Genomic DNA, 57,671 nt, shown 5'->3' with positions numbered 1-57,671 from the left:
ACGTAATGTTGCTTGATTGTCTTTGAGGCCAATTTGAAACAACTCTATGAAAGAGGAGTTAGTTGACGAAGTTTGAAAGCCTAATTCAATATCTTGGTTTGATGCAAAGTAGTAAGGTAGCTGTTTTGCGTAGCTGCCATCAATAGAAAACGTCGTGTCTTTTAGGTTGGTCGATCGTTTATCAAGTATAAAAACACAATGCGCAAACAGCGGTTTTTGACCGGTGACTAACGTTAAAGAACGTTCTTTCTTGTTTATTAATACTGTTGCTGAGCTATCAGCATAACGAGTATCAATATTTTCAGTTATGTTTTTAAGTAGCTCTTTTTTATTACGGGGAATAATCATTTTCATTGTTGAACCTCATGAGGTTGGAAAGACTGAATAAAATTTTGTGCAAATTTGAGCACATTGGGGGGAAGTGATGTTTTGGGACTTAAATAAATAGTCAGCTGAGTTTTTCCTGCTGATTGTTTATAGATTTGAACAACTTCGTTTTTCTGAATAAACAGTTTCTTTAGTAACTGTAGTTGTCGGTCGCTGTTGATTTTTCGATTGACTGATAATACAAATTTACTCGTTAACCAACCCCAATCGCTATGTCTAAAAGCGGTGGTAAATGCACGAGCGTTTTTGCTATTGCAGGCCAGCGTGATTTGTAATGATTGGCCATCATCAGAAAGTGCAACGGGAGGTAGATTGCTTAGAGCTGTATGCTGCTTTTTAGAAACCGGTTGAATATGATGCTTACTGCCATTACCCCATATAAAGCTCAGTGAATATAAGTCGAGGGCTTTATTTTTTAGCATGGCTTTAAATATGAAGCCGAGTAACGTGCGTTTACTGTTATTAATTGATTTTTGCCAAGCTAAAGCATAATCAACAGTTGATAGCGTTTTTTTTGTTTGGACCCCTTGGCCAAATATGACCTCTCTGAGCTTGTTATCGCACAGTCTTACAGGTTGACTACGTTTTTGTCCCAGTGTTTTATTGGCATAATCAGGACTCAGCTTAAGTAATATACGGGATAGGTCGTTAGAATTAGGCTTTAGCCCAAATAAATAGCGCAGTTCACTGTGAGTATATTCACGAGATATATACGGTGAATGAGTACGGCTAACGATAGGTAGCAACCATTCAATATCGTGTAAGTATGACCAACGTGTCGTGCTGTAGTGAATATGGCCAATTTGCAGACCCATTTCATCTAAAAGTGCGGCATCATTAATCTCACACACGGATCTGCCTTCAAACCAATAATCAAAGCGTATACTCACTGCCTTACTAGATAGGAATTCACACTCAAGTATTGTTTCCCCTCGTAGCTCATCAGGTGTATTACTTACGCAATGTAGTGTTTGCAGCATAAAAATATGTACCCCACTGTGTCTTAAATGATGAAAGTTAAAGTGCGAACCAAACAAACAGCGCAATGCTCGTGACACGGGTAATAAGTAATAAAGCTGCCGCGAATGATATTTTTCACCTTCAAATCCAAGCAAAGGTTGATCGCGATCAGAGTGTTTCTTAATTTCAAATAGATAAATAAGCAATTGACGATACTGTTTAGGGATTGTGGTGTATATCTCTCGTGAAGTATTACCTTTTGTTTTGCCTTCAGGGGTATTAGCAACGGTAACGGTTAAAAGCCCAGTACGTGGTTTAAATCGAATATCTTTACGGCGTAATCTCAGAACTTCACCGCGGCGAAGCATAGCGTAAAATCCCAATAGCGCAGCGATCGTACAAAACAGACTACGAAAAGGGTATTTAGATTTATTATCTATAAGCGTTTTAATTAGGTGATCAAGTTCGTCTATGTTTAATCGAGCAGGACTCACCGAAGGCGGTACTAGAGGCGAACTAAAGTTGGATAAATCAAGCGTATCCGTTTGTTCCTGGTAGCTTAAAAAGCGTAAAAAGTTATAGAAGGTTACTTTTACATTGTCGGAGTCTATCGAGTCATAGACAGTTTTGGCCCATGCATTAATAACCTCTTCACTAATAGCATCGGCGTAGCATAGCGGGTAGGGCTCAAGTTTACTTTTAAGCGAGGTATAACTTTTAATAGACCCGAGTGCAAGGATCGCTTTCTTAACTCCTCCATACACGAGTAGCTGTTTCGTATAATCGAACAACAAGCGCGGTAGAATATTATTGGCATCCCAAGGAGGTGTTTCGATAGTTTCCAAGCTTTCTGAATGTTTAAGTAGTATTTCGTGTGGCCAGCGTATTTTTTTTTGTGATTTAGCTAATGAATCAAACCACTTCGTATCCCAGTCAATGGCATAAATATCAGCCTCTTTTATTTTGGATGCCGTAATGGTGTTTGACAGGCCTACATGTCGCTCAGGGTTAGCCAAATCCTTAATGAAAACAGGCGGTAGCTGAAAACGAAGATACCAATGGATTTGAAATCGTTTCGGCCATATTTGCTTTCTAATACAGGCCGGTAACCCATTTTCTTCCAACCAACTTGATAAGTCTGCATACAAACATTTTGAGCTTATTCTTGGAGGTGATTGCGCATAATAATTCTCTAAGAAACGATAGCTTTCGATCGATAAATAATAATGAGTTGCTCTTAATTCATCTGCTCCATACCCCATGTGAGTAATAGCAAGGCGTGGATTATCTTCTTTATCTATAATCGAATTTGGATTATTTAAAATAGCGCTGATATGCGCAAGTAATAAGGGAGCCACTTCAAACCCTATCATTAATGCCATAAAGCTAGGTGTTAATGTCCCTCTTGTATCAAAAAAATAAGTTTTTTGTTGCTGGTAGCGAGAATAAATTAGCTGTGCATGCGCAGTACCTTTTGCAAGTTCCTCAAAGTATTTAAGATTAGTGTCGTTTATTGTGTGTTTAACAAACTCAGGGACTTGCCAATGAGCGATGTCAGCTAAATAAAAAAGAATCCCTTCAAGCGCTTGCCGATATATTCGTTGTTTTCCTGTTGGAATAGTATTGATCTGCCGATTGATACACCTAAGATCGCTATTATCGACAATACGCGTTTTCTTTTCTGCTAGTTGCCAACGATCTAATACCCAAAAGATTGCGTCTTCAGTGACCTTTAGTGGCCAAAAGTGAATCAAATAATCAGAGATTTGTTTAGTGTGCAGATTTATTAATCTTTCAGACATATACTAAAGCCTTCAGTCCTAGACGCTCTGGTAGAGAATTTAGATAGCTTTTCATTGCATCGAATCGAGCTGGAAACAACATATCGCTTCCGAGGCGCTCTCCCAGGTTTTCATGCCCCATGAGACGGTCAATATCCTGATCGAATAGCTTTTCTGAAAATGTATGGCTATTAGCGCAATGACAAAAGAAATGACGTAGCTGGTAAGGCACAATACCAGGCCAAACCTTTGCCATAAATAAGCGTAATTCGCGACTAGTCAGTGGTGTTGGTGTGTTTTTTTCATCACACTTATACCAAAGCTCATCTAATTCTGTATGTATATTAAGTTGCGAGCGAACAACTGATTGTAATAATAAGTACTGCTTAATTTCTTGCTGCAGGTAATCACAGAGTATGAGTTGTCTAAGGCGTCCTTTATCTTTAATAAAGGTAATATCAGAATCTGAATAGTAGACAGATAAAATACTGATGCTATGTGTAGGCCTTGCGCCTGTAAGAGCAATAAATAGCAGTGCAATGCGATAGGTCGCATAATTGTAGTAGTCACGTAACGCTGACTTATTTACGTTTTGAGTATTTTTACTGCCGGCTTTTACAAACGTACTTTGGAGAGCACTTTCGACTAATGTATGTAGTTCGTGGAAAAACTGACTGACGTGGTTATCTTCAAGTGAGCGAAGGCTACCTATTAAAGTTGCTGGAATACGTTTTTTATTAATGCCATTTTGTGCGGTATCAAGTTCAAACTGACTTATCTCCCCCGGTTGCGATAAATAGCCAGCCTTTTTTATTGACGCTTTAATAAGGTTTATAGAAATCCCTTTTAGAAAAAGTTCAAAATGCGCGAAAAGTTGAGCGTTCCTTGCTTCGTCTATGAGTCGTGATAAGTAGCGGTTATGCGCATCAAATAACTTATAGCGGATACGATCACTATTGAGCTGCTGGTAATACATCGCGCTAGTATGATGTGCTTTATCAGGTGCAATAAGCTGTAGGCGAACAATCGCACCCAGTGTATTGTCGGCTCGAGCACAATTAATAAAGTAATGCTGGAACGTATCTTTGTGAATTCGCGGATGCTTTGTTAATGTGCTTGGTGTTTTCCAAGTAGACTTCATCAGCTCAAACAAATGTACTTTGCCAGTTAGGCTTAAAAAAGGCGTATCGTAAGATTGAACACTAATAAACTTTTGAAAAAATGTATTTAAGTACGTAGGCATAGGCTGCCATAAATACATAATATGTTTTTTGTACTTACAAGGTCGCGCATACTCAGCCCACGATAGTGTGCCATCAAAGTAAGTTCTAAAGGTGTTTTCCTGACAGGGAGTCGCGCCAGATATTTTAACAAAATCAGGAATATCTTTTGGCGTACTAATCTGTTTCCAGTCTTGTGTTAGCCACATAAACATTGCCACCGCGGTCATCGCCGGGCGAGTTTTAGCGTCAACCTTAGCCAGCTTCTTCAACATAATGGCTAAGGTTGTGGCATGCGCTAATGCATTAGGGTAACAACCACCGGAATTATTTAAACGGTTACTTCTTGCAATATGGTCAGTTAAACTCATGCTTGGCACCTCATTTTCGAAAAGCAGAAGGCGAGGTATTGGCTAAATTAGCCAATACCTGTTGTTTAGGTATTGGTATACCTTGTTCTTCGAAACAACTAAGCCGGCGTTTCAGGTTTGTGCTTAAGTTAGCTTTCAAAGACAGTGTTAGTGCGTGGTCGTATAGCAATGTAGTTGCAAGTACATACTCGACGGCTTCTTGGGGATAAATCTGTAATTTTATATTTAATTTCGCTTTTAGCGGGTGTGCTTTAAAGCGCTCAAACATACCACTTGATGCAAGCGTTAAATAACTATCGTCGTGAGTATCGGTAGTGACAGCTAAAGGGTACAAATCTAGTAACAATTGCACGACTTTAATTGGCAATGCATGAATACTTTGATTGGCTTTTAGCTGTATCACATCATTTTTTGTCAGTTCAATTAAAAGCGGGTGAGCTTTTAAGTCAGCCTTTGAAAGTGGGATCGATTTCTGTCTGTATTTCATAAATTCGTTTTTCCATACGTTTTAATTATTAAAGGATCATAAAACTTTAATTTTACTGCTATGACGATTAAGTCATGCTAATAAGGCCTACATAATCGAAGCAGAATTAAAAAAGTTACCTTGTTAGAAATACAGAAAAGGAATAATTAGCTTCATAAATACAGAGCTAATCGCAAATTGATTTTAAATAAATTACTTTTATTTCAATTTTTAGTGATTATTCTGTTTTTATGCTTAAAGCGGATTTGAAGATGGTGAATAAGATTCTTTTTATATTTTATACATATGAAGGGGGAAAAGTTACTGATGAAGTATCATTGATTTGTCACCTTTTTTGAAGTTTGTCGATTTACCTCAAAAACGTAAATAGTGTCATTAAATCGTTCATTTTAGACACGCTATTATTCATTTTAAGAAAGGCGTAGACAATATGGCTATAACGCTTAAAGTGTTGCAAGTTATAAAATAGCTAAAGTATTTTGACTGCTATAAATGCAATTGGGCTATTGAATACGTTAAATTAAATACTGCGTAACTTGTAAATAGAGTTCGCTGCCGAACCATTTATGAGTTTTCGACTCAGCTTTATACTATTCAATTTGTAAAAAAGAGTTCGCTGCCGAACCATTTATGAGTTTTCGACTCAGCTTTATACTATTCAATTTGTAAAAAAGAGTTCGCTGCCGAACCATTTATGAGTTTTCGACTCAGCTTTATACTATTCAATTTGTAAAAAAGAGTTCGCTGCCGAACCATTTATGAGTTTTCGACTCAGCTTTATACTATTCAATTTGTAAAAAAGAGTTCGCTGCCGAACCATTTATGAGTTTTCGACTCAGCTTTATACTATTCAATTTGTAAAAAAGAGTTCGGCGCCGAACCATTTATGAGTTTTCGACTTGGTTTTATATTATTCAATTTGAAAAAAAGAGTTCGGCGCCGAACCATTTATGGGTTTTCGGCTTGGTTTTATACTATTCAACTTGAAAAAAGAGTTCGGCGCCGAACGGTTTATGGGTTTTCGACTTGGTTTTATACTATTCAATTTGTAAAAAAGAGTTCGGCGACGAACCATTTATGGGTTTTCGGCTTGGTTTTATACTATTCAATTTGGAAAAAGAGTTCGGCGACGAACTGTTTATGGTTTTTTGGCCCAGCTTCATACTATTTAATTTGTAGAAAAGAGTTCTAACGTGAACCAAAGCTCGCAAAAAATAAGAGCTTTACTCATGCTGTCTCCCGCTGGAACTTTGATATAGCTTAATAAGTATTAATAGAGCTTCTTTGATATATACTTAAAGAGTGATTCATAGGTATTTAATCGATGGCTTCGCATTCTAGCTGATAAGTAGAGTGGATCAGACCATATCGCTATAAAAAATGGATTAAATCCATGAATGCATACGACGTTAGGAATGTGGATTAAATGTAGCTTAAAATAAATCTATGAATTTTTAACTTCTTTTGGAACTGCGAAAAAATTACCCTGCTTGAATAACGTATATCATCAAAATAAGCATTAATATGCTCAACCATGTTATCACCTCAGAGTTTGGGTGGATCTCACGGCACAATCCGAATTGCCTTCTCTTATAAGTGAAGCATGATAGTTATAAACATTTCTATTTAGTGCTGTAAGTTAGGGGACTTTGCATTTACTCCGTGTTTAACGTAATAGGTCATAAGCTCAGCTTTGTGTTAAGTCAGGTGTCAACGAGCTTATTTTGGTAAGGGCCAGCAGGGTTAATTAGTTATTTTTTCTAGCAAGCTTCAAGTACCGAATTTTACCAGTATCACTATAAGTTGTTTTATTTATAGCCCATACTTTGGCTAGTGGTCTTTGTTAAGTGGTTAAGCTAAGATTAAATTAATATTAATCAGCTTAAGTAAGGTTTTTATATGCATACTTCTTTTAGGCCTCATTATAATCCCGACCTTTTAGATGTGCTGAGCAATAGACGAATTAATCTTAATTCAAATCCTTTAGACGAAATCGATTTTTTAAGCCAGCGTTTGGATATCAGTAGCATTGAAAGATTGCGATGTGAATTAAACTGGGATAGAGAAACATTCCTTAAAGTGATCGGTATAAATACGCGGGACATTGGCAATTATAAAAAAGGTGGTCAACTTTTAAATATTACAGTCGTTGAAAATATTGTTGAGCTGGCCAAAGTAGCCACTGTGTGTCTTCATTACTTTGGAAGTGTTGAACGTTGGAATAGATGGTTAAATCAAGAGAGCATACAATTTAATAACGCACCGCCGCTTGCTGTTATTCATACAATCCGTGGTCGTGAATTAATAAAAAAAATGATTGTTAGTCTGCAAAATGGCTACGCAGCTTAAATGAAATACGGCCCAATTGATTGTACTCGCCAAACATAAGTGTTGTTAGTTTAAGCCCGATGTCCATATCGAAAACCTGCAAGTATTTTTAATTGATTAAATTAAATCGGCTAGGGGTGCTGCTAGGATGCTTACACTTTATCCTTCCGAACGGCGCGTTAAAAAATGCAACAAGGCTATTTTAAACTTTTTTATAAGAGGAGAGAGAGTTTGTCACTGCTTGAGTAGTTTCAGAAATACTAAAGAGGGTCACATTTAATGTAGACCCTCTTCTTACATCTAAAATTATTTTAATAAACATATCATTGATATATAACTCTTCTAATCAAATAGCCTCGTATTGTTTTATATTGTACAAGAGATCAGCTAAACGTGAGTTAAGCAGTGAACTTCTGTAACCTGCTTTTTGCAGAGTCTTTAATTTTTCCAAATATAATTTAATTTCAGCTAAGTTATCTGAAAGACCCTTATATACCAGTATTTCAGGAAGGCTTAATAAAAGCATGTCGTATGGAAAATCTTTCTTTATTATCTGAAGGAATTTAGCTTCTTTTTTATTACACTGAATGGGGAACTCTATGCCGTCTCCTCTACAAAGGTCATTTGTCAGCATACCTCCCCAATTGTTAGCATCAGGGTTTTCCTGAACATATTTAATGTGTGCATCAATGAACTGAACATATAATTTACCTACATCATTGGTTATTTGTATTTGTTCAAGCTGCTCTTTTTCGATTCGGTACACGTCTGGAATATAAGGATATTTGATTTTTTTTACAAATGAGTCTTTATCAATAAGCTTTAAATTAAGTGATAATTTCATAGCTAAAGCGATAGGATCTTTCTCTGAAAATAGGTACTCATCGAATTGAACCAATTTTCCAGCTAATTGATTGCTTTGCGAATATCTAAGAGAGCAAAACCCGGCAGCAAGAGAGTACAATCTATCTTTTAATACTTTGCGAGATTCATAACCCACTGAAAAATTATATTGTGTAGCTGGATATATATAATTTCTACACCCCCAATCATTTTGATCATCATGGCTATAATATGCATAAAAATAATAAGTAGCGTGTGGATAACCTTCATCTCTTAATTTACGTGCTATTTTATCGGCTTCTTCACTGGCCCCAGCTAAATTTCCCAATTTATGCGCCCTGATTAGTTGGGCTTGCTCTGGGCTTTTCATTATTTCAGGAGAATAAGGTTTACCGTATTTATTAATATTTGGTGGAGGGGTAGATTTACATCCAGTAAATAATAATACTAACAAATAAGTTATTACTATCTTTTTCAATTGTTTATTCCTTAACGTTAAGATATTCATCAAATCTAATGATACCTAAATTTTATTTTTTTGTATTACTTTTTCTGCATTTAATAGGAGTATAGTGCTACCTTTATTGTCCGCTAGTTAGGGTGAAGCAGGGAGCTCGATTTGTAATGAGTTCACCTAAACTTAGCTTAGGCGCCCGTAAAAAGCCTCAGTGTTAATCCTAGAGTCGAGTAACATAATTAGTAGCGTAACCGTGCACGCTTATTTGCTTTTGCTTTAGATATCAGTTGCCTTTACTTACTTAATAGCTACATTTTACTATAAAAAGCGTTGAGGTCTTTCAGGCCTTTTAAAAGTGATTTTTCCTAAAATTCTAGATGTTATGCGCCCCTTTTCATTCACCTGTTTTATTTGGTTATCTGCGTTTATTCACAGGTTTTAGCTGGTCAATACTGTCTCAAATGCTTAAGTCGGCGCGTATTTGCGTCTCATGGGTAAAATGGGGCGGGTGCAAAGCTAAGCGGTAAAAGGGCTGTCGGGGAGGGGAGTGTTTTCTTCTAATAGCGGGAACTATTAGATAAAGAACTTACATAACTAAATTGAGGTATTGACTTCATGAGGAATGGCTTTGTTTTTCACTTTGACTAATTTAGGTGCTTTTACAGCCTCTTATATTTAGACCGATATTTATAAAATTTTGAAGTTGGTAACTTGTTTTTCCTACAAAACACGTCAATAAATAAGCTACTAGTTTGTTACTGCCCAATCAATTTTTGCCAGTCATTAAGGGGTCTTTGTGTGCATAATACCTACAGTAAAAAACTGAGAGCATTTTCACTTGATTGAATTCACTCTGCTAGGTGTGGTTGCTCGGATGTTTACGAAAATAATAAACTTTTCGTTTTCTCTGCTCCCTCTGGTAAAATAATAAAAATATTTTTAAATATAAAGGATTAATATGAAAATTGCTGTGGTCGGTACAGGCTATGTAGGCCTTTCTAACGCTATGTTGCTAGCACAACACAATGAAGTGGTCGCATTAGATATAGACGAACACAAAATAGCACTGTTGAATGATAAAAAATCACCAATTGTTGATACCGAAATTAGTGAATTTTTAACACGTAGTGACTTAAACTTTACAGCAACTACCGACAAAGTAGCAGCGTACAAAAACGCTGATTTTGTAATTATTGCTACACCCACTGATTACGATGTAGAAAACAATTACTTTAATACAAGTTCTGTAGAAGCGGTAATTAAAGATGCGATAGCGCATAACCCAAATGCAGTTATGGTTATTAAGTCGACTATACCCGTTGGTTTTACGCAAGGTATTAAAGAGACGTTAGGCGTTAGTAACTTAATATTTTCGCCAGAGTTTTTACGTGAAGGTAAAGCACTACACGATAACCTATACCCATCGCGTATTGTTGTTGGTGAGCAAAGTGAGCGCGCGAGTGTATTTGCAAGCTTACTTAAGCAAGGCGCTATCAAAGAAGATATTGAAGTACTGTTTACTGACTCAACTGAAGCCGAAGCTATTAAGTTGTTCTCAAACACTTATTTAGCAATGCGTGTAGCTTACTTTAATGAGCTTGACAGCTACGCTGAAACGCATGGCTTAAACTCTAAGCAAATTATACAGGGCGTTAGCTTAGACCCTCGCATAGGTGATCATTACAATAATCCATCGTTTGGATATGGCGGCTACTGTTTACCAAAAGACACTAAGCAATTACGTGCAAATTATGCAAATGTACCAAACAACATTATTGGTGCGATTGTTGATGCTAATACTACACGTAAAGACTTTATTGCCGACTCAATAATAAAGCGTAGCCCTAAAGTGGTTGGTGTATATCGTTTAGTAATGAAAACAGGGTCTGATAACTTTAGAGCCTCTGCTATACAAGGCATAATGAAGCGTATTAAAGCGAAAGGTATTGAGGTTGTAGTTTACGAACCCGTGCTTGAAGAAAGTGAGTTTTATCATTCTCGTGTCATTAAAGACTTAAATGAGTTTAAGCAAATATCTGATGTTGTTGTATCTAACCGTATGGTTGAAGAGCTCAGTGATATTGCTGACAAAGTTTATACTCGCGATTTGTTTGGTAGTGATTAATAAACAAAGTTTAAAGACTAAAAGTTAAAGGTTACAGGTTAAAGGCTAAAGGCTAAAGGCTAAAGGCTAAAGGCTAAAGGCTAAAGGCTAAAGGTTAAAGGCTTATAGTTGAAATTAGTGTTTTTTGTGCGTGAGCAAGCTTCACGCCTACAACTCAGCCGTATAATTGCGATGTTATTGTTGTAGGCACCTTACTTGCTGGCTCGTTTAGGCTTTTTTCGTGCGTGCGCAAACTTTACGCCTACGACTCAGCCGTATAATTGCGATGTTATTGTTGTAGGCGCCTTGCTTGCTGGCGCGTTAGCAAATAAGCATAGCTTTAAAAAGTTAAAGGCATTGAGGTAAAAGTACGGACCTGAATAGAAGAGTCTAGGCAGTTATCAAAAATGATATCTGCCTTAATGAAAACTATTGAAACTTGGGATTAGGCTTTTAGTCTTCAACTTTCAACTTTCAACTTTATCAGCTTAAAGATTAGGAAATTATGAAATATTTAGTAACGGGTGCTGCTGGTTTTATTGGCGCGGCAACATGCCAAAAATTATTAGCGGCTGGCCATGTAGTAGTCGGTATTGATAACCTTAACGATTATTACGATGTAAATTTAAAACTAGCTCGTTTAGCGCAGTTTGAAAGCCATGAAGCGTTTACATTTATTAAGCTTGATATAAGTGAACGCCCAGCAATGAGCGAGTTATTTAAAACACAGCAGTTTGATAAAGTAATACATTTAGCGGCGCAAGCCGGTGTTAGGTATTCAATAGAAAACCCTGATGCTTATGCAGACTCTAATTTAGTAGGGCACTTAAATGTGCTTGAAGGGTGTCGTAATAATAAAGTTAAACACTTGGTTTATGCTTCATCTAGCTCTGTATATGGCTTAAACGAAAAAACACCGTTTGAAACAACCGACAGTGTCGATCACCCAGTGTCGTTTTATGCTGCAACTAAAAAAGCGAATGAACTAATGGCGCATAGCTATTCTCATTTATATAGCCTACCTACAACAGGCTTACGCTTTTTTACCGTTTATGGCCCATGGGGTCGCCCAGATATGGCACCGTATATTTTTACTAAAAAAATACTTGCCGGCGACACTATTGATATAAATAACAACGGCGATATGTGGCGTGACTTTACTTACATAGATGACATTGTAGAAGGTGTTGTTCATGCTGCCGATGTTATACCTGTTGCAAGCCCAGATTGGAAAGTTGAAACAGGTTCACCAGCTTCTAGCTCTGCTCCGTATGCGGTTTATAATATTGGCCACGGTAGCCCAATAAACCTAATGAAGTTTATTGAAGCCATTGAAGCTGAACTAGGTACTGAAGCTAAAAAGAACTTCCGTGAAATGCAAGCTGGCGATGTTTATAAAACTTATGCTGATACTACAGATTTATTTAATGCAACAGGCTATAAAGCGCAAGTTGGTGTTAAGCAAGGCGTGAGTGAGCTTATTAAGTGGTATAAAGACTTTTATAAATAAAGGTTACAATTTGTAAGTCATTTAAAACACTGTTTTAAATTTAAGACAGTGCTTTTTTTTGCTTTTAATAAAGTTAATTTAGATGAGCGCGAAGTAAATTTGCGCCTACAGGGTGGCATATGTTGTAGGTGAGGTTTTATACCTCGCTTTTGATAAAGTTAGGTTAGATGAGCGCGAAATAAATTCGCACCTACAGGGGGGATATATTGTAGGTGAGGTTTTATACCTCGCTTTTGATAAAGTTAGGTTAGATGAGCGCGAAGTAAATTCGCACCTACAGGGTGTTAAAAGTTTGCAAATACACCTAACCTAGCAAACGTTTCCCCGTATACATCCTTTCCTTGATACAGCTCAGCACCCCAACTTTTAGCACCCATTATTGGTTTGCTTAATTTCCGCGTATAGGCTGTTTGTAACTCATAACTTGTTTTATAACCATCACGTTTATTTTCAAGCATACGAATAGTGGTATTTAAGCTTTCTATTTTACTTAATTGCCAATGCCAGTTTACGCTCATAGATTTAGCAGGAGTGTAGTCGGTGTAGTCGTGTTCATCACCCGCCCAGTGGCCAATTACATTGCCAGAATTACGGTTACCATCTTTATATATACTATTTGCATACCAGCTCTTTTGCCAGTTACTGTGCTCAAAACGTAAGCTGTGGTTGTTAGCAATAAAAGGTAAATAAACACCAAAGCTATATGCATTATTGCGAGAGCCACCTAATGTGTCTTCAAGTGCTACTTCACCATATAACTCATAAGGAAGCGCGTATATACTGTTATTATATGCAAATGTTATAGAGCCTAGTTGATCCCCAAGCTCAAAGTCTGCATCAACTTCATCCGCATCTGAGCGAGTTATATTATCTTTGCTCCCTGGAGTAAAAAAACCTTCAGCAAAGTCTTTTAAAGTAACTGTTCGAGGGCCGCCACCAAACTGCATTAAGCGGCTTAAGCCTATTGTTAAATTATCGGTTGCAGCAAAACTAGTGTGCAAGCCAAATAAATATGGCTTACCTGGTTTGTACTCACGAATAACACCTGTCTGCTTAGTGCTTTCAAGAATCCCACGTTGCTCTGTCATTTTACTAATAAACATATCGTAACGAATATTAAAGCTGGTTATTGGTTCTACATTACTAAGCGTTATAGAGGGGGTTGTTTTAGCGTGTGTGCTTAATAGCATGGCACTGTCGTTAAAAGGTGAGTACCAATGTTCTCGGTAACCTATATCTAGCTGCGCGTACTTATTACCAAGGTAAAAAAAGCTTTGTGTAGGTAATATTTCGTCTTCGTTGGCTATGCCAGCAACACTTACACCAAAATAACGCCCGAAGTTAGCATAAGCACCACCTTCAACAATTAAGTTGGTTTTAGTAGTTTGGCCGCGTTGGTTAGGCAGTGTTTTATCTTTTGTGCCTGCAGCAAGTGTTACTTTTGCAAATGTACCTGCATCGCTTTGAATGTAAGGGCTAAGTTGGTACGAAAGTGTTTGATATAGTTCTGGGTAAGTATGCCTTACTGTTTGCAGCACTCTATAAATATCGTGAGCTTTATAAGGCTTACTCATAATATGTGTATTTTTACTTACAGCTAAAAGTCGTTGTACTTGGTGCTCAAGTTCTGGGGCTTGATTTAAAGGTAAATAAGGTGATACGCCACCTTTAGCAACAGCATTTGCACTGATTGCCATCCCGATAAACAGTGATATTTTTTTGAGCATAATTATTCCGTTAGCAAAAATTTGTTTAAGTAAAAACGTTAACGCGAGGTTAGCAATAAACGCCTAAGTAAGGAAGAAAAAGCGATATTTTAGTGGTTAGTAATTGGTGTGTGTAAGTTGTAGGGAGTTTTTATATCCGACTTTGGTAAAGTTAAATTACATAAGCGCGAAGTAAATTCGCACCTACAGGGTACATATATCGTAGGTGAGGTTTTATACCTCGCTTTGGTAAAGTTAAGTTAGATGAGCGCGAAGTAAATTCGCACCTACATGGTGTGTATATTGTAGGTGAGGTTTTATACCTCGCTTTTTATTTTATATAAATACAATCCCAGTAAGGGTATGAAGCAATTTTATCGACAATTTTAGCCCGCAAAGGATTAGCAATAATATATCTAGCATTGTTCAGTAAATCGTTTTCATTTTTAATCATGTGATCATAGTAGTTACGTTGCCATAATTTATACATACCTAAATCGTCACGGGTTACTTTAGAACAACGGCCTTTAAATAACTTAATTACATCGGACAGCGTTTTTTTATTTCCTAATTGAATTAGCCAATGTATATGATTTGGCATAATTACAAATGCTATTGTTTTAGCTGCTTCTTGCGTTTCTATCTTTTTCATTTCTGTGATTATCAAACGATTAATATCCATAGAAATAAATATGTTTTCTCTTTTGTGCGCCACTAGTGTGATTGAGTAAAATCGATTTGTTAATGATACTCTGCCTTTTCGCAATAAATCTGAACGATACATTTTTCAGGCCTTCAGTACTTTTGTTTAAAGGTAGCAGAGGTTTCAAAATAAGAGAGCGCGAAGTAAAGTTAAGTTAGATGAGCGCGAAGTAAATTCGCATCAATAGGGTGTGTGTATTGTAGGTGAGGTTTTATACCTCGCTTTTTATAAAGTTAAGTTAGATAAGCGCGTAGTAAATTCGCATCGATAGGGTGTGTATGTTGTGGGTAAAGTTTTACATCTCACTTTCAAAGTCATGATAAACAAAAACCCCGATGGAACATAGTACCATCGGGGTTTTTTAATCGTTTTAGTAAACCTAAACTTTAAATTCGTCTACCGATAAGCGAAGCTCTTCGGCAAGTTTTGCTACTTCTGAACTTGAGATATTAGTTTGGTTTGCGCCTTCGGCTGTTTGCTCTGCGATGGCTACAATCGACTCAAGGCGTTCGCTAATTTCTTGTGCTACTTGTTGTTGCTCAAGTGCTGCGGTCGAAATTTCTTCACTTACATCGTGGGCTTGCGAAACCGCAAATGTAATAGAATCAAGTGCGCTACTTGCTAGGTCGGTTTGCTCAACACACGATACGGCACGTTGCTTACCTTTACTCATTGCCGTTACTGCAGCTTCTGCGCCTGTTTGTAGCGATTCAATCATTGATTGTATCTCTTGGGTCGACTCTTGAGTTTTACTCGCTAAAGAGCGTACTTCGTCAGCTACAACCGCAAAGCCTCGGCCATATTCACCAGCACGTGCAGCTTCAATTGCAGCATTTAGTGCAAGTAGGTTAGTTTGATCCGCTATTCCGCGTATTACATCTAATATGCTGCCTATTGATGCGCTATCTTGATGTAGTTTATTAATTACTTGTGAGGCGTCGTCTACTTCACGTGCTAATTGCTCAATCGTTGCTTTGTTGTTATTCGAAATACCTTTAACGCGTTCAGCTTCTTTATCCGCATTTTTAATTTCGCTAAGTGCTTGTTGAGCGCTATTGCTAACCGTTTGCGATGTACTGCTCATTTCGGTTGTTGCGGTTGCGGCTTGTTCAACTTGTGCTTGCTGGTTACGAATTGCTTGGCTTGATTCTGAGGTAATGGCCGATGTTTGCTCTGATGCTGCTGCAAGTTGAGTGGAACGAGAAATAATACCTTTAATTAGGCTGCGTAGGCTGTCAATTAGCGTGTTACAACTTTTAGATAGTTCGCCAAATTCGTCTTTAGCGCTGTCATCTAAGCGTTGTGTCATGTCGCCACTGGCAACAATATCTAAAATTCGGTTAACTTCAGCAAGTGGTTTAGTAATGCGGCTAACAGTAATAATAGCAATCGCTACAGCTAAAAGGGTGGCTATAATCATACCAACCCACGTCCATAAGTTTGCTGAGTCTACGTCGCTGCGCACGCCTTGCTGTAATTTAAACGCAACATCACTTGCTTGATTAACTAACTCATCAATTTGGTTAAGTGCCATTTTGGTGGCTTGCTCTGACTGGGCAAGCTCTGATTGCGTAAGCGTAATCGAATCAATTAATCGTTTTTTGTTTGCAGCTAAACCGCTGCTACCTTTTATGTTGTTTTCTAAAGTATCAACATACTCTTTTAAGCTTGAATATAAATCGCTATGAGTTTGCTCAATCGCAGGTTTAATTAATGCAATAGTACGCGTTACTTCTTCTAGGTAATAGGTTTGCTCGTTTTTAACAATATCGAGAGTATTAAGCGTTTTAACGGTTAGCATATCAGTGCTGTTGCTTACCACCGACATAAAGTTGTTTTCTAAATTGTTTGCAGCTTGATAAGCGCGAGGGTGGTTTTGTTCAAATCCGTCAATGTCGGTAATATCGAGTACAACAGAGTTAGCATCTTCTGCACTTAGTTCTATACTTTCTAATTGTGCTTTTAATGTTTTATTTAATGCTAGCTGTTTGCTTTTATCTTCTAATAAGTTTTCAACGGTGCTTAAAAAGCTTAAGTAGGTTTTTTCTACGTTTTGGCTACTTTGATTAAGCGTTGCATCATTTTTTACTACGTCTTGAAGTTCACGGTGCAGCGTGTTGAATAATTGTTTTTGCTCAAGGACCTGTGCTTTTATTGGCGCAAGCTCATTGGCAGAGGTAGTGTAAAAGCTAGCTTGAGCGGCTTTACTCATTAAAATAAATTCGGCTTGTAGCTCAGAGCTTTTATTTAATGCAGGGAGTGATAGTTGGTTCACTTTTTGAGTGGAACGGTCAATATTTGCAATTTTTATTAAGGAGTTACCACCAATTATTAATAATAATAGTGTGATAAATATAAAACCACCCCAAATACGCTGGCTTACTGTCAGGTTCATAAGATTTCCACTCAAAAAGTACTTCAATTAAGACTTATCGGCGTTTGTACCAATAAGTTAAGTAATTAAAATCAATTACTTTAATTAATTTTAACTATTAATTGATAAATCTAACAGATGTATTGTTTTTTTTCAGTTTATTTAGACGAAAGGTGGGATTTTTCTGTAATTAACTTTTTATTATTAAGCTGCATTAACGTCATGGTGTTACCCCATACACAGCCTGTATCTAACGCATGCATCCGTGGATTACCCGTTTTACCTTCAAGTGCTGCCCAGTGGCCAAAAATAATATCGTGTTTAGATTTAGCTATATTGGGGTGGTTAAACCAAGGAGTGAGAGTTTCGCTGTCGGTTATTGCACCCTTTGCATTAAGCTCGAGTGTGTTATCACTTGTTAAAAAACGCATACGGGTAAAGTAATTAACTATGTATCTAAACTTTGCAAAGTCATCAAGGGTATTCGACCACTTAGCGGGGTGAGGCTGATACATGTGTTCAAAAAACGCTTTTGCGTTATTTGATTGATAACAGCTTTGTGCAAATTGCGCGTGTTTTAGTGCATTTTCAATAGACCAATCGGGATTTAACCCCGCATGAGATATAAAGCAGTTATGTTTTATAAGCTCTAAAGCCAATGGCTGGGTTTGTAAAAAAGCGATGTAATGCGCTAATTTTGGGCTTTCAAATATTGGGTTTAGTTTATCTTTTGGATTGGTAGGTTTGTTAAGAAAGTAGCAGGCAACCATGTGGAGGTCGTGATTGCCTAAAGTGATGGTCATGCTATTTTGATGTTGGTAAATATAGTCTAAGCAGGCTAGAGAGTCTAGCCCGCGGGCAACGATGTCGCCAACTAAATAAAGGTGATCTTTGCTTGGGTTAAAATCAACCCGTTGCAAAAGGGTGCTAAATTCACTAAAGCACCCTTGTAAATCACCTATCGCATAATCTGCCATCTAAGTGCTTAATGTAAAATGTTAGGGCAAGCCAAACGAAACACATTAATAGGCGCCTGAAACTCAGAGCCAAATTCGTTGCGTAACGTGTAGTGGCCTTGCATTGTGCCCACAGGTGTATCTAAAATTGCACCGCTGGTGTATTTATAGCTTTCGCCTGGGCCAATGTCTGGCATTTCGCCAACAACGCCTTCACCTTCTACTACTACTTCTTTGCCATTGGCATCGGTAATTAACCAATAGCGGCTTAGTAATTTTGCACTGCATAAACTATGGTTTTTAATTGTTACCGAGTAAGCAAATACGTATTTTTCAAGCTCAGGTTGAGATTGACCCTCTACGTAAAATGTTTCTACAGATACCTTTACAGGCGATCCAATATTACTGCTTGTTGTCATAAATCCAGTTAGCTATATCAATAAATTGTTGTAAAGATAAGCGCTCAGCACGCAGCGTTATATCAATGCCAATGCTAGTAAGCTCTTCTGCAGTTAGTAAATTACCTAAACTGTTACGCAGTGTTTTACGGCGTTGATTAAAGGCTTCTAAACACACTGTGTTTAATATTTTAACGCTTTTTGCTGTACGTTGCTCTGGCTTTTTAGGTATTAAACGTATAACCGCAGAGTCAACTTTTGGCGCTGGCTTAAAGCACTCAGGTGGTACTTCAACAACCGGCATTGCATTACAGTAGTATTGAGTCATTACGCTTAAACGGCCAAATGTTTTACTACCTGGGCCTGCTACCATGCGTTTTACTACTTCTTTTTGAAGCATAAAGTGCATGTGCTCAATATGATCTGAAAATTCAAAAAGATGAAACAATAACGGTGTCGAAATATTGTAAGGTAAGTTACCAAACACTTTCAATTTTTTGTCATCGCGAACCAAGCTTGCAAAGTCAAACGTCATTGCATCGCCTTGGTTAACGGTTAATTTAGGACCCAAAAATGGATGTTCAATTAATCGTTGTGCTAAATCTTTATCTAATTCAACAACCGTTAAATGGCCACTCAAATCAGCTACTGGCTCAGTAATTGCGCCAAGGCCGGGGCCAATTTCTACTAAGTTGTCTTCTGGTTTAGGATCAATCGCAGAGACTATTTTATCGATAATAGATTCATCAAATAAAAAGTTTTGCCCAAAACGCTTACGAGCGCGGTGTCCTAAATGTACTTTATCGGTCATTGATTTTGTGCTTTTTCTTGGGCGAGCTTAATTGCTTCGCGGATCGCTAATTCAAAACTGCCAACGTCAGCTGTACCAGTTCCTGCTAAATCGAGTGCAGTACCGTGGTCAACTGATGTGCGGATAAATGGTAAGCCAAGGGTAATATTTACCGATTTACCAAATCCCTTGTATTTTAGCACAGGTAATCCCTGATCGTGATACATAGCAAGCACTGCATCTGCTTCAGATAGGTATTTATCTTGAAATAAAGTATCGGCCGGTAGTGGGCCAATTAAATTCATACCTTCGCTTCTAAGTATCTCAAGCGTTGGTGTGATTGTTTCTATTTCTTCACGGCCTAAATGGCCATCTTCACCGGCATGCGGATTTAAGCCACACACTAAAATACGTGGTTTTTCTATACCAAACTTAGTTTGTAAGTCGTGATTTAAAATACCCGCTACTTTAGTTAAGCGCTCTGGTGTGATTGCACGCGATACATATGCAAGTGGAATATGAGTGGTTACAAGTGCAACTCGTAAGCCCTCTGTTGCAAGCATCATAACTACATCAGCAGTATTTGACTGCTGTGCAAAATACTCAGTGTGCCCGCTAAATGAAATACCCGCTTTATTAATTATGCCTTTGTGAACAGGGCCCGTAACAACAGCATCGAAGGTGCCGTCCATGTTTTTTTCACTTGCTATACGCAAGGTATCTAACACGTATTGGCCGTTACCGTCGTTTAATACGCCAAGTTCTACATCAGTACCTAAATCAACTTGGTGAATATACAGGCTGCCAGCAGGTGCTACGATAGCGGGTGCATTATCATCAAATTCAATTAAGTTTATTGTTAGGCCTAAATGTTTTGCACGCTCTTTTAACAGCTTGCCATCGGCAATTGCTACAAGTTGAGCATCCCACGCTTGCTGAGCAAGCGTGAGTAGCAAATCTGGGCCAATACCGGCAGGTTCACCCGGTGTAATAGCAATTCTTAGGGTCATATTTATTGGTCTATAGGGAAAATTTCAACGTGAGCTTGCTCGCGCATTTCTTGCTGCCAGTTAAAACTTTCTTCCTTAAATTTACGGTTAAACAACATACCGTGAGCACGGTTACGTTTAGCTAGCTCAGTTTTATCAGCTACACGTTTACCAAGTAACTGAACAATATGCCAACCAAACTGTGTTCTAAACGGTTCGCTTATTTCGTCTTGCTTAAGAGAAAGCAGAGTATCTTTAAACGCAGGTACGTAAGTTGTTGGATCAGTCCAATCGTATTCGCCACCTTTAAGTGCAGAACCAGGATCTTCTGAGTACTCTTTAGCTAACTTTCCAAAGTCGGCAGTTCCTGCGCGTAAATCTTTTGCAAAGCCAGCAAGCATAGAGCGTGCTTTTTCTTCACTTAAAATAATCGAAGGTTTAATTAGTATATGGCGTGAACGCACTTCAGTTGTTTCTACAACTTGTAGGCCACGAACATCTTGTACTTTAATGATATGAAAACCAGCACCAGAGCGAAGAGGGCCAACAATAGCGCCTTTCTTTTGGCCTTTTACTGCTTCAGCAAAAAGCGATGGCATTTCGTTAATGCCCATGTAACCAAGCTGTCCACCTTCAAGTGCTTTAGAGCCGCTTGATGATGAAATAGCAATACGCTTAAATTCTTGGCCATCGTTTAATAGCTCAATAACTTTATCTGCGCGTGTTTTTGCGCCAGCAATTTCGTCTGCATTCGCATCGTTAGGGATATCTATTAAAATATGACCAATGTCGTACTCTTCAGCACTTTGGCCTTGGGTTTCCATAATTTTTAAAAGGTTATCAACTTCTTGCTCGCTAATATAAATACGGCGATCGACACTTGCACGTGTTACTTGTTGCGTTGTAATTTCTTTACGAATTTCTTCACGGTAAGCTTGAAAGCTTTCGCCCGAACCTTCAATAGTACGGCGTAAATCGGCAATTGTTCCGCCTTGCTCTTGTGCCATGCTTGCAAGAGTTTGATCGAGTTGACTGTCTGAGATTTGTAACCCCATACGGTCAGCCATTTGTATCATAAGGGCTTGATTTACTAAACGCTCAACGGCTTGTACACGAAGAGTTTCATCTTTTGGTAATTGCTGGTTTTGTTCTTCGGCTTGCTTTTTAACACGATTAATAATGGTGTCTACTTCGCTTTTTAAAATTACGCCTTGGTTTACAACGCCAATAACTTTATCTATTTCTACTGGTGCAGCCATTGCACTTTGACAAAGGCTGGCACTTAAAACTGCTGATGTTAATAATTTTTTTAAATTCATATTCTTTTTACTACTCTTGCTGATAGTACTCTAGTTACTAAGAAAATACGGTCTACGATAGCCAAAAATACCTTGTTGTAATAATTTTTGTGCATCATAACGGCTTTTACTGCCAAGTCCTTTTAATACAAAATTCAAACTAATACCTGAATCAAAAGTTGCTTGTTCTTGGCCTATTGATTGATTTAAATCTGTTTCAATTTGGCGGTGCCCAGTAATTTGGATAGCCCAACAGCATGATTCATACTGTAATCCGCTCAATACTTCGATACTTCTGTTGTTTTCAAGATCTCGATGATAGCTTGCAATAAATTGCCATTCGTCGCTAATAGGAATACTTGTAAATACACCTGCTTGCTCGATTGTATTTCCTGAGACATCATTTGCATAGCGATGGTTCAATTGTACTAGCTGATTATTATCACCTTTATAATCAAGCGTTACATTTGACTGTACCATTTGCTTGCCATCTGTATCGTATTGAATACCTCCAGCGAGGTACCAACGGCGGTGCCAATGTAACATGGTTTGAGCTGCAAATAGTGCATTATAATTAGTGTCTGAGTTCAAGCCTTGCTCTGTTGGCTTGGCATCGTCACTTAAATAAAATATTTGGCCGGCACTAAAGTTAAATACTTCTTCTTGTTTTTTATCAAACAAACGCGTTGTAGCACCTAACGTAAACTGATTCGCAGCTGCTATACGGTCAACACCCGAAAAGCGCACGTCTCTAAATAAACCATAATAATCGTCTTGTAGCTTAGTCGTATCAAATAAGCCAATGTCTGACTGATCTTTATTAGGTGTATATAAATATTGAATTTGCGGCTCTAGCGTTTGTATACCATCTTCAAAAAAGTAAGATGCGTCGCGCTCAAAATTAAGCTGAGAATACAAACGTACTTTAGGAATAGTACGCGATACGGTGTCGCTGTATTGCGTGCCTGTTAAGTTTCCGCTTTGCTTATAATTAGTTTGCAGTAAGCTCACTTCAGATAAAAATGACCACGCATGCGTTGCATAGTTATAGCGTGCTTTAGGCTCTACGTGTACACGAGTTGCGCTGTCTATGGCCACTTCTGATGAATCATTAGTAAAATGGCTAATTTCACCTGACACACTAAAGTCAAAATTATCAAAACGCCATGGAGCAGTTTGCGTAAAATTAACTTGCGGTATAGCAGTGTAAGACTCTAAGTGATCGCCCAGTACTTCAAAGTTTTGTACTTTAATATCAGTGCGCCATGTTTCACCTAAATGAGTAAGTGAACCGGTACGATACAACTGAGTATCGGTTTTACTAGCATAATTTGAGCTTAAATCGGTGATGTAGTTATCATCGCTTACATTGGTTACATCAACGTTTGCGCGCCAGTTTTCACCTAGGTAGCTTTGTTGTTGCCAATGAAACATGTAGCGTTCATTCAAATCTGGCTCAGAATCATCACTATCTAAATATTCAATCCCTACTAAGCCTTCGTGTTGCTCTGTTAGGTATCTAAATTCGGTTTGTAATTGCAGCCCTTTATTAGACATATAACGAGGCGTAATAGTGGCATCAAAATTAGGTGCAATATTTAAATAGTACGGCGTAATTGTTTCAAGGCCGTATTTGTCAGAGCTTGAAATAGTCGGGGTAAGTAAACCCGATTTACGGCGTTCATCCAGCGGGAATGTAAAATAAGGTAAATACAAAACCGGTGTATCGAGAATGCGTAATACGGCGTTATATGTTTCGCCCCAACCTTCTTCGCGCGAAAGGTTTATTTCGTCAGCTTCAATTTCCCACACTGGGGTGTCACTTGGGCAAGTAGTAAAGCTTGCATTCATGAGTAATAGGCCAGACTGATTAACAGTAAGCTTTTCAGCGCCGCCTTTACCTTGTTGTTCGGTTAGGCTGTAGTCGGCGCCTAACAAACTGACTTCTGAATTATTTAAATCGGCATTCAATCCGGTGCTGTTAACTTTGCTTACGTAGTCTTGATAAGTGATTGGCCCCGTTGCATTTAATAAACCACGCTGTTTGTCTATCAACGCAGTTTGTGCGGACAAACTCATCTTAAGGGTGTTAATATCAACATTGCCGGTAAATTCAGCGCTTTGAGTGCCAAGTAGCTCTACATCATCAGCTTGAATATCAACTTCACCAAGGTTAAGGCCTTCAAGTGGTTGCCAAGCTCTGGTTTGCATTGAAATGCCACAAAGGTTGTGTGCCAGTTCAGTTTCGGCAAGCGATGGTGCGCTAACTACGCTTAGCATCAATATGCCCCAGGTTTTGCTCATTTATCGACCTTAATACTGTGTGTTTAATATAATATACACATAATAAAGGAAAATAATGGCAATTACAGTAATTGACCTAATTAACTTAGTGAAAAATAGATATCTTATAAAATGACACGCTTTGAGAATTTACAACAATTTATGAACACACAGCTTAATGCTAAGTCGCATACTTTAAACGCGATCACGGGTGATGCTAGCTTTCGCCGTTATTACCGTTTAAATCACGATAATAAGCATTTAATAGTGATGGACTCAGATCCGCAAAAAGTGAATAACGAACCTTACATTTCGCTAAATCAGGTGTTTGTTGAGCAAGGTTTTTTACTTCCTACTATTATTGCAAGTGATGAAAAGCAGGGCTTTTTTATTCTCAGCGATTTAGGAAGTACGCACCTAGCTGACATGCTTGATGATGCAAACCGCACCGAGCACTATCAAGCACTAATTAGCTTAAGTGCTCAGTGGGCAAAAACGCCGGCAGCTTCTGCTATGCAAGCGTATAACGAAGATTTTATAAAACTAGAACTTGATATATTTAGCCAGTGGTTAGTGAGTGACTTTATTAATGAGTCACTCAGTGCAGAACAAAAAATAATGTGGCAAACAAGTTCAGATCTATTAATAAAGGCCATGCGTGAGCAACCTACTGTTACCGTTCATCGCGATTACCATAGCCGTAATATTATGAACAGTAACGGCCAGTGGGCAATTATAGATTATCAAGATGCTGTACGCGGGCCGCTTTGCTACGATTTAGTCTCGCTACTACGCGATTGCTATTTTAAACTGCCTCAAAAAGAGTTAACAAGCTTGCTTGATTTTGCTTATCAGGAATTTACGGCTCAAAATTTGCTGGCTAATACTTCATTTGATGAGTTTAAATATTGGTTTGATTTAACTGGATTACAGCGCCACTTAAAAGCTGCGGGTATATTTTGTCGATTGTATTTACGCGATGGTAAAACAGGTTATTTAGATAATATTCTACCGACGCTTGATTACATTATTGAAGTAGCGACAAATTACCCAGAGCTTAACGCATTGAGTGAGTGGACAAAAAATACCATTGTGCCCAAAGTAACTGAAAAGTTAGCAAAGGAGCGCTCATGAAAGCGATGATTTTAGCCGCAGGGCGCGGGCAACGTATGATGCCGCTAACGCAAAATATGCCAAAGCCAATGTTAAAAGTGGCAGAAAAACCACTTATTGAGCACCATATAAATAACCTTAAAGCTGCCGGCATTACCGATATTGTAATAAACCTTGCGTGGCAGGGTGATAAAATAAAAGACTACTTTAAAGATGGCAGCCAATTTGGTGCAAATATACTTTATAGCCAAGAAGTTGAAGGTGGCCTTGAAACGGCTGGCGGTATTATTGAAGCGTTACCGCTGTTGGGCGACTCTTTCATTGTAGTAAATGGTGATGTATACACCGATTATGATGTAAGTGCGCTAATGCAACTTCATTTACAGCCCGGTGAGGCGCACATAGTGCTTATAGAAAATCCGCCACATAATCCTAACGGCGACTTTGCATTGAGTCATTTGTCGCCTGATAGCCAAAAATATACATTTTCGGGGATTGGCCGCTATCAGGCTGATTTTTTTAAAGGATTAACGCAAGGTATTCGCCCTCTAGGGCCTATTTTACGTGAAAAGCTAAATGAACATTTAGTCTCAACTGAGCTCTATATAGGGCAGTGGGATGACATTGGTACACCAGAGCGTTTAAACCAATTAAACACGCGCCTTGAGGCGTAATAACTCAATTTTTTAAGAAGGCAGTATTATAGATGTGGGGAAAAATTCTCGGTTTTTGTTTTGGCTTTATGTTTGGCAAAATATTTGGTGCCATTTTAGGTTTATACCTAGGTCATTTATTTGATAAAAGCTTAAAAAATAACTTTGATAAAGCAGGTGGTTTTTCTAGCTTATTTAGTGGTGACGACGTGAATGAGCGCCAAGCTTTATTCTTTTCAAGCTGCTTTGCTGTTATGGGGCATATTGCGAAGTCGAATGGTCGTGTTAGCGAAGTACATATAAAAGCGGCTAACTTGTTTATGGACGAAATGGGCTTAAAGGGCGAAGAACGCCGCGAAGCCCAGCATGCATTTCAGTCAGGTAAAGAGAGCGACTTTTCACTTAAAGAAACAGTACACGATTTTAAAGAACGCTTTGCTAAACGAAACGATCTAATACAGTTGTTTTTAGAAATACAAATTCAAATGGCATTTTCTGACGGGGTATTAGCCGAACAAGAAAAGCAATTACTAGCAGAAGTAAGTAAACAGTTAGGTATTTCTAAAACACGTTTTGCATTTGTATTAAAGCGCTACCAAGCAGAGTTTAACTTTAGAAAGCAACAACAGCAGTTTAATCAGCAGCAACAAAATCAAGGTCAAAGTAGTAGTTACCGTGAAGGTTCTGGGCACCATGTACCGCCAAATAATAACATGAACCGTGCGCAAGCATTGGCGTTATTAGGTTTAAATAGCGATGCAACGCAGCGTGATATAAAAGTAGCGTACCGTAAACTTATGTCGCAACACCACCCTGATAAGTTAGTGTCGCAAGGCCTACCAAAACACATGATGGAACTGGCTGTTAAAAAGAGCCAAGATATTCAAGCTGCTTATGAGTATTTAAAAAAGTCGGCGTAAAAAACCGTCTATTTCTTTTGTTAGGCGTGCGTGTTGATCGGGTTGATCGCGCAGGCCAAACAATTGGCGTTGGCGGTAATCAAATTTTGCATTTCGGTTAACCCAGCGCTGACGACTTTTAAGGCTCATTAAAATATCTGTGCTGTCATTTGCGTAGTAAATATCAAGCAAGGCGGGTGCAACAAGTGATGCCGTTTGGCTCAAGCTTTCGTTACGCTTGGTATTAGGTAGATAACTGCTTAAACTTATAAATGCATCCAGTCTCTCATCAGGAAAATCTGCATAGTACTCCAGCAACACACCCGCACTCGTGCCTTGTGCTATAACCACTATATTACTCGAATCTTCCATAGCTGTTTGATACAGCGCATTAAAACGAGAAATTAGATTTATTTTATAGTTATCAAGTATGTCGTCAGTTACTTTTTCAATTACATTAACGTAATGAGGTTCTTCTTTTACTTTTGCAGGCTGCGATTGGGCGTTTGCTGTTGTGTCGGGTGATGCAGGTTCCTCGGCTTTACTAGGCGCAGCTTCGGTTTCGCTGGGCGTTGTTTTTGCCATTTTACTAGTTTGCCAATCAATGTCGGGCACTGTCATTGCGTAGGTGCTGTAACCTAAATTATTAAGCTCTTTACGCAAGTAACTCATGCCTGAGTTGTTGGTTGGGGTCGAGTGCCAGTCGGGTATAAGTAATACGACTCCTCTAAAATTAGCGCTCATATATTCGCTATAAAGACTTAAAAATTCTGTTTTACCCGCTAATATTGGTTTTATTTCATCGCTTGGAAGAAGTCGCTCAATGTCGCTCTTTTCAATACTTGATAGGCTAGGTGGGGCAATATGTTCCGCCGCGCTGATAGGGTTAGCTAAAAGTAGCGCACAGCTGAGCTGTATATAAAAAGCGCCTTTTAAAAACCGTGAAAATAGCATAACGCACCTAACTAATGACAATTAGTTAGGTATCGGCAAAGTTATCTAAAAGTTTAATAATTTACGAAGTATTTGAGCCAGTTAAAATTCAGGCTCGGCTTCAAAAGTAAGTACTTGCTCAGTGGTTGGGTGCTTCAACTGCAGCATTTGTGCATGTAATTGTAAGCGAGGAGCGGCAGCAAGTGCCTCTTTATGGGCGTAAAGTCTATCACCTAAAATAGGATGACCCAGACTTAACATATGCACACGTAGTTGATGCGAGCGACCAGTGATAGGGGTTAGCTCTACACGGGTTGCATTTTCTTCACGCTCAAGTATTTTAAAATGCGTAAGCGAAGGTTTACCTCTGTCGTGATCAACCATTTGCTTAGGGCGATTAGGCCAATCACAAATAAGGGGTAAATCTACTGATCCTGTTTCAGCTTCAAGTTGTCCGTATACACGTGCTATGTAACGTTTAGCTGTTTCGCGCTCTTGAAACTGCATACTTAAATGTCTGTGCGCGGCTTTATTCATGGCAAGGCACAGTATGCCAGAAGTCGCCATATCTAAGCGGTGCACTATTCTCGCTGTTGGAAAAACACGATTAACGCGATTAATTAAGCTGTCGGCATGTTTAGGATCTTTACCTGGGACAGTTAATAACTCACTTGGCTTATTAACTATAAGTAAGTCGTCATCCTGAAAAAGTATTGTTAAATACGGACTCATAGGGGGATTGTAGTTAACTAACACGGCCGACCTTAGTGATTTTGAAGGGCGCTATTTTAGTGGAGCAAGTTGAAAGGCTCAAGTAAAAGTTTTGCTATATTGTTTTAGTTAGGGCGTGTTGAACGTTGGTGGTTGAATTTGCAGTAGTATGTTTGGTTTTTAGGCAAGGCAGAGCCTATGTAGTGTGGTTATTCCCCATAATTAGGCGATAACGCAGCATAAATGCCAAACATACTCTGCCCTTTGGGTTCTTTCTAGGGACGATTAACTCTTTGTTGCTCGGTTTTTATTTAGCCCACTAGGTTACAAACCTCGCGCCGCGATTTAATAGCCCTTAGATTGAACAAATATCAATCCACAAAGTTCAACACGCCCTAGTATATCCAAACTTAGGCTCCTTTAAAGCGCTTTTATAGTTTGATTTCTTGAGTTGTTAATAGTCGATATTCACCGCTAGCCAAGTTTTCATCTAGGGTAATTCCCGCAATTTGCTCGCGATGCAGCTCAACTACTTTGTTATCTACTGCGTAAAGCATACGTTTAACTTGATGATATTTACCTTCACTTATCGATAAACGCAGTCCGTAATTAGCAAGTCTCTCTGCTATAGCTGGGCGGGTTAAATCTTTTTCGTTATGCAGCATGACACCTGTTCGTAATTGCTCAAGTGCTTCATCGGTAATAGGCTCTTGAGTTTCTACTAGGTAGGTTTTAAATTTATTGCTTTTAGGCGACGTAATTTTATGTGACCAATCGCCATCATTAGTAATAATAACTAACCCTGTGGTGTCTATATCAAGGCGGCCTGCCACGTGAAAGTCACTCATATTTGGCTCATCAAGTAAGTCAAAAACGGTTTTATGTAGCTCGTCACTGTTAGCACATACATAGTCAACAGGTTTATTTAGCATGTAATAGCGTTTACCTAAAAATACCAAAGGCGTACCTTGGTGCAGTACTTCATCTTGCTGGGCTAGCTGAAAATTATGTGATGTGATTACTTCGCCATTAACGCTTACTTCTTTTCGCTTTATACTAGCGCGGGCTTGCGTGCGCGGTATTTCAGCTAAGTGGCTAATAAATTTATCTAAGCGGCAAGGGAATTTCATTTTGGTTCACATTTTTAGTCGGCTACAATGGGCGCGATTATAGCCGATAGTGAAATACCATGACAGTGCACAGCACACAAATTTTAAGCCTTTACCAAGCAAAAATAGACACAGGTGAACTGTGTTTTGATGCTGCGCAGCAAAATGCAGTGGAAGCTTTAAATACGCTAACCGAGCAACTTCAAGCTCACACATCATGGTGGCAAAAAGCGCCCTTAATAAAAGGCGTTTATTTATATGGACCCGTAGGACGAGGTAAGTCTATGTTGATGGATTTATTTTATAAAAACCTACCTATTGAGCAAAAGCAGCGGCTGCATTTTCATCATTTTATAGCGCAAGTGCATGCCCAACTTTCGCAGCTACAAGGTCAAAAAAATCCACTAATCCTAATTGCAAAACAGTGGGCTAAAAACATTCGTGTACTGTGTTTTGACGAGTTTTTTGTGAGCGACATTGGCGATGCTATGATCATGGCGAGATTGTTCAATGCGTTGTTTGAACAAGGTGTTGTGCTGGTGGCCACATCGAACGCAAAGCCAGAGCAGCTTTATTACAACGGCCTGCAACGAGCGCGATTTTTACCTACTATCGATTTAATTAATAGTCACTGCCATATAATTAGCGTGGCGGGGGAGGACGATCACCGTTTTAGATATGGTAAAAACAGTTGTCACTATTTTATTAATTTATCAAATCACGATTTTAAGAATGAGTTTTTAGCTTCTTATGCAGAAGTAACATATAGAAATACAATTAGTGTACATGGCCGCAATTTACCTTATTTATTAAAAGCCGATAACGCCTTGATGATTGATTTTATGGCGCTATGCTCAGGCCCGCGCAGTGCTAACGACTATATGTTTTTAGCAACGCAATTTGATGTGTTATATGTATCGAACGTGCCGCAAATGGGTGTTAAAGCAACGGGTAAAGTTATTGTTCACGGTATAGAAGATAGTTATCAACGCGAAAAACAAACGCTTGATGAGCACACCTTTGACGACGAAGCACGGCGCTTTATTGCATTAGTAGATGAGTTTTACGATTGCCATAAATTGCTGGTGATAAATGCTCAAACCGACATTGAACATTTGTATAAAGGTAAAAAGTTGAGCTTTGAATATGCGCGCACGCAATCGCGAATAGTCGAAATGCAAAATTGGTAACGCTTTAATATATATTGTAGACGAGCTTGCTCACGTTGAAGCGTGAGCTTCTTTTTAGCCTCTTTGTGAATAAATCACTTAAAAACTTATTGCACAAAGAGAAGTAAAAGAGGAGTAAATGAGAAGATATAAAACAATAGTAATTATGTATTTCTACTTCTCTAAAGCGCAGCGCCCTCTAAACCTCTTTGTGAACAAATCACTTAAGATTTTATTGCATATAGAAATTACGAGCTTTGCTCGTCACGCCAGCAAGCGCTGCATCTACAAGTAAATTTAACCACGGCTTTAAACTTATCCTTCTTGGCGCACTATATTCTCAAGGGCGCGAATGTTGGTAATTAAATCCTGGCGCTCCGGGTTTGCTTGTAATGCTTTTCTAAGATGCTTTAGCGCACTCGGGTATTCTTTAGAATCAATCGCTATTTGCGATAACCCAAGCCATGCAGATAGTTGGTAATCAGGTAGGGCTTGTGCACGAACGTACATAAGTTTTGCTTGGGTAAGTTGGCTTTTACTGCGATAAATACTCGCTAAACTAAGTAGGGCATCACCTAAATTCGGGTTTATTTTAAGTGCGTTATTTAAGCTGTTAAGAGCGCGCGTAGTATTACCTTGCTGCATAGCAAGTTGTGCACTGTATACAGAAAATTGAGCTTGTTCATCACGGGGTAGCTGCTTAGTTAATCTTTTTGCGCTGCCTATTAGCTCTTTAGCTAAATTCCATTTTTGCTCCGATACAAGCCAAGCTAGCGTTTGCATCGTGGTATTAATAACCTCAATTTGCTGTTTTTTATTTGCGTGTTTTAAACCTTGCTTTAATAAACTAACAGCGCGTTCAGTGCTGCCTTCACTTAAATGCAACTGGGCTGCTAAAAGCTGGTTGCTGGTATCTTTAGGGTTAAGTTTTAAGGCCACTTCAATAGCAGCAAGCGCCTGATTTTTGTGATCAAGCTGTAATGCTATTTGTGCACGTTGTAGCCAAAGTTCAGCTTTATCAGGGCTTTTATTAAGTAATTCTTTTAATAATGCATTTGCCTGATTTAAATCACCCGATTCAATTAACGCATACAATAGCCCTTGTTGGTATTGGCTTGTTTCAGGCGCTAGCATTAGCGCCTGGCGGTACGCCGCTACTGCGCTCCAAGGTTGGCTGTGCTGCACGTGTATATAAGCAAGTTGCGCATAACTTTGTGCGTCAGCTTGGCCAAGTTCAATACTGTGAACTAGGTGCGTTTGTGCTTTGGCATACTTTGCTTGTTGCATGTATAAAAGGCTTAAACCTTGATGTGCTTTTACTAAATCAGGTGAAGCTTTTAAACACGCTAGGTAAGCTAGTTCAGCGTTATTAAAGTCCTTTGTTGAAAGCAGTACTTGTGCACGTAATAAGTTTAAAGCAGTGCTATCTTGATTTATATCACGGCCTTTAAATAGCGCAGCGACTTCACTGTAATTACCGGCTTGTAATAGTGGTTGCACTTGGCGAGCAAAACCGCGCTCGGTCGGTTCAATAAGAACCTCTGTAGGGCCTAATAATTTATTATTTATAGCTAACTGCCATGTTGGATCGCTAGGCGATAAAGTTACTTTTAGTGGCGCACTTTTTAATGGTGTACTCACGGCGCTTGCATGCACGCTACTTACACCTAATAAAGGGAGTGAGCACATTAAAGTAGTGATAACTGCGCGAGTTAATGGTTTTAGCGTTTTAATTACGTTCATGTTTTTCATTTTAATAGGCTTAAGGTTTAAATTCGATTGGCCAAATAAAGCGAGCGCGTACGGTTTCACCTTCTTTTTTAGGTGCACTAAAGCGGCTTTGTTTAATAATTTTGTCGATAGCTGGTTTAAGTTCAGGGTATGGATTTTGTACTACCTCAATTAAACTTAACTTGCCACTTTCATCAATAAATACATCGAGTTTTACAGTAAATACATCAACACCTCGACGGGTTAAGCTTTTTGGTAAAACGGCCTTAACAGGAGTAAGCAAAGTTGGGAGACCATCGAGTTGATTTAAGCTAAATGCATCCCAATTTACACTCATTGATTGCCATTGTGGCGCGTTTACTTTTACGTTGGGTGTATCGGGTTTTACAATACTTAAATTGCTGGTGATCTTAATTTTTACGGCTTGAATAGACGCGCCTGCACCTTCTACCGATAAGCTTTGCATTGGCTCACTTGTTTGCTGTTGCGATATTGATGGTGGAGGAGGTGGTGGCAGTGCCACCATGGCAATTTCGCGCACAACTACTTTGTCTTTTATATGATGCTCTGCAAGTTGCCCAAGCCATAAAAGCAGTAATGCAGCGCTAAGTACAATTAAGCTAAGGCCAAATGCAAAAAGTGGATGGCGATTGTTTTTTGTTTTTTGAAGCGGGTTAATCGTGTGCATATTATTGCTTGGTCGCTAAGTTAACTTGCGCCGCGCCTGCCAGCTTTGCTTCGTCAATTACTTGAACAAGTAACTCAGTAGGTACTGTTTTATCAGCTTGAATAACCACAGGGCGTTGTTGCTGTTTTAACATTTGCTCGACACTACTACGCACGCCAGCAACACCAATTTGGCTACCATCAAAAAATACTTGTTGAGAGTCGGTTATTGCTAAAAATATAACTTGCTGCTCAAGACGACTGGCCGATACGGCTTGTGGTTTATCAACTTCAACGCCGCTTTCGCGTACAAATACGGTTGTAACAATAAAAAATATTAGCAATATAAATACCACATCAAGTAGTGGCGACATATCAATATGTTGCCCCGCTTCTTGCTCTAGCTTGTGCTTTAAACGTGATTGCATAGTGTTACCCTAACTGCTTACTTAATGTATGTAATTTAGGATTACGCTGAGAATACGCTAAATATGCTTGCATTAACCACGCAGGAATAGCGCACACAAGGCCCAATTGAGTTGTTAGTAATGCATCACCAATGGCGTCACTCATTAACTCGTTATGGCCCAGCGCCATTACTTTAAATGTATCAAGCAAACCAACAATGGTGCCTAATAAACCAAGTAGCGGAAGCGCTGCTGTTAAAATAGAGCTAACTTCTTGCCAATAACCTTTGCGCTGCGCTTGGTATTGTTTAAGGTGCAGTAGGTCATGAAAAATTAGCTGGTATACAAATAAAGCGAGTAAAAGAATACACCAGCAAATAGGGTTACTAACGATTTTCTCAAACATTGGTTTCTCCTTTTTCTAGTTGACTAAGCTGTAATCCAAAGCCTTCTAGTTGGCTGTAATACGCTTTTGCTTTACGCGATAGCAGTGCATTTAATACCAGAGCAGGTATGGCCACGACTAAACCCAATTCAGTTGTTATAAGTGCTTGTGCGATACCGCCCGATACAACTTCTGGGTCGCCTGAGCCAAACAAGGTCATCATTTTAAATGTTTCGATCATGCCGCTAACAGTACCTAACAAGCCAAGTAGTGGAGCTACCGCAGCTGTAACGGCAATAGCGCCAATAAAGTTATCGAGTTTATGCTTATCGTGAATTAACTGATTAAATAATTGATCGTCTCGTACTTGGCCTTTTTCGCTTTGCAGCGTTAAGTTAAATAACTGCTGCTGCATGCCTGCAAATTCACTGCTATTTTCAGCTTTAAAAAATTGCTGTAATTGCATTTGAGAGTGCATTTTAATTTTACTTAAACGCAGTAGTTGTGCGGCTTTTAATAGCGCAATAGTTAGTGCAAAGCAGGCAAACAAAATAATAGGGATAGCCCATAAGCCGCCTTTTTCTAAGTGTTCAAGCGGACTTTCTTGTTGAGCTTGGCTCGTGACTAAGTGCGTTAAACTAGGATCAAAAGTAAGTAATGTTGAGCCTGCACCATTTTGATTTAAAGTATTATCGAGTGGGTTATCGTTACTTGTTGATTGCACTAACGCTACTTTTAATGCATTAGATTCATCATCCAAATTTAATAAGCCCATAAGTTTAGGTGTTTGCGTACTAAACCATGCAACAGGACCTACTTGAAGGGTATTAGCTTGGCTTAATTCGCCATTACTGAGCACAATCGATTGCTTATTAAAGTGTGGGTAAAGTGCCTGTTCTTGATTATTAATTTGCGATATAACGCGGCTTAATAACTCGTTCTGATTATTAATCGACTCGTTACTGCTAGCACTATTGCTGGTATTTTGGCGCACAAAACGGCTAAGTAAGTTTAATTGGTATTGCTGCTGCTGTTGCCAAGTGTCTAATCGGGTTTGTAACTGATCGAGGCTTAACGTATTTTCGTCAGCTAGGCGGCGATTAACGGCTGCTTGCGCGCGTAATTTACTGAGCGATTGCTGCTTGGTAAAAATTTGCTTTGCAAGGGTAGCTTGCTCTTTTGAAATACTATTTTGAGTTTTATTTAGAGTACGTTGCGCTGTTTTAATATCACTTAAAATACTTTGTTTAGCATCATCACTGCTAGCTGCAAAAGAAATATTTGCACTAAAAAGTAACACTGTGGCGCTAAATGCTGCAATTATGCTGTTAGTAGCCATTATTTAGCCCCTTGCTGGTTTTTATTTACATAACTTAATATTGGGAGTGTTACCCAATCAGCAGCGCGCTTTTTTTGCTGTACAGCAATACCCAGTGCAACTTGCTCAGCATTAATACTTGGGTCAAATTCCCACTGCCAACCTAAGTCACTTGGAAAACCAATACCTACGTAACTTAAATCTTCACTTACAAACCATGCTTGAGCTGCACCTAAGTAAAGCTGCTTTACCCACACTTCTTGCCCGTCAGGGTGTTTAATAGCCATTTCGTGAATTGAAATACGTTGTTGAAAATCATTAAGTAGGGTCAGCATTTTTAGCGCTGTTTGTAATTTGTCAGTTGTACTGAGTTGTGAGTCGCTTAAATCACCAGTGTTTTTCCAACTACTTAAAAGTGGCGGAGGTAATTGCACTTGTAATGAAAGTAATTGCCCAGAAATACGTGCTAGTTGGTCGTTCAATTGCTGTTGATCATTTTCAAGTTCTGATTGCTGAGTAACAAGCTGTTCGCGTTTTTGGGTAAGCTCACTGGTGCTTTTTTTTCTTCGCTGATTAAGCTCGCTAAGTTGCTGCTGCTCAGCATTAAGAAGCGTTAAGGTTTGCTCCATGCTGCTTTTTTGTTCAAGCCAATGAGTATTTAATTCTGTGTTTTGATTTTCTATTTGTAGCCATTTATTAACGAGTTGTTCTAGCTCACTAACTGTGTCGGCTTTTACTGCCATGGTGCTACAAAGCGCGATAACTACGCTAATTGGTTTAATTAAGCTTCGCATTACTTAACAACAATCCTGAAAGTTACGACAAGTAATTACAAGGACGTAATTACTGTTAATTTTTGAGTGTGTATACAATATAGGAATTCACATGACAATGCAATTGATAACAGTTATCGTTTACATTGCGTTGTTTGAGTGGTAGGATTTCGCCGAAATTAAATATGTACCTTAAATTAACAATAGTTAAGTGCTTAATAAAAACTACGGAGTAACCATGAGTAAGCCATCGAATAAAGGAAATGCGTACGTGAAGCCAATTGCAGCGGTTGTTACAGCTACGCTTTCAACTTGGGCAAGTGCACAGGATGTTCAAGAACTATCGGTAACCAAAGCAGAAACTAAAACTGAGTCTAGCTATGTTGTAGAAAAATCAACGTCGCATAAATACACTCAACCGCTACTCGATACAGCTAAAACTGTAACGGTAATTAACCAAGCGGTAATGAAAGATAGAAACGTAGATAGCCTACGTGATGCTTTACGTAATGTTTCAGGTATTTCTTTAGCTGCAGGTGAGGGTGGCTCACCTACTGGCGATAGCATGTCGATTCGTGGTTTTAGTGCAACAAATGATATTTTTGTTGATGGTATTCGCGATGTTGCAGGTTACACACGTGATATTTACAACATTGAAGCCGTTGAAGTTGCAAAAGGCCCAGGCTCAGCAGTTTCTGGTCGTGGTGCAACAGGTGGTAGTGTTAATTTAGAAAGTAAAAAGGCGAAGTTAGACAACTTTAACGACGTTTCGCTACGTTTAGGCACAGAAAACGATTACCGTGGTCGTTTTGATACTAACATTCAAGTAAACGATACAAGCGCGCTACGTATAAACCTTCTTACTGATAAAGGTGATGTTGCAGGTCGCGACCATGTTGAAAATGAAACAAATGCTGTTGCGTTTGCATTTGCAACAGGACTTGGTACAAACAGCCGTTTTGATTTAAACCTAGAGTATCAACGCCAAGATAATTTACCAGATTACGGCATTCCGTGGGTTTACAGCGATACGCCTGTAGCTGAACTTGCAGATAGCGCGCGCTCACCTTCTCCTGTCGATTTTGATAACTTTTACGGTAATATTTACCGTGATTACGAAGATATTGAAGCCTACTCAACAACAGCTCGTTATGAGTATGATTTTTCTCAAAATACTACATTACGTGTGCAAGGTCGTTTAGGTAAAGTTAAGCGTGAGTCAGTAACAACTGCACCGCGTTATTTCTCGGTTACAACAGACACTGATATTACCTTTGCAGATGAAAAAACACGTGATACAGAAAATTCACTTGCTGCACTTCAAGTTGATTTAATTGGTAACTATGAGTTTGCTGGCTTTACTCATGATGTTGTAGTGGGTGCTGAACTTGCAAATGAAACGTTTACACGTCATAACTTTGTTGCAACTACACCTGATAACCTAATTGAAGATGGAATACGCAACGACTTATACAACCCTGACGCAACAATTGCATTTACGGGTGTGTATGGCCGTGACGGTACGAGCATTGAAGCTAAAGCTAAAAACCAAGCTATTTATGCATTTGATACAGTAACACTTAACAAGCAATGGGAAGTTACGGGCGGAATTCGCTTTGATAGCTTTACTACGGATTACCATAACGATTACGCTAACCCAAGTGCTTTAATTTCTACAAGTGACGATTTATTTAGCTGGAATGCAGCAGTAGTTTATAAACCAGCAGAAAATGGCAGTGTATATTTAGGCGCAGGTAATTCATTTAACCCATCGGCTGAAGGGCTAACGGTATCTACGCGTTCAAATGCAGCTGATTTAGACGCAGAAGAAAGCCGCAGTTATGAATTAGGAACTAAATGGAGCCTAATGGATGGTCGCCTGCAAACTAATGCTGCACTTTTCCGTACTGAAAAAACCAATGCCCGTACTGATGACCCATTTGCAGATAGCTCAAGTGACGAAATACTCGGTGGTGAACAGCGCGTACAAGGCTTAGAGCTTTCAGCAACTGGCCTAATTACTAAAGAGTGGACTGTAATTGCTTCATACACTTACCAAGATAGCGAAGTAACTAAAGCATTAGGCGACGACGCAACTCAAATTGGTAACGAGCTTGCACGTACACCTAAAAATAGCGCAAGTGTTTGGACTACATACGATATGTCGGATAAGTTATCGTTTGGTTTAGGTGCGCAATATGTAGGTGAGCGTTACAACGGCACTACGTCAACACGCTCTCGTGCGCCAGGTTATACTATTTTTGACCTGATGGTTGCATATGACATATCAAAAGATTTGAGCCTGCAGTTTAATGGTGAAAACTTAGGTGATAAAGATTACGTGGATCAGTTAGGTGGTGGACACTTTGTACCAGGTGATGGTCGTAAGTTTAGTTTAACAGCGAGCTATTCTTTCTAAGAGTAAAATAAGTACGGCATAAAAGGGCAGAGTTAACTCTGCCCTTAATTATTTGATGAAAATGTGAGAGGGCGCACATGCTAGTTAAAATTCCAGAGCTATTAACGAAAGAAGAAGTGGCTTATTGTCATGAGGTTTTGCTTAAAGCCCAGTGGGCCGATGGCAGTATTACCGCAGGGCATCAATCAACCAAAGCAAAAAATAACTTACAGCTACCTGAAAATAGCCCTGAATGCCAAGAGCTTGGCGACATTATAATGGCAGCACTTGCGCGCAGTAATTTGTTTATGTCGGCGGCGCTTCCTGCAAAAATTTTCCCTCCGCTTTTTAACTGTTATCAAGGTGGGCAATCGTTTGGTGTGCATGTAGATAATGCGATTAGACAAGTGCCGGGCACGCCAGTAAAAATCCGTACAGATGTATCAATGACCTTATTTATTAATGACCCCGAAGATTATGAGGGCGGTGAACTTGTTATTGAAGACACTTATGGCTCACATAGTGTAAAGCTGCCAGCAGGTAGTATGGTGTTGTACCCTTCAACGAGTTTACATCGTGTAATGCCTGTAACGAGTGGGCGTAGATTAGCCTCATTCTTTTGGTTACAGAGCATGGTAAACAGCGACGAAAAACGTGGTTTGTTATTTGATTTAGATATGTCGATTCAAAGTTTGCGCAGCAAAGTAGAAGATAGCCCAGAGATTATTCAATTAACAGGGGTTTATCATAACTTGCTAAGACAGTGGGCGCAGACATAAAAAATAGTTGTTGTTAGATATTAGATATTAGATATAAGTAACTAAATATAAGTAATTAAAAGCTGCGCTTTTCGCGTGAGCAAGTTCTACTCCTACGACGCAGCCACAAATTGAATTCGGTGTTTAAGATACTCGATATGCGCGGCTCGATACCGCGCACTTATTTTAAGGGCGAAGCTTGTTTTAATTAACCTTTATAACCATTTGGGTTATTTGACTGCCAACGCCATGTATCTTGCATCATTTCATCTATACCGCGCACTGCTTCCCAGCCAAGTTCATTAAGTGCTTTTTCTGGTGCGGCATAACATGCTGCAATATCACCAGGGCGGCGAGGTGAAACCTGATAGGGTACAGCCTGATCGCTTGCTTTAATAAATGCATTAACCATTTGTAGTACAGAATACCCGTTACCAGTACCTAGGTTATAAACTAATGCACCTGTACTGCTGGCAATTTTATTAAGCGCTTTTAAATGCCCAATAGCTAAATCTACAACGTGAATGTAGTCGCGCACGCCTGTGCCATCAACTGTGTCGTAGTCATCACCAAATACAGCGAGTTGCTTTAATTTACCTACCGCTACTTGTGCGATAAACGGTAAAAGGTTATTTGGGATACCATTAGGATCTTCACCAATTAAGCCCGACTCATGTGCACCCACTGGGTTAAAGTAACGCAAAATAGCAAACGCAAAGCGCTCATCTGATTTAGCGATATCTTGTAGCATCATCTCAACCATTAACTTAGATGTGCCGTAAGGGTTAGTAGTACCACCTACAGGGAAGTCTTCTTTAATTGGTAAGCTTGCAGGGTCGCCGTATACCGTGGCTGACGAGCTAAACACTAACTTAAATACGCCTGCGTCGCGCATTGCATCAACAAGCGTAAGCGTACCTTGTACATTGTTTTGATAGTACTCAACAGGCTTTGCAACCGACTCGCCCACTGATTTTAAACCTGCAAAATGTATAACACTATCAACTGTGTGTTTTGCAAATACTGAATCTAAAAAGGGTTTATCGAGAATATCGCCTTGGTAAAAAGTGGCTTCTTTGCCTGTAATATTCTTTACGCGCGCAAGTGATTCTTGTAATGAGTTACTTAAATTATCAATAACAACAACATCGTTACCTTGCTGTAAAAGTTCTAAAACAGTGTGCGAGCCAATATAGCCTGCGCCACCGGTTACTAAAATAGTCATGAAAGCTCCGTGGGTACCTTTTATCAATTAAGCTAATTTCACCATAAATTGAGATGGTTTACATGCTTTATCTGTGACTTTTATTATTTACAGTAAATCATGATATTTATATGAATTAATATTAATAATTTTGATTACATTTTGCTCGCTATAAGTAACACTTTATACGTAAGATTAAGTTATAGTTAATAAACAAGTGCTAAACTGGGTCTAGTAATAGCTAATGCTAGGTTTATTCCAATCTACACCTTTGTGATTGGTCTACCTCTTTGGAGAAAGATATGAATTTAGTTAAAAAAATAGCAGCAACAATGTGTATCGCATTGCCTGCACTTGCCCATGCGGGCGAGTCTGTTGTTAAATGGCATGACTTTAATGATTATCGTGATGTGCGAGCGTCAAATCAAACTAAGAGCTCATATCACAAAAGTGTGGCAGCAAGTTTCGAAAAGCATATGGCTAAGCTAGCCGAACAATTGCCAAAAGATTATAAATTAAACGTAGAGTTTACTGATTTAGATTTAGCGGGTGATGTGCGTTATGGCGGTATGGATGAAATTCGTGTAGTGAAACCCATTTATTTTCCACGCATTAAGCTAGATTATTCGTTAACCGATAAAGACGGTACAGTTCTAAGTAAAGATACTGATGTGGAGCTTAAAGATATGGGCTTTATGGATAAAATTAAAATGGGCCGCGACGAATCATTCTATTACGAAAAACGCTTACTAACAGAGTGGTTTGGTGAACAAATATTACCAAGTTTAGATTAACTTAAAATAGTAATGCCGCTAAATAGCGGCATTTTTTTAAGCTGATTATATTACTTAAAAGTAGCTAACAGCGTTAGTATTTGCTGTAACTTAATAACGGTTGTTTTAAGCTTTTCTTCATCAAAACCATCGTTAGATAAGCTTTCTACGTCAGCGGCTACATCAAGAACATAAGGCTTAAAGCGTTTTGCTTCAAAATTAAAGCCTGAATCGGCAGTAAATAAGGCTTTAAATTTGCCATGGCCTTGTTGTTGTAATTCGTCTAATTTTTTATCGGCATCAAGTGCCTGACGATAAACAATTTTTAAGTTAGTGTTGAGTTGTTCAATAATAGAATCCATGGTTTTCCTAAAGCTTTGTGCTGCATGGCCGACATAATACGTGGATTACATTTAAAAGTCAGGTTGATTAAGGCTTATAATTATGAATATATCAGGTGGAAATTTACCAGCTATGTCTGGTTCAGGCCAAGGCAGCGAGCTTTACACTGCTGCTTTGTCTAAAAAACAGCAATTAGCTGATGGCGCTGCGGCGCTTGCACTTATTGAAGGTGCAGCGCAATCGTCAAGTGCGCAAACGCCGGCTAAATCGGCGACTGCATCACTGGGTAACAACGTAAATATATATGTTTAAATGCTGTTTTAAATTAGCTTAAGGTCGATAGGTGTTTTACTTTTTTGACCACCGATTTCTCTTACTAATTTAGGCACTAAAAATCCAGGCAGAGCTTTTAATAGCTCTGCCATTATTTCAATTGCTTGCGCTTCATTAATATCAAAGTGACTGGCCCCTTCAACTTTATCTAGCAAATACAAATAATACGGCAATACGTCTGCGTCAAATAACGCTTCGCTTAAATTTATTTGCGCATCAACCGTATCGTTAACATCTTTTAAAATTACAGCTTGGTTTAGAAGCGTTACGTTTGCTTGTTTAAGCTTTAGCATAGCGGCTTTAAAATCAGCGTCTATTTCGTTTGCGTGGTTTATGTGATTAATAAAAATAATTTTTAATGGCGATTTTGCTAATCGTTCACATAACTCATTGGTTACTCGCGCAGGTATAACTACTGGCAAACGGCTATGAATTCGCATTCGTTTAATTTGTGGTAATTGCTCAAGTTCATCTAAAAACCAGCTTATTGCATCGTCTTTGGCCATGAGTGGATCGCCACCACTTAAAATCACTTCGTTTATATCAGTATCTGATTTTATATAGCTCAGTGTTTCTAGCAGGCTTTTTTTATTAAGCTGGTTTTCTTGATACGGAAAATGCCTTCTAAAGCAGTAACGACAATTTACAGCACAGCCGGTTTTAAACATCACCAAAACACGCGATTTGTACTTATGTAAAAGGCCTGGTTGGTCGTTATCTTGCTCAAGTAGGGGATCTTTATTAAAACCCGATTTAGTCAAAAACTCTTGGTGGCGTGGCATAACTTGTAGCAAAAGAGGATCGTTTGGATCGCCTTGACGTATTTTTTTTATAAAAGGGATAGGCACGCGTACCGGAAATAAACTACGGGCTTTTAGGTCGTTTTCATGGACTTGGCTCGATAAACCGACCATTTCAAGCAAGGTTTTTGGGCAGGTAACTACATTTGCTAATTCTTTTTGCCAGTTTTTATGCAAATTTGCTTCATTTCTTTGTATCATTGGCATGTAGATTACTCGAAAAAATATAAATAGAGGAAACGATGGCGAATTATAGCACCAACGAGTTCAAGGGCGGCCTAAAAATTATGATGGACGGCGAGCCTTGCAGTATCTTAGAAAATGAAATGGTAAAACCTGGTAAAGGCCAGGCATTTAACCGTGTTCGTATCCGTAAACTTATCTCTGGTAAGGTGCTTGAAAAAACCTTTAAATCGGGTGAATCAGTTGAAGGTGCTGATGTAATGGATACTGATTTAGCGTATCTATACACAGACGGCGAATTTTGGCATTTCATGAACAACGAAACATTTGAGCAAATTGCTGCTGACGAAAAAGCACTAGGCGATGCAGTTAAATGGTTAGTTGAAAATGATTTATGCACAATTACATTATGGAACGGCAGCCCTATTGCTGTTACACCACCTAACTTTGTTGAGCTTGAGATCACTGAAACAGATCCTGGCCTTAAAGGCGATACAGCGGGTACTGGTGGTAAACCAGCAACGCTTAGCACAGGCGCTGTGGTACGAGTTCCATTATTCGTGCAAATTGGCGAAGTAATTAAAGTAGACACTCGTAACGGTGAATACGTAAGCCGTGTTAAGTAAGCTTTAACATTGTTTATAAAATCCCAGCTTACGCTGGGATTTTTTTTGGAGAAAATATGTCAGCAGATCTTTGGGCCCCAAGCGCAAGCATTGAAACACTAAAACAACGCGCAGCGATATTACGTAGCATTCGTGAATTTTTTTATGCACGTGATGTAATGGAAGTAGAAACGCCGAGCTTAAGTGCTGCCAGTGTAACCGATGTGCACTTAGCTAGTTTTAATACCACATTTGTGGGCCCAGGGCACGCTGGTGGGCTTCTTCTGTTTTTACAAACATCGCCAGAGTTTGCCATGAAACGCTTGTTAGCAGCAGGCTCAGGCGCTATTTTTCAGCTTTGTAAAGCATTTAGAAATGAAGAAGCGGGTAGCCATCATAATCCTGAATTTACTATGCTGGAATGGTATCGCCCAGGCTTTGATGAATTTGCACTTATGGATGAAATGGATGAGCTTATGCAGATTGTTTTAGGTGTCGAGCCTGCAACTAGACTTACCTATCAGCAAGCGTTTGAGCAAGCACTTGGGCTCGACCCGTTAACCGCAAGCATAGAGCAATTAAAGCAACTTGCGTGTGAGCAAGGGTTTGCTGATATAGCCCAAAATGAAACGCATAAAGACACCTTACTGCAATTATTATTTTGTATGAAAGTGGAACCTACAATAGGACAAGATAAGCCATGTTTTGTGTATCATTTTCCAGCTTCTCAAGCGGCACTTGCTCAAATTTGTGAACACGATACACGTGTAGCAGGGCGCTTTGAGCTTTATTACAAAAATATGGAATTGGCTAACGGCTTTAACGAACTCACAAATGCCAGTGAGCAAGCTAAACGTTTTAATGAAGATAACACATACCGCGCTAACAACGGTTTAAAGCAAGTACCAATGGATACACGTTTAATTAAAGCGCTAGAACATGGATTACCACAATGCGCAGGGGTGGCTTTGGGGATTGATAGGTTGGTAATGCTCGCAACAAATAAAGAGAAAATTAAAGACGTAATAGCTTTTGATGTTCAAAGAGCGTGATGCTTAGCCTGTAGGTGCGAATTTATTTCGCGCTCATGTAATTTAACTTTATAAAAAGCGAGGTATAAAACCTCACCTACAATAAACATCAACCCCAACAACATACGCCAAACCTGTAGGTGCGAATTTATTTCGCGCTCGTGTAATTTAACTTTATAAAAAAGCGAGGTATAAAACCTCACCTACAATAAACATCAAACCCAACAACATACGCTAAACCTGTAGGTGCGAATTTATTTCGCGCTCGTGTAATTTAACTTTATAAATAAGCGAGGTATAAAACCTCACCTACAATAAACATCAAACCCAACAATATACGCTAAATCTGTAGGTGCGAATTTATTTCGCGCTCATGTAATTTAACTTTATAAAAAGCGAGGTATAAAACCTCACCTACAAATAAAAACACCGCGTTTAAATTAAACGCGGTGTTTTTATTTGCTTGCAGAAAGCTTTCATTTGAAAGCCAACGGCTGTGTTTTACAGATTAAGCGTAAACGTAACACCTGCTACGCGAGGCTCACCTAATTGTGTGTAGGTATGCGTTGCGTAACCATCTTGTGGATCGTTACCAAACTCAAAGCCACGTGTAGGGACTGTTTCGTCAAACACGTTACGAGCCCATGCGCGAACTGCCCACATGTCTGCTTCGTAGCCAAAGCTTAAATTAACTAAGTTGCTGCTTGGTGCTTGTGAGTTGTGGCTATCAGAGAAGTAGTAATCGTCTTTACCTTCAATACCCACCATGCCGTAAAATGCGTTAGTAAAGTTGTAACGTGCAGTAAACGCATACTGGTATTTAGGTGACTGCGCTTGCTCACGACCGTCTTGATTTAAGCCTGATTGTGTTACAAAGTCGTCTATTTCAGTATTTAAGTAACCAGCACTACCCGTTAAAAATAGATTATCAGTTAGTTGGTAACTACCCTCAATTTCTAGTCCGTAGTTGCTACCAGAACTTGCGTTATCAACATAACCGGTAAATTGCTGGCCTTCTACTTGCCATGCTTTTAACTGAATATCGTCGCGGTGCATGTAAAATGCAGCTAAGCGAAGTGTAAATTTGTCATCAAGCGATGAGCCTTTAACACCAAATTCGCCGCTCCATAAATATTCAGGGTCGAAACTGGTGTGTTGCTGGAAAAAATCAGCGCTTAGGTTTAAGCCTTCATCTTTCGCTTTAGCTAGTGCTTCTGAGTTAATACCGCCAGCTTTGTAGCCACGCGTGATACTGGTGTAGATCATCGTACGATCAATTACTTGATACTCTAGCGCTATTTTACCGCCAACCATTACGTCGTCAGTGTCTTGTATAAAGCCATTGCTATCGGTGTAGTCGCCTTGGTATTGCTCTACACGTAAACCTGTAATTAATGTTGTTTTAGGACCAATTGGAGTAGCTACTTGACCATATACTGCAACGTTACTCGTTTCGTAAGTTGAAGAAAATGGGCTTGCTAGCCATGTGTATTGGCGCTCTAAGTCAACGTCACGGTTTTGGTAATAAATACCCGCAACCCAGTTACCTGTTTTAGAGTTAAACTGTAAATCTACAGACTGATCGTCGCGATCGCGGCTGTAAAGATCGGTTGAGCTGTATCCATCAGGGTGTAAGCCTGCAGCACATAACTTTGGCTCACTTGTATCGTTACATACCCAGTCTTCGTCAAAGCTGTAAAGTAATTCGGTATCGATAGCCGAGAGGTTTAGATTTACATCAAAAGCGTCAAAACCCGTGTAAGTATTATTAACACCGATTGCGTAGCTTTCTTGATTATCTTGCCCTGGCTCATCGGCAACACTATTGCGGCTGTTATCAAGCGTAAATGCATCGTAACCGTTGTTTATATCAATATAGTGAAGGTTTAACTCAGTATTTAAATGCTTTGTAAGCTGACTGTTTATTTTAAAGCGGGCTACTTGTTCGTCTTGATTTTGTGTTTCGTCATTTAAATACAAGTTATCTACGTAACCGTCTGACTTTCTGCGAAAGTAGCTAACGCGTGCGCTAGTGTCATCTGTTAAGCCTGTGCTTGCTGCAATGCCTGCTTCACGTGTGTTGTATGTGCCAGCACCTACTTGTAATTTTAAACTTGGATCGCTCGTGGCTTTAGCTGAACCCATTTGGATCATACCGGCCATACCGTCTGCGCCAAAGCGTGTACCTTGTGGGCCACGATAAATTTCTACTTGGTCTATATCAAATAATAATGAGCTGCCACCAAGTCCAGAATAGTTAATGCCATCAATTACTAAGCCTACAGATGGATTAATAGGGTCTACAAATTGTGAGCGAAGTCCCACGCCACGAATTTGGATGTAACGACCACGCGACGCACCAGATGCAAAATTTACATTGGCGGCACTGCCTAACATTTCGTCTAAGTAACTTGCACCACGTTGATTAATTTCATCTTCGCTGAATAAGCTCGCACTCGCGCTTAAAGTTTGAATGTTTTCGCGCTGAAAATCGCCGGTTACAACAATTCTTTCTAGGTCGCTATCATCAGCGTTAGCTGCAATTGGTGCACCAAGCAGCGGTAAAAGTGCGGCAGTAATTAAAGACAAACGTAAGTTCATTGGGTTACTTAACTCCATTTTAGGGACTCGTATGGTAGCAATTATTTAAACACATGTGCTATAAACGCGGCAATTATACGTTAAATAATCAGGATTACTAATATGACCTTTAAAGTTGACTTCAAAGTACGTGATTACGAATGTGACTTACAAGGTATCGTAAATAACAGTGTTTATTTTAATTATTTAGAGCATGCTCGCCATGAATTTTTGTCCGCACACGGTATTGATTTTGCTCAATTAGCGAAAGATAAAATTAACCTAGTCGTGATGCGCAGCGAAATGGACTATAAACATTCACTATTACCTGGGGATGAATTTTATGTGGCTGTAGAGCCGCAGCGTATTAGTCGTTTAAAATTTGCGTTTAAGCAAACGGTTATACGTAAAAGCGATGAAAAAGTAATGCTCAATGCACTGGTTATAGGAACGTCCGTTAATGAAAAAGGTAGGCCGTTTTTACCAGAGCAAATAGATAACGTATTCAAAACTACAACTTAGTGCTTAATTGTATAACTTTTAAACTATCATAGAACAAAAATTTACATTTAAAACATGCATTTTTAACGGATAAAGGGCATAAATATTGTTACAATTATATTAATTAGACAATTAGTTAGTAGTAGCATGAAATTAGCAGCAATACCGATGCTTATAGTCGGTTTATGTGTTGGTTGCGCATCAACAGGGACGGTTACCAGTGAGCAGCTTAAATACACCCAATGGCAATTATCACGTGTTGATGGTTTAGCAATTCCACCTTCGTTTAATGCATCAATGAGTTTTATTGAAGCACTGCAAGTAAACGGTTTTGCTGGCTGTAACAAATTTTTTGGTGAGGGCTCGCTTGAAGAAAGTAACCTTACCGTAAGTAAACTAGGAATGACGCGCAAGTCGTGCGGCGAAGACCTTGATGAGTTTGAGCAGCAGTTATTACAAGCCTTAAAGCAAGGTGCCGAGCTTAAAATGCAAGACCAGCAATTAGTCATGCAAGGCGAGCAAACATTTGTGTTTATCCCTAAATAATTTTAAGTTTTTGAAAAACAGCCCCTTGCGGGCAGTTTTTAACTGACGTACACTCAGTGCAGATTTGTTGGGTAATACCTTCAAATCAACGAACAGAATTTATATATCAATACTTGTCGGAGTGCCAAAGCTAAGTAATTAGTTTGTGGCTGAGATCGCGAAAGCGGGATCCGTGAACCTGATCAGGTTAATACCTGCGTAGGGAACAAGCTGCCTAAATCAGGACGCTTGTGCGTCTTTTTTTATGCGCACAATAAAGTGATTTTGTTTTTTTAGGCTGCAAAGTAGCATGTACGCTACTTTACGATCTTTCTCTATTCCTCGGAATATCTGACAAGACAACCCTTAAGCAATGAGGCAAGTCATGTCAAATACTACAAATAAAGCGTCACGCCGAGAAACTCGTGCTGCCGCGTCTGAATATATTTATAACTTAACGGGTCAACCGTTCCCAAATTCTCATAAAGTATACGTTGAAGGTACTCAACCTGGCGTGCGCGTTGGTATGCGTGAAATCACATTAAGTGATACGTTTATTGGCGGCACAGATGAAAACCCTGTTTATGAGTCAAATGATCCGCTACGTGTTTACGATACGTCGGGTCCTTATACAGATCCTAATTTTGAACTTGATGTACGCAAAGGCTTACCAAAATTTCGTGAGCAATGGATTGAAAGCCGTAGTGACACTGAGGTTTTAGAATCAGTGACGTCGCAGTTTTCGCAGCAGCGCATGGCAGATGAAGGACTGGATCATATTCGGTTTGATCACCTTCCAAAAATTCGCCGTGGTATCGCGGGTAAAAACGTAACGCAAATGCACTACGCACGCCAAGGGATTATTACTCCTGAAATGGAATACGTAGCCGTTCGCGAAAATATGGGGCGTGCAGAAATTCGTAAAGAATTACTAGCCGCTCAGCATAAAGGCGAGTCGTTTGGTGCGAGTATTCCTGAATTTATTACCCCAGAATTTGTACGCGACGAAATAGCCCGTGGTCGCGCTATTTTACCAAATAATATAAACCACCCAGAAACCGAACCTATGATTGTAGGGCGTAACTTTTTAGTTAAAGTTAACGCCAACATTGGTAACTCATCGGTTAGCTCATCTATTGAAGAAGAAGTAGAAAAAATGGTGTGGTCTACCCGCTGGGGTGCAGACACCGTGATGGACTTATCAACGGGACGCTACATTCACGAAACGCGCGAATGGGTTGTACGTAACTCGCCTGTCCCTATTGGCACAGTACCGATTTATCAAGCGCTTGAAAAAGTAAACGGTGTGGCTGAGGATTTAACGTGGGAAATTTTCCGCGATACGCTTATAGAGCAAGCCGAGCAGGGCGTTGATTACTTTACTATTCACGCCGGTGTATTACTTCGTTATGTACCAATGACGGCTAAACGCGTGACCGGCATTGTGTCGCGCGGTGGCTCAATTATGGCTAAGTGGTGTTTGGCGCATCATAAAGAAAATTTTTTATACACGCACTTTGAAGACATTTGCGAAATTTTAAAACAATACGATGTGTGTTTTTCACTTGGTGATGGACTTCGCCCTGGTTCGATTGCTGATGCTAACGATGAAGCGCAGTTTAGTGAGCTACGCACATTAGGTGAACTGACTAAAATTGCGTGGAAGCACGATGTACAGGTATTTATTGAAGGCCCTGGTCATGTACCAATGCACATGATTAAAGCCAATATGGACGAGCAATTAAAGCATTGCGACGAAGCGCCATTTTATACATTAGGCCCGCTAACGACTGATATTGCACCAGGGTATGACCATATTACCTCGGGTATTGGGGCGGCTCAAATAGCATGGTACGGCTGTGCAATGCTGTGTTATGTAACACCTAAAGAGCATTTAGGTCTGCCAAATAAAGAAGATGTTAAAGAAGGCTTAATTACCTACAAAATTGCAGCGCATGCCGCTGATTTAGCAAAAGGGCACCCAGGCGCGCAAGAGCGCGATAACGCCTTATCAAAAGCACGCTTTGAGTTTAGATGGCATGACCAATTTAATATTGGTTTAGACCCTGACCGTGCTCGTGAATATCACGATGAAACCTTGCCGCAAGAATCAGGCAAAGTAGCTCACTTTTGCTCCATGTGTGGTCCTAAATTTTGCTCTATGAAAATTAGCCAAGAAGTACGCGATTACGCTAAAGATTTAGAAACACGCGGTATTGATCCAAATGATGCTGGCGAGGCTATTGAAATCAAAATGGTTGATGTAGAAGCCGAAATGAAAGCTAAATCAGCTGAGTTTAAGCAAACAGGCTCAGAGATTTACCACAAAGCGGTATAGCTAAAAGTTAGATGCAGACGTAGGTGAGGTTTTATACCTCGCTTCTTTAAAAGTTGAAGAAGTGCGAGTGAATTCGCACCTACTAATAACTGCTTTGGAGGTTTTATGTTTTATAACATTGCTGTGGTGGGTTTTGGTTTAGCTGGGCGCTTAGCTGCCCTTGAGCTAAGTAAGTTGCATCATGTAACGGTGTTTGAAGCCGACGACGAACATACTCAAAATAGCGCCGGTAAAGTCGCTGCAGCAATGCTTGCCCCGCTTGCTGAGTCGGTGTTATGTGAGGCTGATTTAGCTTTAATGGGTCTTGATTCAATGAAGCGCTGGCCCAGCATTATTGCAGAACTTGAAAGTGAGGTTTTTTTTCAGCAGCAAGGCACTTTGGTCATTGCGCATCAGCAGGACAAAGGCGATTTACAAAGCTTTGCACAGCGTATAAAACCGCTAGCTGATCACACTGCCGAACATATAAATGCTCAACAAATTACAAAGCTTGAACCTGAACTTGCAGGGCGCTTTAATCAAGGCTTATTTTTACCCTGCGAGGGGCAAATAGATAACCAAGCATTTTATAAAGCCAGCTTTGCACAGCTCAACAAACGCAAAGTAAAGTTTGTATTTAATCAGCGCGTAACCATTAGCGACAACAAAATAAATAATCGACCATTCGATTACATTATTGATTGCCGTGGGCTTGGTGCTAAAAATACTCAAGTTGATAAACCGCTTAGAGGTGTGCGCGGCGAAGTAGCAAGGTTATACGCACCAGAGGTAAGTTTAACGCGACCAGTGCGTTTAATGCACCCGCGTTATCCAATTTATATAGCGCCTAAACCCAATAATGAATATGTAATTGGTGCGACCGAAATCGAATCTCAAGACAGCGGCGCGGCAACAGTGCGCTCAACCCTTGAATTACTTTCAGCCGCTTATACCGTACATAGCGGGTTTGCCGAAGCACGACTACTTAATATTCAAACCGGATTACGCCCCGCATTTAGCGATAACCGCCCAGAAGTATCACAAGTTGGTAATGTAATTAGCATTAACGGCTTATATCGACATGGTTATATGTTGGCGCCGGCATTAGTGGCACAAGCAGTTTCACGAATAGAGTGAGAATAAAATGAACATTACAATTAATGGCGAGCTACTTAATGTTAATAACAAAGCGCTCGTTGAGGTACTTCAAAGTTTTGGTGCAGCCGCGCCTTTTGCTGTTGCTGTTAATAGCGAATTTATTCCACAAAGTCAGCACAGTAACTATGTACTTAATGAAGGCGACAGTGTTGAGTTGCTGTCACCCATTCAAGGCGGATAAAGCTCATGCAAACGAAAGACTGTTTAACTATTTATGGAGAGCAAATAAAGAGTCGTTTGTTAATAGGCTCTGCGCTTTACCCGTCGCCTGATATTATGACTCAATCGATAGTCGCCTCTGGGGCTGGAATTGTAACCGTGTCGCTTAGGCGCCAACAAAGTGCAGCGGCAGGTGATGACTTTTGGCAGTTAATAAAAAATACAGGCTTAAAAATACTTCCTAATACCGCAGGGTGCCACAGTGTTAAAGAAGCGATAACGCTTGCAAAAATGTGTCGAGAGGTATTTGCCACCGACTGGATTAAGCTAGAGCTGATTGGCGATGATTACAATTTACAGCCTGACCCTTTTGCGCTACTTGAAGCCACAAAAATATTAATTAATGATGGCTTTAAAGTACTGCCTTATTGCACCGATGACTTAGTACTTTGCCAGCGCTTAAATGAGCTGGGGTGTGAGGTGCTTATGCCGTGGGGGGCGCCAATAGGTACAGGCAAAGGCTTGTTAAATAGCTATAATTTAAAAACTATTCGAGAGCGCTTACCTGATACCACACTAATAGTAGATGCAGGTTTAGGTTTGCCATCGCATGCCTGCCAAGCACTCGAAATGGGGTATGATGCGGTATTATTAAATTCAGCCATTGCAGGGGCGGGTTGCCCAATTACTATGAGCCGCGCATTTAAAGCCGCAGTTGAAGCGGGGCGCTTTGCATACAAAGCAAAAGCGATGCCGGAAAAAGACGTTGCAGCCCCATCAACCCCAACAATGGGGATGCCATTTTGGCATCAGCAGTAAGGAAAAAATATGAATAACGTAGTATGGACCATTGCTGGCTCTGATTCGGGCGGCGGTGCAGGCATTCAAGCTGATATAAAAGCAATGCAAAGTTTTGGTGTGCATGGTTGCACGGCAATTACGGCGCTTACTGCGCAAAATAGTTTAGGTGTAGAAGCTATTAATGCAGTGTCTACCGATATTATTGAATCGCAGTTACTAGCGCTTGAAAAAGACATGAAAGCCAAAGTGATTAAAATTGGTATGTTAGCCAACGTGCAGCAAATTCAGTTGATCAGCGAACATATAAGTCACTATAAAGCTAAGTGGCCAGTGCCTCCCGTTATTGTATATGACCCTGTTGCTATTGCCTCAAGCGGTGACTTACTAACAGAAGAAGATACGGTAAGCGCAATTAAAGAATGTTTACTGCCGCTGGTGGATGTAATAACCCCAAACACCCACGAAACACAGTTATTAACCGGTGTGTATTTAATTGGCCCAGCTGCAATAAAAGAAGCGGCTAATAAGCTATTAAGCTGGGGTGCAAAAGCCGTTGTTATTAAAGGCGGGCATTGGGATTACCCAAGCGGCTATTGTATTGATTATTGTGTAAATAATTTTACGCAAAATGGTGAAGAGTATTGGCTTGGCAATCAAAAAATACAAACACCGCATAACCACGGCACCGGATGTAGCATGGCTTCGGTAATTGCTGCGTGTTTAGCTAAAGACTACCCATTAAAAGATGCCTTTATTTTAGCTAAAGCATATATAAACCAAGGGTTAAAACAGTCTGTACGCTACGGCGAGGGAATTGGACCGGTTGCTCAGACTTCATTCCCCACTAATTTAGCAGATTACCCACAAGTGATTGAGCCAGGTAGCTGGCTTGGCGATGAACTCGATTTTGATGTGCCGCTTGATTTTAATATGGCTGCTGATTTTGCAACGTGCGAAAGTAAATCGCTTGGCTTATATGCAGTTGTAGATAGTACCGATTGGCTAGAAAAGTGCTTACAACAAGGCATTAAAACAGCTCAGCTGCGCGTTAAGAATAAAACCCAAGATGAGCTTGATGGGCTCATTAAGCAAGCCGTTGAGCTGGGAAAGCAATACAACGCACAGGTATTCATAAACGACTACTGGCAGTTAGCTATTAAGCACGGTGCATATGGTGTGCATTTAGGGCAAGAGGATTTAGACATTGCTAATTTAGCCGCTATTAAAGAGGCAGGGTTAAGGCTTGGGCTTTCGACTCATGGTTTTTATGAAATGCTGCGTGCGCATAATTATCGCCCTAGTTACATGGCATTTGGTGCTATTTACCCAACCACAACAAAAGACATGACAGGTCAAATACAAGGTCTTGAAAAGCTGATTAAGTTTGTACCACTTATGCAAAGTTACCCAACAGTAGCAATAGGCGGTATAGATTTAAGCCGTGCTGAGCAGGTAGCTAAAACCGGCGTAGGCAGTGCTGCCGTAGTGCGTGCGATTACCGAGGCTGATAATTACGTAGAGGCCATAAGCGCTCTGCAAGTGGCCATAAGCAGTGCACATTAATACTAACAAGGGTAATACTAACAAGGCTAATCTTAATATGGTCAGTAAAAGTGAATGAGCTAAGCGATAAAGAAACCCTACGATACAGCCGCCATTTATTGCTTGAAGAAGTAGGGCTTGAAGGGCAATTAACGCTTAAAACTTCAACGGTTGCGGTTGTTGGGGCAGGCGGGTTAGGTAGCCCAGTACTTTTGTATTTAACTGCGGCGGGTATTGGAACGCTTATTTTAATTGACGATGATGAGGTAGAACTTTCAAATTTACAGCGCCAAGTGCTTTATAAAATAAACCACTTGGGGCAAAACAAGGTCGCCGCAGCGGGTAAAGTATTAGCGAGTCTTAATAATCAAATAAATATAGTAACGCATTGTAAAAAATTAGATGAGAGTAATGCAGCCTACATGCTAAAAGGGGCTGACATAGTACTTGATTGCTCTGATAACTTTAGTACTCGCTATAGTGTAAATCGTTATTGTATTGCTAATAAAACACCGTTAATTTCTGGTGCTGCACTCGCAACTAAAGGGCAGTTAATGGGCTTTGACTTTAGGCAAAGTAATAGCCCGTGTTATGGCTGTGTTTTTTCAGAGGGCGAAGCTACACCCGTTATAAATTGCAGTAACGCAGGGGTTATCAGCCCGCTACTGGGTGTAATTGGCTCTATGCAGGCGCAACTCACGCTCAACTTATTGCTGGGGCATGCAGAGGGGGCTGTGTTTATAACCTTTGATGCGCTTACTTTAAAACAACAGCACTTTAAAGTGATTAAAGATTTAGAGTGTAAAGAGTGTGGAAAATAGGTTTTTGAGGGGCTTGTGCCTGTTATTACATGTGGCGTTAAGAAACCAAAAGCTGACGCTTTTAACGTGAGCAAGCTTCACACCTACAAAACCAAAAAACCGCGTTTAAATAAACGCGGTTTTTTGATTTCTAATTAACGATTGATTTTAGTCGCTAATTTTTGCAAACGCAGTACCTAAGCGAGTAACCACTTCTGGTATTTGATCGTCCAGTATTTCCGCTTTATTAGCACCCCATGCAAGTACCACAGTAGAGCCTAATTTAAAGCGGCCCATTTCTTCACCCTTTTTAAGCGTGATGGCATTATCGCCAGTGGTTGGGTATTTCCAACTAAATACATCGCTACCTGCTGGTGGCGTGACAGTACCGGCCCAAATAGTTTCTATGCTGGCTACAATTGTTGCGCCAACAAGTACCATTGCAAGCGGACCAATTTCAGTTTCAAAAATTGCTACCACACGTTCGTTACGTGCAAACAAGTTAGGCACGTTTTGCGCTGTAAGTGGATTTACTGAAAATAAGTCTCCTGGCACGTAAACCATTTTGCTTAGGGTGCCATCAATTGGCATATGAATACGGTGGTAATCTTTAGGCGCTAAATAAATAGTGGCAAACTTACCGCCTAAAAATGGTGTTGTGTCATCTTGTGAGCCGCCTAGTAGCGCTTGTAAGCTGTAATCGTGACCTTTAGCTTGTATTAGCTGTCCGTCAACAATATCGCCTAGCTGGCTGATTGCGCCATCCACTGGCTGAGTGATGATATTGCTATCTTCTACCATTGGGCGCATGCCGTCTTTTAAAGGACGAGTAAAAAATTCATTAAAGCTTTTATAATGAGCCGGATCTGGGTATTGCGCTTCGCTCATGTCTACTTTGTATTGCTTAATAAATAGTTTAATTAAAGTAGTTGTTAAAGCGCCCGCTTTTGCAGCAGCTAATTTACCTACTACGCGTGAAATAAAATGTTTTGGCATTGCGTACTGCATTGCGATTTTAAATTTGTCTAAACTCACAGTATTTTTCCTAAATTATACGCGAGGCGCACGGGCGCCTGCACGGCCATCGGCCATTGTTTCTAAAATTCGGTGGTAGCTGTCAAAGCGCAATTGAGAAATTCTGCCATCGGCTACAGCTTCTTTAACTATGCAACCCGGATCGTTTAAATGTTTACAGTCTCTAAAGCGGCAGCCGCCTATAAATTCTCTAAACTCTTTAAAACACCACGTTACACGCTCAACATCTAAATGCCATAATCCAAATTCACGAATTCCTGGCGAGTCGATTAGGTTACCGCCACTTGGTAAATGGTGTAGTCGCGAAACTGTTGTTGTGTGCTGGCCTAAGCCGCTGTTTTCAGATACTTCTTTAGTTAATATTTCAGCGTTAGGCAATACAGTATTAACGAGGGTTGATTTACCCACACCACTTTGGCCAACAAAAATATTATTTTTATCAACAAGTACTTCTTTTAATTGATCAATACCATCGCCTGATATATTACTAACAAGGAGTACTTGGTAATCAAGTTTACGATAGATATCGAGAACTTTTTGTATTTCGCTAAGGCCTGCTTCGTCAATTAAATCGGTTTTATTGAGTACTAAAATTGGCTCAATACCCATATCTTCACAGGCTATTAAATAACGGTCGATAATACTAGGGGTAAACTCGGGTAATACAGCTGATACCATCAGTATTTGGTCAATGTTGGCAGCAATAACTTTTACACCGTCGTAAAAGTCAGGGCGGGTAAGTTGCGAACGACGCTCTTGCGTGGCTTCAATTACACCGGCTAAATCGCCTTCACTTACTTTGGCACGGCGAAACAATACTTCATCACCACATACTAAATTAGACACGGTACGGCGTATATTACAGCGCAGTACATCGCCATTTTCAGTTTCTACATCGGCGTGCTGGCCAAAACGACTGATCACAATTGCGCTCTCGACCTGACCTAAGTTATCGGTTTGCCATTCTTGCGCCCCTTTTTTAGCCGGTCTTGAGTCTGCGCTATTAATGCGCTTTTGGTGATTGGCCTTGATCTGACGCGATTGGCCTTTACTTAATTTTTTTTGTTTTGCCACTGGAGGCCTATAACCTTAGTTAAATGTCGCTTTTCCTAAAAAAAGCTTTAGCTCGACGGTTGATGCTAATATGATATATCGAAATGCGTTGGATCTAAAGGAAAGCACCGCTTAGGTAATTATGACTATTAATAAATCAAATTTAATTTGGCTCGATCTTGAAATGACAGGGCTCGAACCAGAGACCGATAAAATACTCGAAATTGCGACGGTTGTCACTGACGCAGACTTGAATATATTAGCCGAAGGGCCAACTATCGCTATTCATCAAAGTGATGAATTACTAAATGGTATGGACGAGTGGTGTACTACTCAGCATGGAAAGTCAGGTTTAACAGCGCGCTGTAAAGCAAGTACTTTCGATGAAGAGTATGCCGTTGCACAAACTTTAGATTTTTTAAAACAGTGGGTGCCTGCGGGTGTATCACCAATGTGTGGTAATTCAATTGGGCAAGATCGCCGCTTTATGAATAAATATATGCGCGAGCTTGAAGATTTTTTCCATTACCGAAATCTTGACGTAAGTACTATTAAAGAATTAGCACGTCGCTGGAAACCAGAAGTTCTTGCAAAAGTGAACAAAAAAGGCTCGCATCTTGCTCTGGATGATATTAAAGATTCGATTATGGAATTAAAAGTCTATAGAGAAAATTTCTTTAATTTGTAAAAAACGCTTGCAAACACATCGGATTATTGTAGAATCCTGCCCCGCTCAAGACGATAACCCACGCGGGGTTAGTGTGTTTGAGTTGTTTTTATTGTGGTCATTTTATATCCATAATTAAAGTGCGGTACTAGCTCAGTTGCTAGAATGTTGAACGCGACTCGTCGCGCACCAACGTAAAATAACTGAATAAATAAAAAATGCGGTACTAGCTCAGTTGGTAGAGCGCGACCTTGCCAAGGTCGAGGTCACGAGTTCGAGCCTCGTGTACCGCTC

General features: G+C 39.7%; 51 protein-coding genes, 1 tRNA gene and 1 riboswitch (1 of these 53 running past the window's edge). Of the genes, 23 read left to right on the top strand and 29 right to left on the bottom strand.

Going from position 1 to position 57,671, the window contains the following annotated elements; translation table 11 throughout:
• The 4 genes in view from I6E85_RS02540 to I6E85_RS02525 are tightly spaced (at most 10 nt apart) and all read right to left on the bottom strand, a layout consistent with a single transcriptional unit that may run on beyond the window.
• Nucleotides 1–354, bottom strand: partial view of a hypothetical protein gene (locus I6E85_RS02540; protein WP_197236536.1) — the 5' end (the start) only. The gene continues 927 nt to the left of window position 1, outside the view; 354 of the gene's 1,281 nt are visible here — the first part of the coding sequence; it begins with the start codon at nt 352–354; its stop codon lies off the left edge, out of view.
• Nucleotides 351–3,149 carry a site-specific integrase gene (locus I6E85_RS02535; RefSeq protein WP_197236535.1) on the bottom strand — a complete coding sequence of 933 codons (2,799 nt, stop codon included), beginning with the start codon at nt 3,147–3,149 and terminating at the stop codon, nt 351–353. The genes I6E85_RS02540 and I6E85_RS02535 overlap by 4 nt, the downstream gene beginning before the upstream one ends.
• Complete coding sequence (locus I6E85_RS02530; protein WP_197236534.1) at nt 3,142–4,719, bottom strand: hypothetical protein; 1,578 nt, start codon at nt 4,717–4,719, stop codon at nt 3,142–3,144. Before I6E85_RS02530 ends, I6E85_RS02535 begins: the two co-directional genes overlap by 8 nt.
• A 10-nt stretch (nt 4,720–4,729) precedes the next feature.
• A complete protein-coding gene (locus tag I6E85_RS02525) occupies nt 4,730–5,206 on the bottom strand; it encodes a hypothetical protein (protein ID WP_197236533.1) in 477 nt (158 codons plus the stop codon).
• Nucleotides 5,207–7,105: 1,899 nt separating this feature from the next.
• Here I6E85_RS02525 and I6E85_RS02520 point away from each other — a divergent pair.
• A complete protein-coding gene (locus tag I6E85_RS02520) occupies nt 7,106–7,555 on the top strand; it encodes an antitoxin Xre/MbcA/ParS toxin-binding domain-containing protein (protein WP_010555242.1) in 450 nt (149 codons plus the stop codon).
• Between the two features lie 325 nt (nt 7,556–7,880).
• Here the strand turns inward: I6E85_RS02520 and I6E85_RS02515 are convergent, their stop codons facing one another.
• Entirely contained in the window at nt 7,881–8,855 is a 975-nt protein-coding gene (locus I6E85_RS02515) for a hypothetical protein (protein ID WP_197236532.1), read from the bottom strand.
• Between the two features lie 937 nt (nt 8,856–9,792).
• On the opposite strand from I6E85_RS02515, the gene I6E85_RS02510 reads away from it, so the two are divergent.
• Nucleotides 9,793–10,959 (top strand): nucleotide sugar dehydrogenase, encoded by a 1,167-nt coding sequence (locus tag I6E85_RS02510; RefSeq protein ID WP_197236531.1) that lies wholly within the window; start codon nt 9,793–9,795, stop codon nt 10,957–10,959.
• A 484-nt stretch (nt 10,960–11,443) separates the two neighbouring features.
• Nucleotides 11,444–12,448 (top strand): NAD-dependent epimerase, encoded by a 1,005-nt coding sequence (locus I6E85_RS02505; protein WP_197236530.1) that lies wholly within the window; start codon nt 11,444–11,446, stop codon nt 12,446–12,448.
• Between the two features lie 284 nt (nt 12,449–12,732).
• Here I6E85_RS02505 and I6E85_RS02500 read toward each other — a convergent pair whose 3' ends face one another.
• From I6E85_RS02500 to lptD, 9 genes are all read right to left on the bottom strand, one after another.
• On the bottom strand, nt 12,733–14,175 hold the full coding sequence (locus tag I6E85_RS02500; protein ID WP_197236529.1) for a capsule assembly Wzi family protein: 1,443 nt from the start codon (nt 14,173–14,175) through the stop codon (nt 12,733–12,735).
• A gap of 310 nt (nt 14,176–14,485) precedes the next feature.
• Entirely contained in the window at nt 14,486–14,938 is a 453-nt protein-coding gene (locus I6E85_RS02495; RefSeq protein ID WP_076923743.1) for a transposase, read from the bottom strand.
• 298 nt (nt 14,939–15,236) lie between these two features.
• Entirely contained in the window at nt 15,237–17,252 is a 2,016-nt protein-coding gene (locus tag I6E85_RS02490) for a methyl-accepting chemotaxis protein (protein ID WP_197236528.1), read from the bottom strand.
• 137 nt (nt 17,253–17,389) lie between these two features.
• On the bottom strand, nt 17,390–18,208 hold the full coding sequence (locus I6E85_RS02485; RefSeq protein ID WP_197236527.1) for a symmetrical bis(5'-nucleosyl)-tetraphosphatase: 819 nt from the start codon (nt 18,206–18,208) through the stop codon (nt 17,390–17,392).
• 8 nt (nt 18,209–18,216) lie between these two features.
• Nucleotides 18,217–18,606, bottom strand: a complete 390-nt coding sequence (gene apaG, locus I6E85_RS02480; RefSeq protein ID WP_007585091.1) for a Co2+/Mg2+ efflux protein ApaG — start codon at nt 18,604–18,606, stop codon at nt 18,217–18,219.
• A complete protein-coding gene (gene rsmA, locus I6E85_RS02475) occupies nt 18,590–19,396 on the bottom strand; it encodes a 16S rRNA (adenine(1518)-N(6)/adenine(1519)-N(6))-dimethyltransferase RsmA (protein ID WP_002960838.1) in 807 nt (268 codons plus the stop codon). The genes apaG and rsmA overlap by 17 nt, the downstream gene beginning before the upstream one ends.
• Nucleotides 19,393–20,385 (bottom strand): 4-hydroxythreonine-4-phosphate dehydrogenase PdxA, encoded by a 993-nt coding sequence (pdxA, locus tag I6E85_RS02470; RefSeq protein ID WP_024600312.1) that lies wholly within the window; start codon nt 20,383–20,385, stop codon nt 19,393–19,395. The genes rsmA and pdxA overlap by 4 nt, the downstream gene beginning before the upstream one ends.
• A 2-nt stretch (nt 20,386–20,387) precedes the next feature.
• A complete protein-coding gene (gene surA, locus I6E85_RS02465) occupies nt 20,388–21,683 on the bottom strand; it encodes a peptidylprolyl isomerase SurA (protein WP_024600313.1) in 1,296 nt (431 codons plus the stop codon).
• 30 nt (nt 21,684–21,713) lie between these two features.
• The gene (gene lptD, locus I6E85_RS02460) at nt 21,714–23,966 is read right to left on the bottom strand and encodes an LPS assembly protein LptD (protein WP_197236526.1); all 2,253 of its coding nucleotides are present in this window, start codon (nt 23,964–23,966) and stop codon (nt 21,714–21,716) included.
• A 111-nt stretch (nt 23,967–24,077) separates the two neighbouring features.
• Here lptD and I6E85_RS02455 point away from each other — a divergent pair, with 111 nt between their 5' ends.
• From I6E85_RS02455 to djlA, 3 genes are read left to right on the top strand one after another with little or no spacing between them, the layout of a single operon-like run.
• Nucleotides 24,078–25,079 (top strand): aminoglycoside phosphotransferase family protein, encoded by a 1,002-nt coding sequence (locus I6E85_RS02455; RefSeq protein WP_197236525.1) that lies wholly within the window; start codon nt 24,078–24,080, stop codon nt 25,077–25,079.
• Entirely contained in the window at nt 25,076–25,732 is a 657-nt protein-coding gene (gene murU / locus I6E85_RS02450) for an N-acetylmuramate alpha-1-phosphate uridylyltransferase MurU (RefSeq protein ID WP_197236524.1), read from the top strand. The genes I6E85_RS02455 and murU overlap by 4 nt, the downstream gene beginning before the upstream one ends.
• 32 nt (nt 25,733–25,764) lie before the next feature.
• Nucleotides 25,765–26,631, top strand: coding sequence for a co-chaperone DjlA (gene djlA / locus I6E85_RS02445; RefSeq protein WP_024600316.1), 867 nt, complete (start codon nt 25,765–25,767; stop codon nt 26,629–26,631).
• On the opposite strand, the gene I6E85_RS02440 is transcribed toward djlA, so the two are convergent.
• The 3 genes from I6E85_RS02440 to rsuA form a co-directional block, all read right to left on the bottom strand.
• Nucleotides 26,614–27,564, bottom strand: coding sequence for a DUF3530 family protein (locus I6E85_RS02440; RefSeq protein ID WP_197236523.1), 951 nt, complete (start codon nt 27,562–27,564; stop codon nt 26,614–26,616). The two genes, djlA and I6E85_RS02440, sit on opposite strands and share 18 nt — an antisense overlap.
• An 81-nt stretch (nt 27,565–27,645) precedes the next feature.
• The gene (rluA, locus tag I6E85_RS02435; RefSeq protein ID WP_170071657.1) at nt 27,646–28,299 is read right to left on the bottom strand and encodes a bifunctional tRNA pseudouridine(32) synthase/23S rRNA pseudouridine(746) synthase RluA; all 654 of its coding nucleotides are present in this window, start codon (nt 28,297–28,299) and stop codon (nt 27,646–27,648) included.
• Between the two features lie 386 nt (nt 28,300–28,685).
• Nucleotides 28,686–29,384: a 16S rRNA pseudouridine(516) synthase RsuA gene (rsuA, locus tag I6E85_RS02430; RefSeq protein ID WP_197236522.1), complete on the bottom strand. Its 699-nt coding sequence runs from the start codon at nt 29,382–29,384 to the stop codon at nt 28,686–28,688.
• A 59-nt stretch (nt 29,385–29,443) separates the two neighbouring features.
• Here rsuA and zapE point away from each other — a divergent pair, with 59 nt between their 5' ends.
• Complete coding sequence (zapE, locus tag I6E85_RS02425) at nt 29,444–30,553, top strand: cell division protein ZapE (protein ID WP_197236521.1); 1,110 nt, start codon at nt 29,444–29,446, stop codon at nt 30,551–30,553.
• A 294-nt stretch (nt 30,554–30,847) separates the two neighbouring features.
• On the opposite strand, the gene I6E85_RS02420 is transcribed toward zapE, so the two are convergent.
• The 6 genes from I6E85_RS02420 to I6E85_RS02395 are packed head-to-tail and all read right to left on the bottom strand — an operon-like array spanning nt 30,848 to nt 35,833.
• Complete coding sequence (locus I6E85_RS02420; RefSeq protein ID WP_197236598.1) at nt 30,848–32,275, bottom strand: tetratricopeptide repeat protein; 1,428 nt, start codon at nt 32,273–32,275, stop codon at nt 30,848–30,850.
• Nucleotides 32,276–32,294: 19 nt separating this feature from the next.
• Complete coding sequence (locus I6E85_RS02415; RefSeq protein ID WP_024600322.1) at nt 32,295–32,951, bottom strand: energy transducer TonB; 657 nt, start codon at nt 32,949–32,951, stop codon at nt 32,295–32,297.
• 1 nt (nt 32,952) lies between these two features.
• The gene (locus tag I6E85_RS02410) at nt 32,953–33,357 is read right to left on the bottom strand and encodes a biopolymer transporter ExbD (RefSeq protein ID WP_010555259.1); all 405 of its coding nucleotides are present in this window, start codon (nt 33,355–33,357) and stop codon (nt 32,953–32,955) included.
• Between the two features lie 4 nt (nt 33,358–33,361).
• On the bottom strand, nt 33,362–33,742 hold the full coding sequence (locus tag I6E85_RS02405) for a MotA/TolQ/ExbB proton channel family protein (protein ID WP_002960812.1): 381 nt from the start codon (nt 33,740–33,742) through the stop codon (nt 33,362–33,364).
• The gene (locus I6E85_RS02400; protein WP_024600323.1) at nt 33,735–35,060 is read right to left on the bottom strand and encodes a MotA/TolQ/ExbB proton channel family protein; all 1,326 of its coding nucleotides are present in this window, start codon (nt 35,058–35,060) and stop codon (nt 33,735–33,737) included. Before I6E85_RS02400 ends, I6E85_RS02405 begins: the two co-directional genes overlap by 8 nt.
• On the bottom strand, nt 35,060–35,833 hold the full coding sequence (locus I6E85_RS02395) for a DUF3450 family protein (RefSeq protein ID WP_024600324.1): 774 nt from the start codon (nt 35,831–35,833) through the stop codon (nt 35,060–35,062). The genes I6E85_RS02400 and I6E85_RS02395 overlap by 1 nt, the downstream gene beginning before the upstream one ends.
• A 217-nt stretch (nt 35,834–36,050) precedes the next feature.
• On the opposite strand from I6E85_RS02395, the gene I6E85_RS02390 reads away from it, so the two are divergent.
• Together I6E85_RS02390 and I6E85_RS02385 are read left to right on the top strand one after the other, a co-directional pair.
• Nucleotides 36,051–38,231 (top strand): TonB-dependent siderophore receptor, encoded by a 2,181-nt coding sequence (locus I6E85_RS02390; RefSeq protein WP_024600325.1) that lies wholly within the window; start codon nt 36,051–36,053, stop codon nt 38,229–38,231.
• A gap of 77 nt (nt 38,232–38,308) precedes the next feature.
• Nucleotides 38,309–38,989 carry a Fe2+-dependent dioxygenase gene (locus I6E85_RS02385; RefSeq protein ID WP_007585050.1) on the top strand — a complete coding sequence of 227 codons (681 nt, stop codon included), beginning with the start codon at nt 38,309–38,311 and terminating at the stop codon, nt 38,987–38,989.
• 187 nt (nt 38,990–39,176) lie between these two features.
• On the opposite strand, the gene galE is transcribed toward I6E85_RS02385, so the two are convergent.
• Nucleotides 39,177–40,193, bottom strand: coding sequence for a UDP-glucose 4-epimerase GalE (gene galE / locus I6E85_RS02380; protein WP_197236520.1), 1,017 nt, complete (start codon nt 40,191–40,193; stop codon nt 39,177–39,179).
• Nucleotides 40,194–40,474: 281 nt separating this feature from the next.
• Between galE and I6E85_RS02375 the strand changes: the two genes are divergently transcribed.
• Nucleotides 40,475–40,966, top strand: a complete 492-nt coding sequence (locus I6E85_RS02375; RefSeq protein WP_024600328.1) for a DUF3016 domain-containing protein — start codon at nt 40,475–40,477, stop codon at nt 40,964–40,966.
• Between the two features lie 50 nt (nt 40,967–41,016).
• Here I6E85_RS02375 and I6E85_RS02370 read toward each other — a convergent pair whose 3' ends face one another.
• Complete coding sequence (locus tag I6E85_RS02370) at nt 41,017–41,307, bottom strand: prephenate dehydrogenase (RefSeq protein ID WP_076923732.1); 291 nt, start codon at nt 41,305–41,307, stop codon at nt 41,017–41,019.
• Nucleotides 41,308–41,389: 82 nt separating this feature from the next.
• Between I6E85_RS02370 and I6E85_RS02365 the strand changes: the two genes are divergently transcribed.
• A complete protein-coding gene (locus tag I6E85_RS02365; protein ID WP_024600329.1) occupies nt 41,390–41,599 on the top strand; it encodes a hypothetical protein in 210 nt (69 codons plus the stop codon).
• Between the two features lie 8 nt (nt 41,600–41,607).
• On the opposite strand, the gene epmB is transcribed toward I6E85_RS02365, so the two are convergent.
• Nucleotides 41,608–42,621 (bottom strand): EF-P beta-lysylation protein EpmB, encoded by a 1,014-nt coding sequence (gene epmB / locus I6E85_RS02360; RefSeq protein ID WP_197236597.1) that lies wholly within the window; start codon nt 42,619–42,621, stop codon nt 41,608–41,610.
• Nucleotides 42,622–42,662: 41 nt separating this feature from the next.
• On the opposite strand from epmB, the gene efp reads away from it, so the two are divergent.
• The gene (gene efp, locus I6E85_RS02355) at nt 42,663–43,229 is read left to right on the top strand and encodes an elongation factor P (RefSeq protein ID WP_024596699.1); all 567 of its coding nucleotides are present in this window, start codon (nt 42,663–42,665) and stop codon (nt 43,227–43,229) included.
• 56 nt (nt 43,230–43,285) lie between these two features.
• Nucleotides 43,286–44,260 carry an elongation factor P--(R)-beta-lysine ligase gene (epmA, locus tag I6E85_RS02350; RefSeq protein WP_197236519.1) on the top strand — a complete coding sequence of 325 codons (975 nt, stop codon included), beginning with the start codon at nt 43,286–43,288 and terminating at the stop codon, nt 44,258–44,260.
• A gap of 480 nt (nt 44,261–44,740) precedes the next feature.
• Here epmA and I6E85_RS02345 read toward each other — a convergent pair whose 3' ends face one another.
• Nucleotides 44,741–46,858: a TonB-dependent receptor gene (locus tag I6E85_RS02345; RefSeq protein ID WP_197236518.1), complete on the bottom strand. Its 2,118-nt coding sequence runs from the start codon at nt 46,856–46,858 to the stop codon at nt 44,741–44,743.
• Between the two features lie 84 nt (nt 46,859–46,942).
• Between I6E85_RS02345 and I6E85_RS02340 the strand changes: the two genes are divergently transcribed.
• From I6E85_RS02340 to I6E85_RS02305, 8 genes are all read left to right on the top strand, one after another.
• On the top strand, nt 46,943–47,341 hold the full coding sequence (locus tag I6E85_RS02340; RefSeq protein ID WP_024600333.1) for a thioesterase family protein: 399 nt from the start codon (nt 46,943–46,945) through the stop codon (nt 47,339–47,341).
• A gap of 126 nt (nt 47,342–47,467) precedes the next feature.
• The gene (locus tag I6E85_RS02335; RefSeq protein ID WP_010555269.1) at nt 47,468–47,866 is read left to right on the top strand and encodes an META domain-containing protein; all 399 of its coding nucleotides are present in this window, start codon (nt 47,468–47,470) and stop codon (nt 47,864–47,866) included.
• Nucleotides 47,867–47,973: 107 nt separating this feature from the next.
• Nucleotides 47,974–48,088, top strand: a riboswitch (TPP riboswitch).
• Between the two features lie 142 nt (nt 48,089–48,230).
• Nucleotides 48,231–50,183 carry a phosphomethylpyrimidine synthase ThiC gene (gene thiC / locus I6E85_RS02330; protein ID WP_024600334.1) on the top strand — a complete coding sequence of 651 codons (1,953 nt, stop codon included), beginning with the start codon at nt 48,231–48,233 and terminating at the stop codon, nt 50,181–50,183.
• A gap of 105 nt (nt 50,184–50,288) precedes the next feature.
• Nucleotides 50,289–51,299, top strand: a complete 1,011-nt coding sequence (locus tag I6E85_RS02325) for an FAD-dependent oxidoreductase (protein WP_197236517.1) — start codon at nt 50,289–50,291, stop codon at nt 51,297–51,299.
• A 7-nt stretch (nt 51,300–51,306) separates the two neighbouring features.
• Entirely contained in the window at nt 51,307–51,501 is a 195-nt protein-coding gene (thiS, locus tag I6E85_RS02320) for a sulfur carrier protein ThiS (protein ID WP_024600336.1), read from the top strand.
• Nucleotides 51,502–51,506: 5 nt separating this feature from the next.
• Entirely contained in the window at nt 51,507–52,298 is a 792-nt protein-coding gene (locus I6E85_RS02315; RefSeq protein ID WP_197236516.1) for a thiazole synthase, read from the top strand.
• Between the two features lie 9 nt (nt 52,299–52,307).
• Entirely contained in the window at nt 52,308–53,843 is a 1,536-nt protein-coding gene (gene thiE, locus I6E85_RS02310) for a thiamine phosphate synthase (protein ID WP_024600338.1), read from the top strand.
• Nucleotides 53,844–53,893: 50 nt separating this feature from the next.
• Complete coding sequence (locus I6E85_RS02305; RefSeq protein ID WP_024600339.1) at nt 53,894–54,643, top strand: HesA/MoeB/ThiF family protein; 750 nt, start codon at nt 53,894–53,896, stop codon at nt 54,641–54,643.
• A gap of 147 nt (nt 54,644–54,790) precedes the next feature.
• Here the strand turns inward: I6E85_RS02305 and asd are convergent, their stop codons facing one another.
• Both asd and rsgA read right to left on the bottom strand, forming a co-directional pair.
• A complete protein-coding gene (gene asd, locus I6E85_RS02300; protein WP_024599098.1) occupies nt 54,791–55,657 on the bottom strand; it encodes an archaetidylserine decarboxylase in 867 nt (288 codons plus the stop codon).
• 15 nt (nt 55,658–55,672) lie between these two features.
• Nucleotides 55,673–56,731, bottom strand: a complete 1,059-nt coding sequence (gene rsgA / locus I6E85_RS02295) for a small ribosomal subunit biogenesis GTPase RsgA (RefSeq protein ID WP_197236515.1) — start codon at nt 56,729–56,731, stop codon at nt 55,673–55,675.
• Between the two features lie 121 nt (nt 56,732–56,852).
• Between rsgA and orn the strand changes: the two genes are divergently transcribed.
• Nucleotides 56,853–57,398 (top strand): oligoribonuclease, encoded by a 546-nt coding sequence (orn, locus tag I6E85_RS02290; protein WP_004336052.1) that lies wholly within the window; start codon nt 56,853–56,855, stop codon nt 57,396–57,398.
• A gap of 199 nt (nt 57,399–57,597) precedes the next feature.
• Nucleotides 57,598–57,670 (top strand) — tRNA-Gly (locus I6E85_RS02285).
• Nucleotide 57,671 lies beyond the last annotated feature (1 nt).

This window comes from Pseudoalteromonas sp. NZS71, from assembly GCF_015864715.1.
GTDB classification, from domain to species: domain Bacteria; phylum Pseudomonadota; class Gammaproteobacteria; order Enterobacterales; family Alteromonadaceae; genus Pseudoalteromonas; species Pseudoalteromonas arctica.
Note: the sequence above shows the minus strand (reverse complement) of the source record. Positions and strands in the feature narration are given on the sequence as shown.

What these genes read in the sequence shown, in the direction of transcription:
- I6E85_RS02530 (WP_197236534.1), bottom strand. Translation starts at nt 4,719, where the DNA reads ATGAGTTTAACTGACCATATTGCAAGAAGTAACCGTTTAAATAATTCC.
- I6E85_RS02390 (WP_024600325.1), top strand. Translation starts at nt 36,051, where the DNA reads ATGAGTAAGCCATCGAATAAAGGAAATGCGTACGTGAAGCCAATTGCA.
- lptD (WP_197236526.1), bottom strand. Translation starts at nt 23,966, where the DNA reads ATGAGCAAAACCTGGGGCATATTGATGCTAAGCGTAGTTAGCGCACCA.
- I6E85_RS02455 (WP_197236525.1), top strand. Translation starts at nt 24,078, where the DNA reads ATGACACGCTTTGAGAATTTACAACAATTTATGAACACACAGCTTAAT.
- epmB (WP_197236597.1), bottom strand. Translation starts at nt 42,621, where the DNA reads ATGATACAAAGAAATGAAGCAAATTTGCATAAAAACTGGCAAAAAGAA.
- zapE (WP_197236521.1), top strand. Translation starts at nt 29,444, where the DNA reads ATGACAGTGCACAGCACACAAATTTTAAGCCTTTACCAAGCAAAAATA.
- I6E85_RS02420 (WP_197236598.1), bottom strand. Translation starts at nt 32,275, where the DNA reads ATGAACGTAATTAAAACGCTAAAACCATTAACTCGCGCAGTTATCACT.
- I6E85_RS02375 (WP_024600328.1), top strand. Translation starts at nt 40,475, where the DNA reads ATGAATTTAGTTAAAAAAATAGCAGCAACAATGTGTATCGCATTGCCT.
- I6E85_RS02335 (WP_010555269.1), top strand. Translation starts at nt 47,468, where the DNA reads ATGAAATTAGCAGCAATACCGATGCTTATAGTCGGTTTATGTGTTGGT.
- galE (WP_197236520.1), bottom strand. Translation starts at nt 40,193, where the DNA reads ATGACTATTTTAGTAACCGGTGGCGCAGGCTATATTGGCTCGCACACT.
- I6E85_RS02535 (WP_197236535.1), bottom strand. Translation starts at nt 3,149, where the DNA reads ATGTCTGAAAGATTAATAAATCTGCACACTAAACAAATCTCTGATTAT.
- I6E85_RS02345 (WP_197236518.1), bottom strand. Translation starts at nt 46,858, where the DNA reads ATGGAGTTAAGTAACCCAATGAACTTACGTTTGTCTTTAATTACTGCC.
- efp (WP_024596699.1), top strand. Translation starts at nt 42,663, where the DNA reads ATGGCGAATTATAGCACCAACGAGTTCAAGGGCGGCCTAAAAATTATG.
- I6E85_RS02500 (WP_197236529.1), bottom strand. Translation starts at nt 14,175, where the DNA reads ATGCTCAAAAAAATATCACTGTTTATCGGGATGGCAATCAGTGCAAAT.
- I6E85_RS02365 (WP_024600329.1), top strand. Translation starts at nt 41,390, where the DNA reads ATGAATATATCAGGTGGAAATTTACCAGCTATGTCTGGTTCAGGCCAA.
- I6E85_RS02490 (WP_197236528.1), bottom strand. Translation starts at nt 17,252, where the DNA reads ATGAACCTGACAGTAAGCCAGCGTATTTGGGGTGGTTTTATATTTATC.
- I6E85_RS02440 (WP_197236523.1), bottom strand. Translation starts at nt 27,564, where the DNA reads ATGCTATTTTCACGGTTTTTAAAAGGCGCTTTTTATATACAGCTCAGC.
- rsuA (WP_197236522.1), bottom strand. Translation starts at nt 29,384, where the DNA reads ATGAAATTCCCTTGCCGCTTAGATAAATTTATTAGCCACTTAGCTGAA.
- thiC (WP_024600334.1), top strand. Translation starts at nt 48,231, where the DNA reads ATGTCAAATACTACAAATAAAGCGTCACGCCGAGAAACTCGTGCTGCC.
- I6E85_RS02315 (WP_197236516.1), top strand. Translation starts at nt 51,507, where the DNA reads ATGCAAACGAAAGACTGTTTAACTATTTATGGAGAGCAAATAAAGAGT.
- I6E85_RS02410 (WP_010555259.1), bottom strand. Translation starts at nt 33,357, where the DNA reads ATGCAATCACGTTTAAAGCACAAGCTAGAGCAAGAAGCGGGGCAACAT.
- I6E85_RS02405 (WP_002960812.1), bottom strand. Translation starts at nt 33,742, where the DNA reads ATGTTTGAGAAAATCGTTAGTAACCCTATTTGCTGGTGTATTCTTTTA.
- I6E85_RS02520 (WP_010555242.1), top strand. Translation starts at nt 7,106, where the DNA reads ATGCATACTTCTTTTAGGCCTCATTATAATCCCGACCTTTTAGATGTG.
- apaG (WP_007585091.1), bottom strand. Translation starts at nt 18,606, where the DNA reads ATGACAACAAGCAGTAATATTGGATCGCCTGTAAAGGTATCTGTAGAA.
- I6E85_RS02415 (WP_024600322.1), bottom strand. Translation starts at nt 32,951, where the DNA reads ATGCACACGATTAACCCGCTTCAAAAAACAAAAAACAATCGCCATCCA.
- I6E85_RS02505 (WP_197236530.1), top strand. Translation starts at nt 11,444, where the DNA reads ATGAAATATTTAGTAACGGGTGCTGCTGGTTTTATTGGCGCGGCAACA.
- I6E85_RS02400 (WP_024600323.1), bottom strand. Translation starts at nt 35,060, where the DNA reads ATGGCTACTAACAGCATAATTGCAGCATTTAGCGCCACAGTGTTACTT.
- murU (WP_197236524.1), top strand. Translation starts at nt 25,076, where the DNA reads ATGAAAGCGATGATTTTAGCCGCAGGGCGCGGGCAACGTATGATGCCG.
- I6E85_RS02525 (WP_197236533.1), bottom strand. Translation starts at nt 5,206, where the DNA reads ATGAAATACAGACAGAAATCGATCCCACTTTCAAAGGCTGACTTAAAA.
- orn (WP_004336052.1), top strand. Translation starts at nt 56,853, where the DNA reads ATGACTATTAATAAATCAAATTTAATTTGGCTCGATCTTGAAATGACA.
- I6E85_RS02510 (WP_197236531.1), top strand. Translation starts at nt 9,793, where the DNA reads ATGAAAATTGCTGTGGTCGGTACAGGCTATGTAGGCCTTTCTAACGCT.
- surA (WP_024600313.1), bottom strand. Translation starts at nt 21,683, where the DNA reads ATGAATTTAAAAAAATTATTAACATCAGCAGTTTTAAGTGCCAGCCTT.
- I6E85_RS02340 (WP_024600333.1), top strand. Translation starts at nt 46,943, where the DNA reads ATGACCTTTAAAGTTGACTTCAAAGTACGTGATTACGAATGTGACTTA.
- I6E85_RS02395 (WP_024600324.1), bottom strand. Translation starts at nt 35,833, where the DNA reads ATGCGAAGCTTAATTAAACCAATTAGCGTAGTTATCGCGCTTTGTAGC.
- I6E85_RS02370 (WP_076923732.1), bottom strand. Translation starts at nt 41,307, where the DNA reads ATGGATTCTATTATTGAACAACTCAACACTAACTTAAAAATTGTTTAT.
- pdxA (WP_024600312.1), bottom strand. Translation starts at nt 20,385, where the DNA reads ATGACCCTAAGAATTGCTATTACACCGGGTGAACCTGCCGGTATTGGC.
- I6E85_RS02495 (WP_076923743.1), bottom strand. Translation starts at nt 14,938, where the DNA reads ATGTATCGTTCAGATTTATTGCGAAAAGGCAGAGTATCATTAACAAAT.
- I6E85_RS02325 (WP_197236517.1), top strand. Translation starts at nt 50,289, where the DNA reads ATGTTTTATAACATTGCTGTGGTGGGTTTTGGTTTAGCTGGGCGCTTA.
- rsmA (WP_002960838.1), bottom strand. Translation starts at nt 19,396, where the DNA reads ATGACCGATAAAGTACATTTAGGACACCGCGCTCGTAAGCGTTTTGGG.
- thiS (WP_024600336.1), top strand. Translation starts at nt 51,307, where the DNA reads ATGAACATTACAATTAATGGCGAGCTACTTAATGTTAATAACAAAGCG.
- thiE (WP_024600338.1), top strand. Translation starts at nt 52,308, where the DNA reads ATGAATAACGTAGTATGGACCATTGCTGGCTCTGATTCGGGCGGCGGT.
- djlA (WP_024600316.1), top strand. Translation starts at nt 25,765, where the DNA reads ATGTGGGGAAAAATTCTCGGTTTTTGTTTTGGCTTTATGTTTGGCAAA.
- I6E85_RS02385 (WP_007585050.1), top strand. Translation starts at nt 38,309, where the DNA reads ATGCTAGTTAAAATTCCAGAGCTATTAACGAAAGAAGAAGTGGCTTAT.
- epmA (WP_197236519.1), top strand. Translation starts at nt 43,286, where the DNA reads ATGTCAGCAGATCTTTGGGCCCCAAGCGCAAGCATTGAAACACTAAAA.
- I6E85_RS02485 (WP_197236527.1), bottom strand. Translation starts at nt 18,208, where the DNA reads ATGGCAGATTATGCGATAGGTGATTTACAAGGGTGCTTTAGTGAATTT.